We start from the raw sequence: 57,671 nt of genomic DNA on the forward strand, positions 1-57,671 counted from the left end.
GTCCGAGCGGCCGAAGCGCCCGCGCCGTAGGCGCAAATCTCGGCCGCTCGGACGCGAGCCACCAAGGGGCCGCGAACACGCAGCGCCGCAGGCGCTGCCAAACCAACACAGCTCACTCCCACTCGATGGTGCCCGGCGGTTTGCTGGTCACGTCGAGGACCACGCGGTTGATTTCCGGGACCTCGTTGGTGATTCGGGTGGAGATGCGCTCCAAGACCTCGTAGGGCAGCCGGGTCCAGTCGGCGGTCATCGCGTCCTCGCTGGACACCGGGCGTAGCACGATGGGGTGGCCGTAGGTGCGGCCGTCACCCTGCACACCGACGCTGCGGACGTCCGCGAGCAGCACGACGGGGCATTGCCAGATCTGCCGGTCCAAACCGGCCGCGGTCAGCTCCTCGCGGGCTATCGCGTCGGCATGGCGCAGCGTGTCCAACCGGTCCGCGGTGACCTCGCCGACGATTCGAATCGCGAGACCGGGTCCGGGGAACGGCTGGCGCGCAACGATTTCCTCCGGCAGCCCGAGTTCGCGGCCCACCGCACGGACTTCGTCCTTGAACAGCAGCCGGAGCGGCTCGACGAGCTCGAATTCCAGATCGTCGGGCAGACCACCGACATTGTGGTGGCTCTTGATGTTCGCGGTACCACTGCCGCCGCCGGACTCCACGACATCCGGATACAACGTCCCCTGCACCAGGAACTCGACCTCGGGCGCCGAACCGTCGGTGCCGTGCTCGAGCACCACCTCGGTGACCGCGTCCTCGAAGCACCGGATGAACTCACGCCCGATGATCTTGCGCTTCTCTTCGGGATCGGTGACGCCCTTCAGCTCACCGAGGAACTGGCCGACCGCGTCGACGGTCACCAACTTCGCGCCGGTCGCCGCGGTGAAGTCCTGCTGCACCTGCTCGCGTTCGCCGGCGCGCAGCAGGCCGTGATCGACGAACACACAGGTCAGACGATCACCGATGGCCCGCTGCACGAGCGCGGCAGCGACCGCGCTGTCCACTCCGCCGGACAGCCCGCAGATCGCGTGCCTGTCACCGACTTGCTCGCGTACCCGCTCGACGAGGGCATCGGCGATGTTCGCCGGGGTCCAGGCGGCCGGGATGCCCGCGATCTCGTGCAGGAAGCGGCTCAGCACCTGCTGTCCGTGCGGCGAGTGCAGCACCTCGGGGTGATATTGCACGCCGGCCAGCCGGCGAGCGCGGTCCTCGAACGCCGCGACCGGCGCGCCGGTCGTGGTGCCGGTGACCATGAAGCCGTCGGGCGCATCGGTCACCGCGTCACCGTGACTCATCCACACCGGCTGGACGGTGGGCAGCCCGCCGTGCAGCAAACCGCCATCGGAATTGAATTCGGTGCGGCCGTATTCTCTGGTACCGGTATGCGCGACGGTGCCGCCCAGCGCCTGGGCCATCGCTTGGAATCCGTAGCAGATGCCGAAGACCGGCAGATCCAGGTCGAACAGCCGGGGATCCAGTTGTGGGGCGCCCTCGGCGTACACGCTGGCCGGACCGCCGGAGAGGATCACCGCCAGCGGCTGCCGCTCCGCGATCTCCTCCACCGTCGTGGTATGCGGGATCACCTCGGAGAAGACGCTCGCTTCGCGGACCCGCCGCGCGATCAGCTGGGCATACTGTGCGCCGAAGTCGACGACGAGGACCGGTCTCTGGGTTTGTGCCACTCGCACAGTTTAGTGAGCGGGCAGATCGAGCGAATCATCGGCACAGTGCCCGCGTCCGAGTGGAGCCGACCGCTCAAATCCTCCCGCACGCCCTCGCACCGCTGGCTATCCTCATGCACGTGCCATTCGCCCGCGCGATCGATGCCGATATCCACTACGAGGACAGCGGCGGCAACGGCCCGGTGGTGCTACTAGCGCACGAATTCTTCATGGACCACTCGATGTTCGCCGCCCAAATGGCCGCGCTGACACCGGAATTCCGGATCGTGTCCTGGGACGCGCGGGGTCACGGCAACACCAGGGACGAGGGTCTGCCGTTCACCTACTGGACCGCCGCGCGTGACGCGCTGACCGTGCTCGACCACCTAGGCGCCGAACGGGCCGTCGTCGGCGGAATCGCCCAGGGGGGCTTCACCGCGTTACGCACCGCGCTGATCGCGCCCGAACGCACCTCCGCACTCATCCTGATCAGCACCGAGGCACACGGTGCGACCCCGGAGCAATCCAGGGCGACCCAGCGGTTCCTGGCGAAGTGGTACGACGACGGCTCCCGTGAACAGGCTGTGCATCAGCTGGCCTCCTGGCTGATCGGCGACGACGAGTGGTACCGCTCGATCTGGACCGAACGCTGGCTGGTGCGCGACCGGAACGGAATCGAGGTAGCCGCGGGGTGTCTGCTCAGCCGTGACTCGGTCCTGGAGCGGCTCAGCGAAATCACCTGTCCCGCTTTGGTGATTCATGCCACCGACAGCGGCATCACCCGCGAGCGCACCCAACAGGTGGCCCACGGACTCGCCGGCGCGACGTTCGTCGAGATCGCCGACGCGCGAGTCGCCGTCACGATGACCCACCCGGAACCGGTCAACCACGCGATCCGGCAGTTCCTCCGCGCCACCATGCTGCCGACCCGAACACCGTGAACCGACCGACGCCGATGCGCGACAACGCCCACCGACCGACGCCGAAACCGGAGTAGCTCAGGCGCGAACGCTGAGTCCGACCTTCTGGAACTCCTTGAGATCGGAGTACCCGGCCTTCGCCATCGAGCGCCGCAGACCACCAACGAGATTCAGCGTCCCGAACGGCTCGTCCGACGGGCCGTACAGCACTCGCTCCAGGCTCGGGCGCACGACATCACCGTCCTCCTGATCACCGAGATCCCACGGATCGTCCACGTGCAGTAGCGAACCCCGTGGCACCGAGGGATGCGCGGCAGCCGACGGCCAATACCAGCCCCGGCCAGGCGCCTGCGCCGCCGCGGCGAGCGGCACGCCCAGCATGGCGGCGTCCGCGCCGCACGCGATCGCCTTGGCCAGTTGACCCGAAGTGGCGATCTCACCGTCCGCGATGACATGCACATAGCGGCCACCGGTCTCATCCAGGTAGTCGCGCCGCGCGGCGGCGGCGTCCGCGATCGCAGTGGCCATCGGCACCTCGATACCGAGAACTTCGCCCGTGGTGGTCGCGCCAGGAAACGAGCCATAGCCGACGATCACGCCCGCCGCCCCGGTGCGCATCAGATGCAGCGCGGTCCGGTGGTCGCTCACGCCGCCCGCCACCACGGGCACGTCCAGCTCGGCGATGAACGTCTTGAGATTCAACGGCTCACCGTCACTGACATGCTCGGCGGAGATGATCGTCCCGTGCACGACGAGCAGATCGATGCCCGCCTGCAACAGCGCGGGAGTCAGGGCGCGGGCATTCTGCGGGCTCACCCGCACCGCGACCGTGACGCCGGCCGCGCGAACCTGCGCCACCGCGGCGGCGAGCAGATCCGGTTGCATCGGCGCGGCGTGCAGTTCCTGCAGCAGCGCCACAGCCCGCTCGTAGCCGCCCTTGCCGACGAGCTCGAGCAGCTGATCGATCTTCACGGAGACATCGGCGTGTCGTGCCCACAGACCCTCGCCGTTGATCACGCCGAGGCCGCCGAGCCGGCCGAGCTCGATCGCGAACTCCGGCGACACCAGCGCGTCGGTCGGATGCGCGAGGCACGGGATCTCGAAACGGTAGGCGTCCAGCTGCCAGGACAACGACACCTGCTTCGACGAGCGGGTCCGGCGCGAGGGGACGATGTCGACATCGTCCAGCTCGTAGGTACGCCGGGCGGTTCGGCCCATGCCGATCTCCACCATGTCGCGCACGCGAAATCTCCTTAGTATTTGGCAGCGCCTGCGGCGCTGCGTGTTCACGGCCCCTTGGTGGCTCACGTCCCAGCGGCCGAGACTCGCGCCTGCGGCGCATGCGCTTCGGCCGCTGGGACGTGAGCCGGGCCGCGAACGGGCGCTCGTAAGACTCGCGCCTCCAGTTGTTGGCAATGGGTAGGCGGCGGACCTACCGCGCGGCGGTTCCACCGCATAGCGGGCTCGTCTACCGCATAGCGGGCTCGCCGTTATGGGCGGCGGGCACGCTCAATCATGCACGGACCGATCGGTCGTGTACATGAACGTAGCGTTCAGCCGCGGCCGGTGTAGTTAGGGGCCTCGACGGTCATCGTGATGTCGTGCGGGTGACTCTCCTTGAGGCCGGCCGCGGTGATCTGCACGAATTGCGCCTCTTGCAGGTGCGCGATCGACTGGGAACCGGTGTAGCCCATCGCCGCGCGTAGGCCACCTACGAGCTGGTGGATGACCTGGTTGACCGGACCGCGGAACGGCACCCGGCCCTCGATGCCCTCGGGCACCAGTTTGTCCTCGGCCAGCACGTCGTCCTGGAAATACCGATCCTTGGAGAAGGACTTGGTCTGACCACGGCCTTGCATCGCGCCGAGCGAGCCCATGCCGCGATAGCTCTTGAACTGCTTGCCGCCGACCAGGATCAGCTCACCCGGCGACTCGGCTGTCCCCGCGAGCAGCGAGCCGAGCATCACGGTCGACGCGCCGGCGGCCAGGGCCTTGGCGATGTCACCGGAGAACTGGATGCCGCCGTCGGCGATCACCGGGACGCCCGCGGGCTTACATGCCGCGACCGCTTCCAGAATCGCGGTGATCTGCGGCGCGCCGACACCGGCGACCACTCGGGTGGTGCAGATGGAGCCGGGCCCGACCCCCACCTTCACCGCGTCCGCGCCGGCTTCGACCAGAGCGGACGCACCCTCGCGGGTGGCCACGTTGCCACCGATGACCTGGATTCGGTCGCCGACCTCCGCCTTCACCTTGGTGACCATCTGCAACACCTGCGCCTGATGGCCGTGCGCCGTGTCCACCACGAGCACGTCGACGCCCGCGTCGGCCAGCGTCATGGCGCGCGACCACGCGTCCGCGCCGACACCGACCGCCGCGCCGACCAGCAGACGACCATCGCGGTCCTTGGTCGCGTTCGGGTACTGATCGGTCTTGACGAAGTCCTTGACCGTGATGAGCCCGCGCAGCCGTCCATTGCCGTCGACGATCGGCAGTTTCTCCACCTTGTGTCGCCGCAACAACCCGAGCGCGGCCTCGGCGGTCACGCCCTCCTGCGCGGTGATCAGCGGAGCCCTGGTCATGACGTCGGCGACGCGGCGGTCTTGGTCCACCTCGAAGCGCATATCCCGGTTGGTGATAATTCCCACAAGCGCGCCGGTCTCGTCCACCACCGGAAGACCGGAGATGCGGAACCTGGCACACATCGCGTCGACCTCGGCGAGGGTGTCGGTCGGACGACAGGTGACCGGGTCGGTCACCATGCCCGCCTCGGAACGCTTGACCGTCTCCACCTGGGCGGCCTGATCGGCTGCCGAAAGGTTGCGGTGCAGCACACCCATGCCGCCGGCGCGGGCCATGGAGATGGCCATCCGCGCCTCGGTCACGGTATCCATGGCCGAACTGACCAACGGGGTGCGCAGCCGGATCTCTCTGGTCAGCTGACTGGAGGTCTCCACAGAACTGGGGATGAGATCCGAGGCGGCAGGCAGCAACAGCACATCGTCGAATGTGAGGCCGAGCATGGCGATCTTGTTCGGATCGTCGCCACCCGTAGGAGGGCGGACTGCGATTCGTTCGCCCGTTACGGGATTACTCATTCGGATCGACCCCTCCTGGACGTCGATAGCGACCGACGCCGGGCGGACCGGCGTCGTGGCGGCTGATGATGGAATGGACGGTGGCGATCGGCGGAAATAGTGTCGAGACCGCCGTCGCCTCGCACCCATGGTATCTGTCCGGCGAACTCGCCGACGAAGTGAGCCCACCACCGAAACTGGCACGCCGCATAGCTGGCGCAGACCACCCTGTTCTGCGTACCGTGGGGATGTGCGTGACCATCTGCCACCTGGCTTGCCGCCGGATCCGTTCGCCGGAGACCCCTCCGACCCGTCCGCCGCGCTCGACGCCATCGAGCCCGGCGAGCCGCTGGATCCCCACGAGCGCCTTGCGGTCGAGGAGGATCTCGCCGACCTCGCGGTATATGAGGCCCTACTGGCCCACCGTGGCATCCGCGGACTAGTGGTCAGCTGCGAAGACTGCAGGCAGGACCACTATCACGACTGGGACATGTTGCGTGCCAACCTGCTTCAACTGCTGGTCGACGGCACGGTCCGCCCGCACGAGCCCGCCTATGATCCGACGCCGGAAGCGTACGTCACCTGGGACTACTGCCGGGGCTACGCGGACGCCTCGATGAACGAGGCATTCCACGGCGACGGATTCGACGGATTCGACGGCTGAGACGGTCCCGCCGATTCCCGAAGCCAGGTGGTCCGGGCTCGTACGGGTCGGCGTGACCGCTGTGATTTTCGACGCACACGATCGCAGCAGGTCCCGCCGGAGCGGCAGGACAGAAAACCGACCGCGAGACGCGATCGGTTCATGCCTTTTCTTGGTTTGTTGATCAGCGACCGGGCAACAGAGACCCCGGAACGCCCGGCACCGTCGGCACGACGAAGGTCGGCGGCTGATTGTTCTGGGTCGGCACCTGCGTGGTCACCCGGCCCGGCGGCGGGCTGGCCGGTGACCCGGTGTCGCCTCCGGTCGGCGGCCGGGTACCACCGGTCGGCTCGGTCGGGGGCTGCACCACGGTGGTCGGCGCCGTCGGCGGCGGCGTCTGCACCTGCGTGGTCGGTTCGACCGGGGTCTGCGGTGTCGTCACCACCGGCGGCCGGGTTGCCGGGTTGCCGCCGTTCGGCGCTGTCGTTTCGACCGAATTCGGTGGCTTCCCGGTCGGCTCGGCAGGCTGCTGCAGGATCGTCGGGGAGCTGCCGCCACTCGTCGGCCTCGGCCTCGTGGTCACACTGGAACCAGTGGGGTTCGTCGGGCTCTGGTCGCCGGACCTCGGCACCGCCGCGTCGAGCTGACGAGCCAACTCCGGCGATACCTTCCGCAACTCCTCCAGCAGCCGGTCCCACTCGATCATCAGTTCGTTGCGCTTGTCCGGATTGCTGACCTGCGCGGCATTGTCCTTGGCCCGCTCCAGGTGCGCCTTCGCCTGCGTCGGGTCCTGCGTAACCAGCGTCGAGGCCTCGGTCAGATCGTTGTCCGCACGCTGCACGACAGTGGTCTGGGCCTGCTCGCTGAAAACGACCTCTTTGACCCGCCACAGCGGATCGCCCGGCTCGGCGTTGTAGGAGAACGCCGTCATGCCGCCGATGACCAGGGCCAGCGCTGCCGCCGTCCCGGCGATCGGGCGAAGTAATCGTAATCGCCCTCCGCTATGCGCCCCGATGCGAACTTGACGCGCGCCGATCTCCTGATTGACCGCTGCCACCAGCGCGTCCAGGTCCGGCTCCGCGGGCATCGGCGGGGCGAAGAGCTCCGCCCGCCAATCCGCGAGCAACGTCGCCAGCTGATACTCCTCGGCGCTATCGGTGTGTACCGGACCATCGCTCGCGATGGCGTCGATCAGAGCATCGTCGCGGCGCACCGCTGCGATGTCGATCGGGCCGGTGTCACCGGACGCCTCGGCGTAGGGACCGCTGTTCCGCGATCCAAGCCGCGCCTTCCAGTCACCCCGACCGCGCTCGCCATCCCTAGCCATACATTTCACCTGCCCTCGCCACTTGTGACTTGAGTTTCGCGAGTGCCCGGTGTTGGGCAACCCGCACTGCACCCGCCGTACTGCCCACGGCGACTGCAGTTTCTTCCGCTGACAAACCCATGACCAATCGCAGGATCAAGATCTCTCGATGCTTCTCAGGAAGCGTCGACAGCAGACGGTTCATCTGTCTGCTCGTTTCCGACTCGAGAGCTCTTTGTTCCGGTCCGTGGTCAGTGGAGATGACATCTGGTACTTCGGCCATTGCCTCCGCCTTGTTACGGGCGGCGTTGCGATGGGCGTCGGCGACCTTGTGCGAAGCGATTCCGTAAACGAAGGCCATGAAGGGCCTGCCCTGGTCTTGATACCTGGGCAAGGCGGTCATCACAGCCAGACAAACCTCCTGCGCAACGTCGTCTGCGGAGAGCTGCCCACGCTCCGCGACTCCAATCCGCGCGCGGCAGTAGCGCACCACCAGCGGGCGGATCATCTCCAGTACCTGAGCTAAAGCGGATCTGTCGCCCTGCGCAGCGGCAGCGACGGCGAGGTCCAACTCTTCGCCCGTGTGCGTCATCGTCAGAGATATTCCTGGCGTTACAAGTGGCACGGTCCGGTGATGACCAGTGCTTCCACCGAAGGGGCGGAACGGATCTAACAATAGCGACCTGTCGCCGCGAGTCGGGCAACATGGTCGTCTCCGCGCCCCCTACCGAGCACCCGCGGGACAGAAGACCCCACCTCGGCGCGTTATAGCCGCGGCGCAGTCCGCCGCCTCCGACATGGCGTCCTCGGCCCCGAGCCCCGCTCGGAGCATGGCACTCGCCCACCGCAGCGGCAGCAAACCGTGCGCACGACACTGCTCGGCGACTTCCTCGACCAACGCCATCGAGCGGGCACGCTCACCTCGCGCGGCGGTGGCCGCCGCGACCAGTAGTCGCGATTTGACCCGGTGCCGGACCGATGGCGCGCTCTCGGCCAGTTCCAGTGCGGTGTCGGCGTGCCGCGACGCGGCCACGTACCGGCCCGCGACCAGCGCGTTCTCAGCGGACACCCACTGCCACCTGACCGCGGGACGCCACCGGCTCTCCTCGCGCGCCATCGACGTTTCGCTGCGCCGCAGCAGTCGCCCGGCCAGCGCGAGCCGCCCCGCGCCGAGTGCGTCGGCCGCGAGTCCGGTCAGCGCGTCGCAGATCGCGTCCACGCGGGCGGGGTGTGGGTCGACGAACCGCGGTCGAGCGATTCCGGTCGTGGCGTCGTCGGTCGCGAGGACCAGGGCCGCGGCCCGCCCGTCGAAGGCCGCGGCGCGCGTGTGCCAACCGAGTTGACGTAATAGCGACCCCTGGGTACTTCCCGCCAGTGAGAGGAGTGTCGGGTCGGTGCTGTGGTTGCATACTCTCCGCAGCTCGACCCGCGCCGCGGCGTAGCGTCCCTGGCCGCCGAGAACCACCGCGCGCAACCAGGAGCCGAGGGCATCCGTAGCGGGTGGCAACTCAGCGACGGCGAGACCGGGATCGGCGCCGAAGGCAGCCTCGACAAGAACCGCGAAGTGAGGATCTCCGACCAGAGCAGGCGCGAACACGCGCGCACTCTATCCTGACGCACGCGCGCACCCCGAGCCTGCAGGAAGGAGACCCGCGGCCGATCGGCAACAGGACAGCATTTCCGTTGTCGACCCATGTTTCCGTCAGGTAAATCTCGCTCCGGCAATCACGGTGCGCGCGTTACGGGAATTCACCCATGTCTCGAGCAATTAACCTGAGCGCCCCGTTTCCGCCATCTCGGATCTGCATACCGCGAACGTCGCTTCCAGCCGCAGTGACCACCGCCACCCACCTGACGGACGGGAGCCCTCCGGCCCTAAACCACAAAAACGGCATCTAGCTGCACAGATACTAGAAATTCAGCGCAGCGAGAAGCCGTCGAACGCTAGCCAACCAAACAGTATGGCCGGTACCAATGCGAAAAGTAAATAGCTCGGAGGTTAAACTTCGCGGCGCAGAATTTGGGAAACTTCTGCGTAGAACTATTGACGGAATTTCGCGCCTGGACCTAACGTAACTCATCGCCACGGACGGCGCCGCGCGAAATTGCAGCGACCCGCGAAGGGCGGGCCCCGGGGCATGTCGCCGACACGGCGCCGTGGCCCACAACTACGCAGAACAACTGCTCGACAATGCTGACGAGCTCGCACCACGAGGAGTTCACCATGCCCATGCCGACCCACCTCCCCGGACCGAACGCCGATGTCTGGGACTGGCAGATGCGGGGGTCGTGCCGCGGACAGGACTCCGCGGTGTTCTTCCATCCCGACGGGGAGCGTGGCCGAGCCCGCACCGCGCGCGAGATGCGCGCCAAGGAGATCTGCCGCAGTTGCCCGGTACTGATGCAGTGCCGCAGTCACGCGCTGAAAGTCAGCGAGCCCTATGGCATCTGGGGCGGCATGTCGGAGACCGAGCGTGAGATGCACGCACGACGCAACCGCCGCCGCATGGCGGTGTAAACGAATCCCCTCCCATCCACACGCCGCTGGGCGTCGAATGCCTAGCAAACAACGGGCCACTGAAATACCTTCGGCCGAGCCGGTCACGGCAAGACAGTGATCGGTTCCGCGCCGGAGATCGGCGGGTGGGCTCCGATCGGTCACCACCGATCCGCCGGCCGCCATAGCGCGCAGCTGCAGGTCCGGCGTTTTGCGACAAACGCTCGGCGTGTCACGGCGTGTCCGCTCCTGAGCCGGCTGGCGTGTCGGCGCTCCTCGCAAAGCCGCTGGCTTACAGCCGGATTGCGGGCACCCCGCTGGAAGGGAGGTTATAGCGGCACGCTACGGTAGTGACCGATGACACAGAATGGAGCGTTGTGACAACGCGGCCGCCAGCCGCAGAGGGCGACTCGTTCCGAAGAGAAGCCTTCCCACCCACAGTGGATTCTGCGGTTACGGCACGCGCAGCCGAAAGTATCGAGCTCGCCGCGCTACTACTTCGCTGCGGCCGGGCCGACCAGGAGGCGTTCACCGAGCTGTACGACCGGACGTCAGCGCGCGTTTTCGGTCTGGTGTTGCGCGTTCTCCACGATCCCGGCTATGCGGAAGAGACCACACAGGAGGTCTATCTCCAGATTTGGCGGATGGCAGCGAGTTTCGACCCGGCGAAAGGCTCGGCGGTGACCTGGTTGATGACACTCGCGCATCGACGCGCTGTCGACCGGGTCCGCGCCGAACAGGCCCACACCCAGCGGGAAGTCGCCTACGGGATACGGGTGCTCGGCAACGAATTCGACGAAGTCACCGAAGAAGTCGAGCGCAGGCTCGAACAACAGGCCGTCCTGGAGGGTCTCGCCACATTGACCGAGACTCAGCGGGAAGCCATCTCGCTCGCCTACTACGGCGGGCGTACCTATGCGGAGGTGGCACACCACCTCGGGATAGGGTTACCGACCGTTAAGTCCCGCATCAGGGACGGATTGACACGACTGAAAAAAAGTTTGGGGGTGACGTGAGATGAACGAACGCCAGATCGATCTCGCGCACACCGTCGCGCTCGGATCGATCGACGACGAAGACCATCACGACGTGCAACAACTGCTCGACAGCGAGGACCCCGCGCTACGCGCGGAGTTCATTCAGGAAGTACGAGATACGAGAGAAGCTCTTTCGCTCCTCGCCGCAGCGACAGCGGCCGTGCCGCCGCCGTCGCTGCGCACTCGATTACTCGCGGCCATCGCGGCGGAGCAGCCGCCGGTCGCCAGCTGAATCCGGTCGCCGCCACGGCCCGCTCCGCGCATCCAGAACCGCTGTAGTCGAACGGTTCCCCGGCCCTGTTCAGCTCTGCGGCCGATAGCGTGTCGAGCTTCGGAAGTATCCGGTAGCCCATCGAAGTCAGTTGCCGCGGCCCCGACTGCGGGGTAGTCACGTGCGCAGACGAGGCCCTCGGACCGCGGTCCGAGGGCCTCGTCGTATGCCTGCACAACCGATCGGTACGACCGGCTCAGTGCGCGTGGCCGTGGTGGTTGTGGTCGTTCTGCTCTTCGGCAGGCTTGTCGACCACGGCGCTCTCGGTGGTGAGCACCATCCGCGCGACCGACGCCGCGTTGACGACCGCCGAGCGGGTCACCTTCACCGGGTCGACAACGCCGTCGGTGAGCAGGTCACCGTAGGTGAGCGTGGCGGCGTTGAATCCTTCCTTGCCGTCGGCCACCTTGCTGACCACCACCGCGCCGTCCAAGCCCGCATTGGTCGCGATCCAGTACAGCGGCGCCTGCAGCGCGGTGCGGACCACCTCGACGCCGACGGCTTCGTCGCCGGACAGCGCATCGCGCAACTCGACCAACTTGGCGCTCGCCTGCACGAGGGCGGTGCCGCCACCCGGCACGATGCCCTCCTCGACGGCGGCCTTGGCCGCGCTCACCGCGTCCTCGACGCGGTACTTGCGCTCCTTGAGCGCGGTCTCGGTGGCCGCGCCGACCTTGATCACGGCCACACCGCCGGCCAACTTGGCGAGCCGCTCCTCGAGCTTCTCCCGGTCCCAGTCGGAATCGGTGGCCTCGATCTCCCGGCGCAGCTGCGCCCCACGAGCGGCGATGTCCGCCGCGGTGCCCGCGCCGTCGATGAGGGTGGTGTCGTCCTTGGTGACGACTACGCGACGCGCCTTGCCGAGCACGTCGAGGCCGGCCTCGCGCAGCGTGATACCCAGGTCCGGGTTCACCACGGTGCCGCCGGTGACCACGGCGAGGTCGTCGAGGAACGCCTTGCGCCGGTCACCGAAGAACGGCGCCTTCACCGCGACCGCCTTGATCGTCTTGCGGATCGCGTTGACCACCAGGGTGGACAGCGCCTCGCCCTCGACGTCTTCGGCGATGATGAGAACGGCCTTGCCGCTCTCGGCGATCTTCTCCAGCAGCGGGAGGAAGTCCGGCAGCGAGCTGATCTTCTCCCGGTGCAGCAGGATGAACGCGTCTTCCAGAACCGCCTGCTGGCTGTCGGGGTCGGTGACGAAGTAGGGCGAGAGATAGCCCTTGTCGAACTGGACACCCTCGGTGACGACCAGCTCGGTCTGCAGCGTCGAGGACTCCTCGACGGTAACCACGCCGTCCTTGCCGACCGTGGTCAGCGCTTTGCCGACCATCGCACCGATCTCCTCGTCGCGCGAGGACACGGTCGCGACCTGCGCGATGGCCTGCTCTCCGGACACCGGAGTGGCCAGTGCGAGCAACGCCTCCGAGACGACGTCGGCGGCCTTGGCGATGCCGGAGCCGATCGAGATCGGATTCGCACCCGCCGCAACGTTCTTCAGCCCGGCCCGGACCAGTGCCTGCGCCAGTACGGTGGCGGTGGTGGTCCCGTCACCGGCGACGTCGTTGGTCTTGGTGGCGACGCTCTTGACCAGCTGCGCGCCGAGGTTCTCGAACGGGTCCTCCAGCTCGATGTCACGCGCGATGGTGACGCCGTCGTTGGTCACGGTCGGGCCGCCGAAGGCCTTCGCGAGCACGACGTGGCGTCCGCGTGGGCCGAGGGTGACCTTCACGGCGTCGGCGAGTTTGTCGACACCGCGTTCCAGCGCCCGACGAGCTTTCTCGTCGAACTCGATCTGCTTTGCCATATGTTTGCTCCTGTATCGGGTTCACGGCGCTCCTGGCGTTACCGAAACCACGCCAGGCATTACGACGAAGGCGCCGGCCAACGCACTCCGCCCCGGGTCACGAAAGACACCGGGGCGGAACGCATGCGTGCCTGATCGGCTACTTGGTGACGACGGCCAGCACGTCGCGCGCCGACAGGATGAGGTATTCCTCGCCCTGGTACTTGATCTCGGTGCCGCCGTACTTGCTGTAGATGACGGTGTCACCCTCCTTGACGTCGACCGGGATGCGATCACCCTTGTCGGTGACGCGTCCTTCGCCGACGGCGATGACGGTGCCCTCCTGCGGCTTCTCTTTCGCCGTGTCGGGGATGACCAGGCCGGAGGCCGTCGTCGTCTCGGCCTCGTTGGCCTGGACGAGGATCTTGTCCTCGAGCGGCTTGATGTTCACGCTCGCCACGTTGAGCCCTCCACTTTCAGGGGATTTCGGTCGTCCGGAACTGTTGTTCCGGACTCGTCGGTTCGGTCACGATGCCGACCCTGCGCATAGCCCCGTCGTCGCGGGTGCCGGGACCCCTGCTCAGAAGTCGAACTGCTGGCACAAGCACTACACACAGTGCCGACTAGCACTCTATACATGAGAGTGCCAGCGCTCAAGGTCCGGCGGTGCCAACTTTGACACGAGGCTCGCCCACGATGCTCGGGACTTCCCATCGGCTCGGGAAATCTGTAACGTTCGGATAACGGATTGTGACACTATTGGCGACGGTCGCTGTTCGGTCACGTCGTTCGTCCTCGGTCGTCGACGTCGTGGCTGCGTAGCGGTACACCGCGACGTCAGCGAAATTCGCAGCGTCACAGCACGATCGTCGCACCACCCGTTGCACCAGAGAGCAAGCCACAAGTGATCTATGGCCGGTCACCGAGACCCACCCGGACGAGGGGCCGGTCCGATCCCCGGTCCGGATCGCGCGTTACCCACGCGACGATTCGGCAGTCCATTCGAGATGGTCTGCGACACCATGACCATCCGCTCGAAGGGAGGTGAACATGCGAACATCCCTCGGCATTTCGGCCGGGGCCGAGGTCGTGTGCTCGGCGTTGGTCACCACCGCGTCGAACGGCGCGCAGAGCTTCGACTACCGCGTCGTCTCCGCCGACGCGGCCCATTCCGATCTCGGCGATCTGGTGGCCTCCTCGATCGAGCTGATGACCACCCAACTTCCGCGCGAGGTCATCCCGCCGATCGGCGCCCGTTCCGCGGGCGCGCCTCGCGACCTCGTTTCCGCGATCAGCCGCCCACCGACCAGCGTGGCCGTCGCGTACCGCACCAAGGAGCAGGCCCAGATCATCCGCTCGGCAACCGGCAAGCAGCGCGAACTGCGGCTGGTTCCGGAGGGCACCGCGGCGCTCACCTATCTGCGCCACACCGGGTTGCTCGACCGCTACGACACGGTCGCCATCATCGATCTCGGCGCGTCCGGCCTCACCGTCACCATCGCCGACCAGGCCGAGGGCACGCTGCTGCGATCCGAACGTATCTCGGCGATCAGCGGCAACGCCATCGATGACCTCATCTACCACCATCTGGTGGACCTGCACTTCGCCCGGCGCGGCACCCGCCCGAGCCGCGACATGCTGACCAACCGGGGCCGGGCCGCCAAGGAGCACCTGTCCATCGCGCCCGCCGTCACCATCGACCACGTCGCCGGCCGGCCGCTGAAGCTGACCAGGACCGACTTCGAGGATCTGATCGCCGACCTACTGCGCCGCATGGCGGTATTCGTCGCGGCCGCATTCGACCGAGCGCCCAAGTTCCCGCAGGCCGTCGCGGTGATCGGCGGCGGCGCCAACATTCCCGCCGTGCTGGACACGCTCACCACCGCGCTGGACATGCCGGTGTGCACCGTGCCCGACCCCGAGGCCGTGACCGCGAAAGGCGCAGCACTGGTGGCCGACTCGGTGCAGCCGTCGGTATTCCCGGTTGTCGCGCTGGGCAGCGATGCACCCGCCGGGACATTCACCAAGGTGATCGGCACGCTGGCCGGCGCGATCGTGGTCGTCGGCCTGATCATCGGGTACGGCGTGAAGACGTTCGCGCCTACCTCGGACGATGAGGTCTCCCCCGCGGGCACGACGAGTACCGCGCAGCTGCCGACCATGCCGGCGCCCGTCCCACCGCCGGGCGGAACAGGCATCGGCGGCGTCCGCAATCAAGACAGCAGTACCGGTGGCGTCATTGTGACCACGACACCGCAACACGGGCCGGGCGCAACCGTTGGTCCGTCGACCATGCCGACCCAACCCACGCTGCGTCCCGATCCGAACCTCCCGCTGATCCCGTTCCCCGAGCTCCTCGGTCCGCTGTTCGGCCATCCGGATGCGCCGCAAGGCGGTTCGTCCGGGCTGGGACAGAACGGGACGCCATCGCAGATCGGCCCGAGCGTTACCCCAGGTCAGGCGCCACCCCAGCTCCCCGCACAGTCGCGTATCCCCTTTCCGCCGCGCGTGAACTCCGGCTCGGCGGGAACTCCGAACGCCGGCCGGGGACAGCTGACCGGGGTCAACTGACCTCGGTTGGCCGGCCGTCCGGAATTCGGTGACCTACGCCATGATTCGGCGTGCCGGCAGGTCGACCTTCGGCAGACCTGCGACCCAGGTCAGTGCACCACACTGACCGACACCGGCAAACCAGGATCGGTGGCCACCGTCAGCGCCGACGGCTCAGCGCCCCCCGCGACAACATGCGCGCCGAGTGCGGCGATCATCACACCGTTATCCGTGCACAGCCGAGGCTTGGGCACGCGAAGGGTCATACCGGCCGCCGCGCATCGTTCCTCGGCCATCGAGCGAATCCGCGAGTTGGCCGTCGCGCCGCCGCCCAGCACCAGTGTGTCGACCCCGACGTCCTGGGCCGCGCGCACCGCCTTCATGGTCAGCACATCCGCGACCGACTCCTGGAACGATGCCGCGATATCGGCGATCGGCAGATCCGCGGTGGCGATGCCGCCGCGCTGCGCGGCCTCGACATAGCGGGCGACCGCGGTCTTGACACCGGAGAAAGAGAAGTCGTAGCGCGGGTCGCGCGGTCCGGTCATGCCGCGCGGGAACGCGATCGCGCGTGGCTCACCCGTCGCCGCGACGGCATCGAGCGCAGGGCCCCCGGGGAAGCCGAGTCCGAGCAGGCGCGCGACCTTGTCGAACGCCTCGCCCGCCGCGTCGTCGACGGTACTGCCCAATTCGACGATCGGCTCGGCCAGATTCGTCACGTGCAACAGGTGCGTGTGTCCGCCGGAGACCAGCAGCGCGACACAAGGCGGCATCGGCCCGTGCTCGAGGGTGTCCACGGCGACATGCCCGCCGAGGTGGTTGAGCGCGTAGAAGGGCACATCCCACGCCGCGGCATACGCCTTCGCTGCCGCGACGCCGACCAGTAGCGCACCGGCCAGCCCCGGCCCGATGGTCACGGCCAGCGCGTCCGGTTTCGCGATACCCGCCGCGGACAGCGCGCGGCGCATGGCGGGCACGATCGCCTCGAGATGCGCCCGCGAGGCGATTTCGGGAACGACACCGCCGAAGCGCGCATGCTGGTCGACGCTGGAAGCGACCTCGTCGGCGAGAAGTTCGCAGCTGCCGTCGGGGTGTCTGCGCACGATGCCGACACCGGTTTCGTCGCACGAACTCTCGATTCCCATGATGATCACGAGAGCACCTCGTTCGGCGTGTTCGCGCGCCACTCCCGGCCCTCGGCGGTCAGTGCGGGACGGCGCATCGTGTACGCGTCCGCACCGCTGGGGTGATAGTAGTTCTTGCGCAACCCGATGATGTGGAAGCCGTGCTTGGCGTACAGCGCGATCGCGGGCGCGTTGTCGGTACGGACCTCGAGGAATACAGGTCCACCGCGCCTGCCCGCCTCGGCGAGCAAGGCCTCCAGCAGAAGCGTGCCGACGCCCGTCCGATGACAACCCGGGTCGACGCCGATGGTGTGCACCTCGGCCTCGGGGTGTTCGGCATCACCCAGCAAGGCGATGCCCGCGTAGCCGACCATTCGCCCGTCGTCCCGAGCGGTGATGTAGCGGTTGTGCGAGCCGGCCAGTTCCGACTGGAACGAGATCGCATGCCAGGGGTCGTCCTCCGGGAACAGCAGCTGCTCCAATTCGACACAGCGCTCGATATCCGCGACCACCATCGGCTCGATTCGAAAACTCATCGGCATCACGCTCTCGTCCGGTCGAGGGTGCGATAGGCATTCTCGACGGCGTCCGGCCTGCGCAGGTACAGCGGAACCAACGGATCGGGCACCGCGCGTGCGCACACGTCGACTGCCGCGACGCGCACCAGACCGGCGGGCGAGGGCGTCTCGGCCGGAAGCACGGGAAGATCGAAGAAGTCGACGTGCGAAGCGGATCCGGCGATCGCCGTGGCCTGCCCCGCGTCCAGGTCGGTGGGCTTGCACACCTCTGGGCCCGCAGTGCGTGCGCCGTCGCGATACCGCGCCCAGTACACCTCGCGCCTGCGGGCGTCGGTCACCACGAGTAGCTCGCCGGCCGGCCGGAGTTCGGCCGCCGCGGGCCGCAGGGCCGGATCGAGCGCGGCGTCCGCGGCGATCGCGTCGAGACTGCAGACGCCGTACACCGGTATGCCGAGTGCGTCACCGAACGCGGCCGCGGTCGCCATGCCGACCCGAAGGCCGGTGAACGGGCCGGGACCGACGCCGACCACGAGCGCGGCGATGTCGGTTCTGGAACGACCTGCCTCGGTAAGGCATTCGAGGATCTGCGGAGTGAGCACCTCCGCATGCGCGCGAGGGTCGACCCGCACCCTGGAGGCGACGGTGCGCATCCGGACAGGAGTACCCGCGTCAACCCCCTGCTCCAGTTCCACCAGTCCCGCAGTCACGGCGGGTGTCGCGGTGTCGACGGCTAGTACAAGCATGATTGGGTCAACGATACCGGGTGGTAGCTGCGGCCGACGCAGAGCTACCACGTGGTTAATGAACCCATTCCCAGATCGCGGTGCGCACGTCCGAATCCGGTTCACGCGACAACCGCACGCGCAGGTGCCGATCCGCGAGGTGTTCCACCACACCGCGGCCCCACTCCACCACGACGACGGCCTGATGCAGATCCGTGTCCAGATCCAGCGCGTCGAGTTCATCCAGGTCGCCGCCGAGCCGATAGGCGTCGACGTGCACCATCGGCACCGCCGGCGCGTCCGCCCGCCAACCGGCGCGGTGCTGGCGGGCGATGATGAAAGTCGGCGAGCTGACCCGGCCCTGCACGCCGAGACCCGCGGCGATCCCACGGGTGAGCGCAGTCTTGCCGGCGCCGAGCGGGCCGTCCAGCACCACCAGGTCGCCGGCGCGCAGATCTGCCGCGAGTTCGCGGCCGAGCGCCTCGGTGTCGGCGACCGTGGGCAGAATCCGTTGCCGCGGTTCAGCCATCGGCCACCTCCGATTCACCGCGCGGCGCCGATTCGATCACACCGGCCCGCACGAGCAACCGGTCCAGTGCGGCGTTGACGACATCCGGGAACTGAAGATGCGGCATGTGCGCCGCGTGTGCCAGTCGAACGAGTTCACTATTGGGCAACGCGGCGGCCAGCGCGCGGGAATTGCGCCAGGGAATGACCAGATCGTGCACACCGCCGAGCACCAGGACCGGCGTGTCCGCCAAGGTGGGCAGCGCCGCCGACTCGTCGTGCAGCTCGATCGCTTCGAGGAACTTGACGACGGTCTCGACCGGCGTTCGATCGATCATCATCGTCGTGTAGCGCGACAAGGTCGGGCTCACCTGGCCGTGGAACGAGCTGACATGCAGGAATGGCGCGATCACGTGGCGCGCGGTCACGCGGCCCGCCTGCACCAGCGCGGGCGCGGTGCGCACGGCAAGCCGGAAACCGTCGATCGCCGGGTTGCGCAGTAGCTGGGCGATGCCCGTCGTGGCCACCTCGGCGGCGGCGGTCGACAGTAGTGCGATCCCGATCACCCTGGCCGCGAACAACTCCGGAAACCGGGCGGCCGCGGCGAGCACCGCCATCCCGCCCAGCGAATGCCCGACCAGCACGACAGGCCCGGTCGCCGCCGCGGACTCCAGCACGGTGATGAGGTCACGCCCGAGCTGGGCGATGGTGCAGCTCGCGGAGTCGGGCGTATCCGAGCGTCCGTGCCCGCGCAGATCGAACAGCACCATGCGCACCCGCGCCCCCCAGCGCTTTTCCAGGTCACGGCGCTGGAAGTGGAAAGATCCCATGCTGTTGCAGAAGCCGTGTACGAAGACCACCGTCACCGGCGCGTCTGCCGGACCGCATTCGCGGGTGGCCAGGCGAACGCCATCCTCGGTGAGCACCGTGCCAGGACGGTCCTGGTCGATGAGGGCGAAATTCTCGTCGCGATAGTCGTCGCCGCGTGCGGGCCACAGCACGCGCGACCCGACGTGGCGCAACGCGTGCACACCGGCCATCGCGGCGACTACACCGACCGTGGCCAGCCCGCCACGCACCACGGTGACCCGCGGACGTCTCACCGGGCACCGCCGACGAATCGTCGAGCGACCCGGCCCCGCGGCGAGGTCACCACCTCGTAGTGGATGGTGCCCAGCAGGTCCGCCCACTCCTGGGCGTGCAGTTCGGCGCCGAACAGGACCGCGATGTCGCCTTCCCGGACACCGGCGGCATTGTCGCCGAGGTCGACGACGAACTGGTCCATGCACACCCGGCCGACGCTTCTGCGGCGGGCGCCACCGAGCCATACGTCGAAACGGCCGCTCAAGGGCCGGAACACGCCGTCGGCGTAGCCCGCGGGGATCAGCGCCACAGTGGTGTCGTGCGGCGCGATCCACTGGTGCCCATACGAAACGCCTTCCCCCGCCTCGACCTGCTTGACCAGGGCTACCCGGGCCTGGAAGGTCATCGCCGGGCGGAGACCGAAATCGCCGAGGTCGGGTATCGGGGAAAGGCCATACATCGCGATACCTGGACGCACCAGGTCGAATGCCAGGTCAGGACGGGTGAGGGTGGCGGCCGAGTTGGCGAGATGCACCAACTCTGGCTCCAATCCATGCTCCTTGGCCACCGCGATCGCGGTCAGGAATCGGGCGTGCTGCACGTCGGTGTTGCGGTGCTCCGGCTCGTCGGCATGCGCGAGATGGGAGAAGATCGCGCGGAAACGCACCACCTGCTCGTCGACCAAAGTGCGCAGGGCCGTCAGCACCTGCGGGTATTCGGCCTGCGACACACCGTTTCGATTCAGGCCGGTGTCGACCTTGACACTGACCGTCGCGGTGCGGCCCATACCGCGGGCCGCCGCGGCGACCGCCCGCAAATGAGCTGGTGAACAGATGCCGATCTCGATGTCCGCGGCGACCGCGGCCGTGAAATTCGCATCGGAGTTGTTGAGCCAACACAGGATTGGCGCAGTGATCCCGGCCGTACGCAACTGCACCGCCTCTGCCACCGTGGTGACAGCCAGTTCGGCCGCCCCCGCCGCCAATGCCGCGCGCGCCACCTCGACCGCGCCATGGTTGTAGCCGTCCGCCTTCACCACCGCCATCACTGCGGCACCACTGGCGTGCTCCCGAAGGATCCGCACGTTGTGGGCGATGGCATCCAGGTCGACGACCATCTCCACCTGCGCTCCCCCACCGTTCCGACTGTCCAGGCCGTACCGGTCGGATGACACCGGATTCTCGGACCCGTCCTGCGTCGACCCCGCTTCGGTTACGCGCGTACCCGACGAGTTACCCATGTGCTCCCCCGCCTCTCCGGGTCTTCAGGCCATACCAGTCGACAGACGCGAGATTCTTCGACAGGTCCTGCGTCGACCCCACTTCAGTTACGCGCGTACCCGACGAGTTACCCATGTGCCTTCGGAATCAGTTGTTGCGTTGGTTTCCGTCGAGTGTATGGGCGTGCCGGAGTGGGTTGCTGGGCTGGTCCCGGGGCCGGGGCGCGGAGGGAGATCGCCGGGGTGTCGCGGTGATCAGTCGATCGGCGCCTCTCGGGTCTACCGGCGGCGGTCAGTTCGATCGGATGGAGTGACCCGGCTCACGATGGTGGATGGGCGAGGGCGCGCAGGATATGGATGGCCGGGCGGAGGTGGTCGAGCAGCGGTAGAGCCGAGATGGGGGCGCCGACCGAGTGGTCCGCGGTGGCGGCGAGGTTGGCGGCCAGCGAGTGGGCGCGCGCCGCGGCCGCGGCGGACCACGCGGGGTCTCGGCCGGCGGCGAGCAGGGCCCCGATGATACCCGAGAGCACGTCTCCGGCGCCCGCGGTGGCGGCCCAGGACCCGCCTGCCTCATTGACCAGGACGGGGCCGCCCGGTGCGGCGATCAGCGTGGCACGGCCCTTCAGCAGGACGGTGACCCGCCACGCTTCGGCCAGATCGCGCACCGCGGCCACCCGGTCCGCGCCGACGTCGTGACCGGTGAGGCGAGCGAACTCGCCCGCGTGCGGCGTCAGGACGGTCGGGGCCGTGCGCGCGCGAACCAACGCCGGGTCGGCGGCCAGCAGCGTCAAACCGTCGGCGTCGACGACAACCGGGAGATCGGTGGACAGCAGGTAGGCCAAACGCTCTCGGGCGTCGGCGTCGGTGCCCGCGCCGGGACCGACGATCCAGGACTGGACCCGACCCGCCTCGGAAACCCGCTGGGTGGCGATGACTTCCGGGCAGTGCCGCAGTACCTCGTTCGCTCCGGCACCGGCGTATCGCACCATGCCCGATGTCGCGGTGACCGCGGCGCCCGTGCACAGCACCGCCGCACCCGGATAGGTCGCGCTGCCCGCGCAGACGCCGGTGACGCCCTGGGTGTACTTGTTGTCGGCGGGCCCGGGGACCGGCCACGCGGCGCCGATCGACGCGTATTCCAGCGCGGCGAGATTCGGCTCCGGAAGCCGTAACCCGATGGGGACCAGCTCGATTCGGCCGCAGTGCGGCGCAGCGAGAGCATGCACGGGTTTGTAGGCTCCGAAGGCGACCGTGACCGCCGCGCGGACGGCCGGGCCTTCGATCGCTCCGGTGTCCGGGTCGACGCCACTGGGCAAGTCGGCCGCGACGATCGGTGCGTCCAGCGCCGCAACGAGTTCCGCGGCGCGCGGCCGCAACGGACCACGGCCCGAGATGCCGACGATGCCGTCGATCACCACGTCGGGATCACCGACCTCGTCACCGATCCGGCCGCCGGTTGAGCACAGTGCGGCAAGTCCTTTCGCGTGCGCCCGCTCCGGGTTCAACAGCACGGCGGTGACCGCGACACCCCGGCGGCGCAGCATCGAACCGGCCCACAGCGCATCGCCGCCGTTGTCGCCGGACCCGACCAGTAGCGTCACCGCACGTCCCGCGATACCGCCGGTGCGCGCCCGCAGTTCCGCCGCGACGACGGTGGCCAGACCGTATGCCGCACGTCGCATGGGGACACCATCCGGAACACGGGTGAACAACTCGGCTTCGGCCGTGCGCACCTCGTCGGCGGTGAAATAGCCCCGCTGCGTGGACATTACTGCTCCCTCCGTCGGTCTTGCCCGCGCCGAGCAGATCGGTCGGTATGAGCCGACCGCCGGTACGGGCACTGCGTCGATCTCGGTTCGCGCCGTCCGGTCGACGGCCGCCCGTCCGTAGTGCCTGCGCCACCGAGTCGGTTCGCCACAGCGGCAGACTACGCTTGGCGGGCATGTCGATCGCCCACCGCCGCGCAAGGCCGACCTGGGTCGTCACGGGTTTCGCCATCGGTGCGCTGTTGTTGTCCGGATGCGGTGCGGACAATTCCGGCACGGACGCGACGACCACGAACAAACGCCCACCTCCGGTCGCCACGACATCCCCGCCGGCAGGCGCGCGGAACTCCGCCGCGACCGTCACGGTCGACGACATGAAGTTCACCCCCGCCGAGGTCACGGTGAAGATCGGCGACACGGTCACCTGGAAGTTCGACGACAAGGTCCCGCACACCGTGCAGGGCATCGGTGACAAGGCGATGGGCATCAACAGCCCGATCTTCGACAGGGGCCAGTGGAGTCACACCTTCACCACCCCGGGCACCTTCCGCTACCTCTGCTCACTGCACCCGGAGATGCGCGGGTCGGTCACCGTCGAATAGCACCGAATAACACCGAATAGCACCGAGTCGGCCGATCCTGGTCGGAGTGGCGGTCCGCCGCGAGTAGCCGAGCGGCCGTACAGCTGGCACGGGAGATCCGCACACCTCCGAGACGACGGCGCCGCGCGCTGTATCAGACCGGGCGGTACTCGCAGGTTCGCATCCCGCGGGTGTTCAGTGCCTCGATGGCGGCGACAAGAGGAGCCAACTCGGAGTCGGCGGCGGCCTGTCCGAGGGCGCCCGCGAGGGCGTCGTCGTGGGTGGGGCGCGCCTGTTCGAGCAGGGTGAGCCCGATCGGGGTCACATCGGTGTAGATACCGCGACGGTCGTCCTGGCACAGGTAGCGCTCGAGCAGGCCACGGTCTTCGAGCCGGGAGACCAGGCGGGTGGTGGCACTCTGGCTCAACACCACGGCGTCGGCGACCTGATTCATCCGGAGGTGCCCACCCGGCCCGTCATGCTGACGGCTGAGGACCACCAGCAGCGAGTACTCGCGCACGCTCAGACCGTGGCCGGACTGCAGCGCTCGTTCGATGTGCGCCTCGATCCGGTCGTGCAGCAGCGACAGTGCGTACCAACCATCGGCCAAACCGGTCAGGGCGGCATCCGCGGTCATGGCGTTCCTTCGGTGTCGGAGATCTTCCCTCCAGGATAGATGAGATTCACAATAGCCCGCGCTTGCAGTTATAACGCGCCTGCAACTATTGTCAACGCCTGTAAAGATCTCACGCAACATTATGTGGAGGCTCCGCTCATGCCCCTCGCACTCCTCGCCCTCACCCTCGGGGCATTCGGAATCGGGACCACCGAATTCGTCATCGTCGGGTTACTGCCCGACATCGCCGACACCTACGCGGTGTCCATCCCCACCGCGGGACTGTTGGTCACCGGGTACGCGCTCGGCGTCGTGGTGGGCGCGCCGTTGATGACCGGGCTCGGCACCCGCGTATCGCGCAAGCGCATGTTGCTCGGCATGTTGGCGCTGCTCGTCGCGGGTAACGTGCTGTCGGCCATGGCGCCGACCTTCGGGATGATGCTGACCGGTCGGATCGTGGCGTCGCTGGCGCACGGCGCGTTCTTCGGCATCGGCGCGGTGGTCGCGGGCAACGTGGTCGGCCCCGATCGGCGGGCCGGCGCGATTGCGATCATGTTCACCGGCCTCACCGTCGCCACCATGGTCGGAGTGCCGCTGGGGACGCTGCTCGGCCAACACTTCGGCTGGCGGCTGACCTTCCTGATGGTGGCGTTGGTCGGCCTGATCGGCCTACTCGGTGTCACCATGCTGGTGCCAGAGCAGCCCGCACCGCCGAACGCCCGGCTGCGCACCGAACTCTCGGTGTTCGGCAACCCGCAGGTGCTGCTCGCGATGGCCATGACCGTGCTCGGCTTCGGCGGCGTATTCGCCGCGATCACCTATCTCGCACCGATGATGACCGAAGTCACCGGGTATGCGGACAGCTCGGTCACCTGGCTGCTCGTCCTGTTCGGTCTCGGCTTCTTCGCAGGAAACCTGATCGGCGGCACGTTCGCCGACCGTCACCTGATGCCGATGCTCTACCTCACCCTTGGCGGACTCGCGATCGTGCTCGCGCTGTTCACCGTCACCGCCCACAACAAGTTCACCGCCGCGATCACGATCGTCCTGATCGGCGCGCTCGGCTTCGCCACCGTCCCGCCGCTGCAGAAGCGCGTACTCGATCAGGCGGCCGGCGCGCCCACGCTGGCCTCGGCCGTCAACATCGGCGCCTTCAACCTCGGCAACGCCGTGGCCGCCTGGCTCGGTGGCCTGGTCATCGCCGCGGGCTTCGGGTACACCTCCCCCAACTGGGTCGGCGCAGCCCTGGTCCTGGTCGCGTTGGCCCTCGCCATTCTCTCCGGCGCCCTCGAACGCCGTGCCGCGACGATCGAGCCGGCCACCCCCGCCGACCCCTTGGCCACCGCACGCTCATAGTCGATCCGGCCTCGGTGATGAACAACTCCCGCTGAGGCCGCAACTCACCCGCCCAGGGCGCGAGACTGCGACCCCGCCGAGAGTTGTTCGTACGCTTGGCCACAGCCTGGTGCCCCGTGGCCGTGCGGCAGCCGCGGATCACCGGGATCCGAGGCTGCCCGGGCACGTCACTCGACTGTGACGGACTTCGCCAGGTTGCGGGGTTTGTCCACGTCGTAGCCGCGAGCCTGGGCCACCTCGGCGGCGAAGATCTGGAGTGGGACCGTCGACAGCAGGGGCTGAAACAGGGTTGGGGCCGTGGGGATCTCGATGAGATCGTCGGCGAACGGGCGGACCGTGTCGTCGTCTTCCTCGGCGATCACGATCGTGCGCGCACCACGGGCCTGGATCTCGCGGATATTGCTCAGCAGCTTGGAGTGCAGCACGGTACGGCCCTTCGGGGAGGGCATCACCACGATCACCGGCAACCCCTCCTCGATCAGCGCGATCGGTCCGTGCTTGAGCTCACCCGCCGCGAAGCCCTCGGCGTGCATATACGCGAGTTCCTTCAGCTTGAGCGCACCTTCCAGCGCCACCGGGTAGCCGACGTGCCGGCCCAGGAACAGTACGGTCGGCACGTGCGCCAGCTCGCGCGCGATGGCCCGCACCTGCGGCGCCGTCTCCAGCACCCGCTCCACCAGTCGCGGCATCGCCTCGAGTTCGGCGAACTCACGGGCTACCTCGTCCGGGTACTTGGTGCCGCGTGCCTGCGCCAAGGCCAGCCCGACCAGGTAATTCGCCGTGACCTGCGCCAGGAACGCCTTGGTGGAGGCGACACCGATCTCCGGTCCGGCCCTGGTGTAGAGCACTGCGTCGGACTCGCGGGGAATCTGCGCGCCGTTGGTGTTGCAGATCGCCAGGACGCGCGCCTTCTGCTCTTTGGCGTGGCGCACCGCCTCCAGCGTGTCGGCGGTCTCGCCGGACTGGGAGATCGCCACCACCAGGGTGGAGCGGTCCAGAACCGGGTCACGGTAACGGAATTCACTGGCCAGCTCGACCTCGACGGGCAGCCTGGTCCAGTGCTCGATCGCATATTTGGCGAGCAAACCGGAGTGGTAGGCACTGCCGCAGGCGACGACGAACACCTTGTCGAAGTCGCGCAGCTCCTGGTCGGCCAGGCGCTGCTCGTCCAGCACGATCCGGCCCGAGCCTTCCTGATCGGTGCTGAAATGCCCGATCAGGGTGTCGGCGACGGCAGTGGGCTGCTCTTCGATCTCCTTGAGCATGAAGTAGTCGTGACCGCCCTTTTCGGCGGCGGCCAGATCCCAGTCGATGGTGAACGGGCGGGTCCGCGCGCTCGCGTCGGCGCCCGCGAAGTCGGTGACCTGGTAGCTCTCCGAAGTGATCACCACGGCCTGGTCCTGGCCGAGTTCGACTGCCTCCCGAGTGTGCTCGATGAAGGCCGTGACGTCGGAGGCGATGAACATCTCGCCTTTGCCGACCCCCACCACCAGCGGAGTGGAGCGCCGCGCGGCCACGATCGTGCCTGGGTGGTCCGCATGCGTGAAGACCAGGGTGAACGCGCCCTCCAGCCGCCGCAGCACCGCCAGCGCGCTTGCCGCGAAGTCGCCCTCGGTCGGCCCCGCGGCATAGGCGCGGGCCACCAGGTGCACGGCGACCTCGGTGTCGGTGTCGCTGCGCAGTTCGACCCCGGCGCCCTCCAGTTCGCGCCGTAGCGGGGCGAAGTTCTCGATGATGCCGTTGTGCACCACCGCGACCTTGCCGCTGTCGTCGCAGTGCGGGTGCGCGTTGCGATCGGTCGGCGCGCCATGCGTCGCCCAGCGGGTGTGCCCCATGCCGGTGGTGCCGACAAAGCGGTCGGCCCCTGCTTCCGACAGCTCGGCTTCCAAATTGGCCAGTCGACCTGCCTTACGTTCCACCGCAAGCGCGCCCGCGCCATCCAGGATCGCCACGCCCGCGGAGTCGTAGCCGCGATATTCCATGCGGCGCAACGCGTCAACGACGACGCCGAGCGCGTCTCGGTACCCGACGTACCCCACGATTCCGCACATGGCTCACCACACTACTTATCGGATAACGTTCTCGTCGTGTCGGCGTCCGTGAAATCGCTACTGAGCACCCTGACCAGCCGTGGCCCGCATCGGGTACTGCGCGGCAACCTGGCCGTCGCCGGCCAGCCAGGGGTGGTGTTCACGCCCGAGTCCGGGCTGAACCTGCCCGCCGTCGCGTTCGGACACGGCTGGCTGACCGGCGCAAACCACTATCGTGGCCTGCTCGAACACCTCGCTTCCTGGGGAATTGTGGCCGCGGCCCCGGATACCGAGCGCGGGCCGATCCCGTCACATCTCGACCTGGCCACCGACCTGCTCACCACCCTCGACATCTGCACCGGGGTCCGTCTCGGCGACGGCGCGATCAGCGTGCACCCCGAACGCCTCGCTCTGGTCGGGCACGGCATGGGCGCGGGCGCCGCCGTCATCACCGCGAGCCGGCGTCAGGTCGCGGCCGTCGCGGCGCTGTTCCCCGCGCCGACGGCGCCGGCCGCCGAAGGTCTCGCATCCGACCTCGATATTCCGGCGCTCATCCTGGCCGGCGCCACCGACATCACGTCGGTCAGCTCCAACGCCATCCCGCTGGCCAGCTCCTGGGGCGGCGGGATGATCCTGCGCGCCATCGACGAGGCCTCGCAGAACGGCATCATCGAGGGGCGCCGCCTACTCGCCGCGGTCGGCGTGGCCAAACACGAGCCGAAGACCGCACGCAGAGCCCGCGCGTTGCTCGCCGGCTACTTGCTCGCCACGCTGGCTGGTGACAAGACCTACCAGGATTTCGCTGATCCCGAAGCGACCATTCCGCACACCGAGGTCATCGACCCCGACGTTCCCCATGAGGAGAAACCGCCGAAGCTGAAGGTCGGTCAGTTGGCCGCGTTGCTCCGGCGGTGATGAAGGCAGGTCAGATCAGCCAACTTTCGCGCTGATAGAACTTCGCCTCTTCGTCCTCGTCGTCGACCGGCGCAACCGACTGGTTCGCCTTGCGGGCGGTCATCGACCGCGCAATGGCTTCGCGGTGTTCGCGTGCCTCGGCCGCCAGCCGCTCGGTCACCTCGTCCTGGGCACGAGAGTCCGCCGAATCGCCGGCATGTTCCTGCCTGAAGCGGTCCATGTCGGCCGCCAGGTTGTCGGCGAATTCACGCCCACTCGCCGTCGACCGCTCGTTGATCTCCTGAAGTTCGTCGATCAGGATCGTCATCCGTCGCTGATTCTCCTCGGCGAGTCGCCGCGCCTCCTCGGCGTAGTTCACCATGCGGCATCGCCTCGCTCGTAGTGTGACGCCACACCGGTGGCGCCCCGGTTCATAGCGGTCCTGCCTCGGCCAGTTCCGCACCACTGTCCACTGGGGGCGCGGGTTCCGGATCGCCCTGCTCCGGTACGGCCTTCGGCCAATGCTCGCCATCTTGTTCGCGTCGCGCGCTCGGCGGAGTTCCCGCCGGCACTTCCGGCCGGTCGGTGTTCGATTCGGGGACCGGCGGCCTGTCGACCGGATGGTCCTTCTCCGGCGTTTCGGGCGCCGGGGGGGCGGCGGCGGGCGCGGGTTCTTGCGACTCCTTCATCGAGATCACCGGCATCCCATGCTCGTCCAGTTCGAGATCGAACTCCTGCTGCCTGCCCGTCGCGTCGGACAGCACCAGTGTCACCCGGCCGTCCGGCCCCGTCTCGAACTTCACATGCTTTCCGGCGATATCGAATTCCGCCGTCGGCGAGCGGCCGGCGGAATCCTCGTCGTCATTCGTATCCACGCCGTCTGTGTCGGCATGCGGCGAATCGACATTCGCTCCGAGTTTCTCGATAGCGGCGTCGATTCCCTCCTTGATGACTCCGCTCAGTGCGGTGACGCCTTGGTCGATCGCCTGAGCGAGACCCGTTGCCACCGGGGACGATTCCTTCGCCAACTGATCGAGTGCGGCCAGACCGTCCAGCGACGGCAGTTTGGGGGCAAGCGTTGTCGGAACATTCGGCTCGGTCGGCATTGTGGATGTACTCGCCGGGGCTGTGCTGGGCGCGGCACCGGTCGGGAGCGGGGAAGTCGACGACGGCGGGCCGGGTAAGCCAGGAGATGTAGGGGACTGAGAGTCGGCAGACACCGGGGAATCGGGTTTTCCCTGGTTGTCCGCCTCGCCCGACGACGGCTTCGACGGCCCTGCCGGGCGTGGATACGTATGGTCGGACACCGCGGCCAAGGCATCAGCCAGGTTCTGATACTGGAGCTTGATGTGATCATCGGTTTGTGTGCACGCGTCGATGAAACGCGTCAATTTGTCATCGAAATCCCGTTTGAAGGGATTCTGCAGCCAATCACTGACAGTCTTGCGGATCTTCTCGCCGTATGCACCGGTCAGCTTCTGCTTGCCGTTGGTCTGGTAGCTGGGCACGGCGAGTGCGGGGAAGATCCGGCTGAGGTCGCGCACTTGGTCCCCGCTGATCCATTCGTGCGCATTGTGCACCTCGACAATGACTTTCACGTCTTCCGGACTCTTGCCGTCGATCTGCACGGCCTTGCTGCCATTCCCCGAATCCGCTAGCAGCCCTAGTGTGGCCTCGGCTTTCGCGCCCACCGACTGCCGCAGCGAGTTCGCCATCGGATCGATCGCCTGCCACGCTGCCCGCGTGTGCTGTCGATCCTCGTCGGCCAAGACGGACTGTTTGCTGAGCATGTCGAGCGCGGCGTTGGCCGCCGCCCCCTGCCACAGAGTGGGCAACAGACCGGTGTGGCTGCGTTGTACTTCCCACTCCCTATCCACCTCGCCCAGCGCGGTTTTCAACGCCGCGCCCGCCCCCGCCAGCTTGTCCACCGACATACCGCGTTGCTCGTCATATCGCGCCAGCAGCACGCCGAGATCTCCCCGGCCACCGTTGCCGCCGAACGCCGCCTCGTACAGCGGCATGAACCGTATCCAGTACTGCAGCCCGTAGCTGCCTTCGTCCAGGATGGCGTCGATCGTCCTACCCTGCCAGGCAACGGCCATGATCTCGACTCCTCGAATGTCTGGTGTCGTCAATGGAAACAGCGGTCATTCGGCGTTTCACCTCGTGTTCGTTTCCGCCGCGCGCTGCTGATCGGTCTCCGCGTAGGTCACTACCGCCGCACCGAGCGCATCAGCGGTCGCGGCGGTGGCCTCGCTCCATCTCGCCAACCATGCGCTGATGCGCTGCAACCCCTCATGCACCGCGATGCCCTGCAGCGCATAGTTCCTGCCCGCCTCGCCACCCTCGCCGAACCCATTGCGGGCAACCTTTCCAGCCTGGCTTCGAACCGTGTTCGCCGATCTCCGATAGTCGCTGCCCAGCGCACCGAGCTCCCCCGTCCGAACCCCGAACGTCTCCGACCCGCCCATGAACACCCCTCCGTCCTCATAGCGTCGACCCGCCAGGCGCCGAACCCGACTGCCGCCATACTTCCTTCGACGCAATCCACCGACATCCGGTTCCCCGACTTCCGCCCGAATCGGTGTCCAAACAAACCCCTGCTCACGCTACCGCCCCGCCCAGATCCGTTGCGGCGCCGACGTCCCCGTTGCTCGCTGAGCGCAGTGTTGCTGAACGCAGTGTTATGGCTGCTGTTCTGCCCGTTGATAACCACCATTCGACTGCGCTCGAGAGCTCTTTGGACCGGGCGCGGAAACGGATCAGCACGGCGACGACCAGCGACCCGGCCGGGCGGTATCGGTCGAAGGTCAGGTGCGTGTTATCGGGGCTGTCGCAATGGCTCGATACGGCGGTCCCTGCCACCGAAAACGTCGACAAGGTCGACGCGAGAGGTTTGCTCGCAGGCCGCTGGACGGGTCACAACTTCCCAGTAACGAGGATATGCGCCGCGTCCGCGGTGTCCATCGGTCTCTACGCTCGGGCGAACCCGGGTTGTTGCCAGGAGTTGCGAGAGCCAATGCGCCGCATCGTGCTGAGCTGGAGCCACTCGGCGCCAGCATCACCGCCGAGCTCGACGGTCGTAACGGCGAGCTGGCAGAGGCGTCTGGCGGGCGCTCCCCTACCAGGGCCTGCAAGGCCACGCCTTGGTCGCGGGCCATCATCTGTACCGTCTCGCCCCCGTGCACGAGCTGTTGTATACCTCGGCCACCATGATTCGACACGGCCGATCTACTGCATGACCAACGAGACCGGCGGCCTGTACCTGAATGGTGATGCCCAGCCGCTACAGCGGTGTCCGCGAACAACCGGGAGTGCGAACCGAAACGAAGTCACAGACTGCCGATGGTTACGGCAGGGTGACCAACCAGCGGGCGACACCGCCGTGGTGTGAGCAGGTGCCCGAGCGGTGCCGGCTCGAGCTGTAAGTGCCGTCCTTGCACTGTGCGGTTGCCCGTCAGGGGCAGCGGGCGCCTGCCGCGGGCGCCGGACCAGTCATGGTCGGCGTTTTTGCGTTCGCTTGTTCCGCAGGCAATCAGGGTTGGTGCCGCGGCAGTTGCGGGCCGCGGCCAAACCCACGCCGGCGGCGAACAACCAGGTCGCAAATGCCACTCGAGGGTCAGCGGTCTGCGCATTACGGTAGCGCCGTGGAGGCGGCCCGCGTCGCCATTCATCTGAACTCCTACGCAGTTCGACTCTCGGCTGGACAGGCTCCAGCGCAGGAGCCTAACTAGCGCACAACCTGACTCCGGTCGTCCGCAATCCGCTGAAGTCCAGCTATCGAAGTGCTTGCGCCGACAATACCGCCCTGCCGCCGAGTCGGCGCGCGCCGTGCCTCCTCGCACTTTCTGCCGAATCCAAACAACGTCGCGACCGCACTGCCGCTCCTTGATATCTATAGTTACACAAGGGAATTCGATCGTTTCCCCTACATTGCACTGCGCCTGTGATTTCACAGGATGTTCCCGCCCGACGCGCTGGACGAGATTCAGCGGGAGAGTGTCGTTCGATCCGTAACACCCTCCGGCCGGCCACATGCCAGGACCCGGATACGTTGCGCCACGGCGTGAACCGCTGAACATTGCACCAAACCGCTCTTCTCGGCATGACTCTTCTCGCGACAGTCCCCAACCCCATGTAGCGGCTACCCACACCCGGGACACCCCTGCCCGCGCGCTCCGAAGGCGCGCGGGCAGGGGCGAAATCCTTTCGGTGGATCGGGGCTCAGGGAGCCGTGATGGTGTTGGTGTCCAGGGTGATCGCACCGTTGAGGGCCAGGACGTCCCCGTTCACGGTGGTGCCGCCCGTCACCGTGACCGAGGTGAACGCCAGGATGTTGCCGGCGAAGTTGGTGTTGGCGCCCAGTGTGGCCGAGCTACCGACTTGCCAGAACACGTTGCTTGCGGTGGCGCCGTTGATGAGGTTCACCACACTGCTCGCCCCGGTGATCAATGTCGTCCCGGCCTGGAAGATGAACACCGCATTCGGGTTGCCTTGCCCGTCCAGGGTGACGGTGCCGTTGAGGTCGATCCCGGCAACTGCCTTGTACACCCCGGAGGTCAGGGTTTGTCCCGCGAGATCGGTGGTCACGAACGCGGTAGGCGTCCGACCTACCGCGTCGATGTAGGCAGCCTGCAGATCGGTGTGCGCCTGCGCCGCGACCGCGTCCCCGGGATGGATCGCTCCATTGGTCACCGTTCCCGGCGGGAATCCGGTCACTGCGGTGCCCGGGCTGACACCCAGGTTACCGGAGATGGCCGTGGGTCCGGTGTTGGTGACTGTCGCAGCACCCAGCACCGCGAACGTCGAGGCCGTGCCCAAATTGACCGGCGCCAGACCCGAAACGTAGGTGTAGGCAACACCATTGCTGGTTCCGCCAGGGGTGGTGACGGTGACCAGTACTGTTCCTGCCGCATGGGCTGGGGTGAGGGCGGTGATCTGGGTGTCGGAGTTGACGGTGAACAGGGTCGCCGGTGTCCCACCGAAACTCACTGCGGTGGCTCCGGTCAAGCCTGTCCCGGTGAGCACAACCACTGTCCCACCGGTCGCCGGTCCCACGTTCGGAACCACTGTGAGGAGGATGGGCACAGCGATGTAGGTGAACGCGACGCCGTTGCTGGTTCCGCCGGGGGTGGTGACGGTGACCAATACCGCGCCAGCTGAATGGGCTGGGGTGAGGACGGTGATCTGGGTGTCGGAGTTGACGGTGAACAGGGTCGCCGGTGTCCCACCGAAACTCACCGCGGTGACTCCGGTCAAGCCTGTCCCGGTGAGCACAACCACGGTCCCCCCGCTCGGCGGCCCTGAGCTCGGAGTGATGCTGGTGAGGGTGGGTACCGCGATGTAGGTGAACGCCACACCGTTACTCGTTCCGCCGGGGGCGGTGACAGTGACCGACACCGTCCCAGCTGAATGGGCTGGGGCCACCGCCGTGATCTGTGTCGACGAGTTGACCGTGAACGAAGTCGCCGGTGTCCCACCGAAACTCACCGCGGTGACTCCGGTCAAGTTCGTCCCGGTGAGCACAACCACTGTCCCACCGGCCGCCGGCCCCGAAGCCGGACTGATGCTGGTCAAAGTAGGAACCGGGAGCACACCATAGACGTAGGGCAGCGGGTTGCTCGTGCCGTCCAACAGTGCCTGTACGGTGACGTTCACCGTGCCGGTTCCAGGCGGAACGATGGCCGTGATCTGGGTATTGGAGTCGATCGTGAATGTCGTTGCGTTCGTGCCGAACCGGACAGTCAAGGGACCGACATTGGCGAACCCGGAGCCGGTGATGACTACCGAGTTGAGACCTGCTGGAGGACCGAAAGAGGGTGTCAACGAGGTGATGACAGGTGCCATTTTTTTGCCTTCTGATCAGTGATCGGTGAAAAAATTCCCCCGGAGCGGGACGGGTCGTGTATTTGTTACGCCGCTCATCCCCAGTAACCCTCCAGTGGCGGCACTTTGGCAATGTTTCCCGGGTCCGTTTTCGTCCGGTCGTTGTCCGTTTTCAGGTTCGGCCGGTAGCTATTGAGAAACTGGAACACCAGGCGTAACCTTGTAGCCCGGCTTCGATGGGCGCCGCCGCCCAGTTCGAGCAGCTGGGTTTTGTTCGCGAATTCCGGTGCCAGTTGTTCGCGAATTCCGCTGCCAGTTGTTCGCGAATCCTGGTGTCGGTTGAGCTGAGTAATTTCCGATCCCGGTCACGAGTATTGGCATCACCTGAGCGACGACCTGCCACCACAATGGTGTCGAAATTCGCGATCACAAAATCCGAAAGTGATGTCGAGATTCACGACCGACCGCTGCCCAGATCCGCGATCAGAACCAGGTGCAGGTAAGAACCGTGTCATCTGGTACAGGAAGCGCAAACTGTCGGGTAGCCGGTTGTGGCGGGTGTAGTTCGCCGCGCGATGCGGGGGCTTGACAAGGATGAGCTGATCGATCGGCGGACGGTTGTCGTCAGGGTCGAGGAGCAAATCCGCCCGATCCGGCGCTGAGGAATTACCGCAGATAGCGTCACTTTGACCCGTCCTGGCTCGATGCGCCTTTCGGGCGGGGCGACTCGGGAAACTATGTGCGCAGTGGGGCGGAGGTTGGCGGAATGGGTCGGATTCGGAGGCTTCCGACGTAGCCTCGCCAAAGACGCGACGGTATCCGACAAGGGGCTCTGACGTTCAAGCCGACAGTGATCCGGCCGCTCGGCGGCGCCGAGGTCGTTGATCCGTATTCGCCCGAACCGAGCGCATCCGAACGGTCTGGCGGTCGGTCAGTGTGAGGCGGTATTGGGCCTAGCGGATCGATCGCCGAACGGATGGCGCCAGGTGCGAGAGCTGTAGGACGAACCGTCGGCCGCCGATGCGCGGGCGGTCTCGAGGCGAGATTGCTCGAGTTCGTGACGGGCGAGGCGGCCGCGACGGGAGGTCCGCTGTGCACTGGCGAGCAGCAGGCCGAGCCCGAATGCAGCGACCGCGCCGACGACGATGCCGTAGAGGAACAGTGTTCCGGTGGATCCGGTGACGTGGTATCCGAGCACGGCGAAGTTGTCGGTCAGCGCGTGGGCGGTTCCAGCGTTGCCCAGCACCCCGACCACGCCGATGATCACGGCGGCGAGCAGTACGACGAGTCCGAAAATGATGATCATGACGGCCTCCATGGCCTGGGGAGTGCGTACCTTCTCCAGTCAACGCCGGGTCTCTCCCGGTGTCGAGGCGCGACCCGGCGACCATGGCTGCCGCTTGGTAACTATTTCCCGTGCCGCGCGGGACACATACCCCGGTGGCGATGCACGTCCGTTGGCGCCGTCGAAGGGAGCCAGTCGGAACGGGTTCGACCTGCGGGGAGGCGGCTACGGTGGGACGGCCTCGTGGCAGTACCGCAGGTCACCGTCCCGTGCATGTCGGGCCGGTGTGTACCCGGCGGGTAGTGTCAAGGTGTCGGGGGCTTTTCGTACGAGACCACCCGTGGTCTCGTCGTCACTCGGCGACAAATAGGGGCCCGCCCCGGTCAGGAGCGTCGCGATGACGCTACAACACGAGCCGATCCTGCAGGACCGCTCTGCACGCTATTCCCTACGTAGCGGTCCGCCACCTCCACCGCGAGCGCCCCGCCCCAGAGCGCTCGCGGTGGGCGGGGCCTGGTGGCCCCGCACGACCGACCTGGTCGCCGAACTAGCCGATCTGGAGAGGCTGTTCGCCAGGCGGGCGGGGGGCGTCGATCGCATCATGTACAACATGGACGCCTGGCAGTCGGCACCGAGGCGTACGACGATCGGCGGGCGTTCGGTTCGCCTCGACGGTTACCGGCATCTGCCCGCCCACGCGCTCTGTGTCGTGGGATTGGACCGGACCCAGCTCGTTCTCCTGGTGATCCCGGCGGGCACCGAGGCAGCCACCGCCCAGGCGTTGCTGTCCGCGGCATCCCGACCTGGTAGTGAACTCACCTCCGATGAGGTGGTGGCCGCCGAGATCCTCGATCGCAGCCGCAACGCGGCGGCGTTGTGCCGCTGGGACGACGAAGGCGGTCACAACGCGCCGGTGGACCCGGCAGACCGGCGTTCATCCTTCGCGGGATCCCCGTCCCTTCCGGGAGGTCTGACATGACGCAGAACCCGCCCCGGGATGCGGGCGCTGCCGCCGCTGACCGCGATCTGGGCCGATACCAGGCCACCCCTGGCGGTGGTCAGCCATTCGACACGCCGACTCGCACACCGCGACTGCTGTTGCGCGACCGTGACGAGGAGTCCGGCGGCATCGATGGCGCCTGGTGGCCCAGAACCGATAACCTCACCACCGAACTGCACGACCTGATTACCGCGCTCACCACCCGACTGGGCGCGACCACACGGATCGCCTTCGACTGGAATACGGTGAGCCTGTCCCAACGTGGCATCGACCCTCCCGACGGGATCGAGGTCACCGGACCGCTTCCCGACCAGCAACCCCAGGTGATGTATGTCTTCGGCCCGCACGATCGGCACCTTCGATTGTTGGTGATCGACCCAGCCATCACCGCAGACCGCGCCGACGCGCAGATGCGCAAGGCTGTGCGCACCATCGCGGACCAGCCGCAATCATGAACTACCTGACCTGGAGGGGAATGTCGCGGTATTCGGAACAAGTTGTTGCGCCCGCACCCCATTGATGGCGCACCTCACGACAGCATGGGTTCTGCTCTGCCACAACGGCGTTGCGAGCCGCACCCATGTTCGTATACAGCACTGCCGACAGACCATCGCAAATCGCTTCACGGTCGGTATCGGGTCGCACACCGATGACCAAACCGCCGGCCTCGGCAGCGCCTGCGGAGCCGCGGCCATTACCCCGATTCCGCCACCGCACAGCACGGTCGCGCCTGCTTCGGCCAACAGCCGCGATCGAGCCGCCGCTGAGCTGTGTGAAGTTGAATGCGCTGGGTCCTGGCTCGTAGCCGACGCGCAAGCAGCGCTCGTCACGGGAGCCGTCTCGTCCCGGGACGCAGGATGGTCACCGTCATGGTCAGGGTCGGACACGAGTACCCGGTCACCAAGGAGCCGCAGTGCGTCGCAGCCTGGTCGAGCATCTCGGGAGTTCCTGCTGGCGCGCACGATGGCGCGTTCGCCATCGGCGAGTCCGCCACGACAGCAACTCCGTTCGGCCTAGCCATCGACGACTCGACGATGTTGACTGTGTGGCATGTCGAACCCGGAATCTTCGGTACCGCAGCCGTCACTTCCTCAGCCGCAGGCAAATTCCACAAGGCCGCTGGCCGGCTACCTTCTGTTGTCGACCGCGATCCTGGTCGCTGGTATCGGGGGAGGCCTGCTGGCGTGGCATCCGTGGGAGAAAGACACAGTCAAGCTGCCGCCCAAAGATCCGCAGCACATCACCGTGCAACAAATCGGTGACCAGTACGAACCGACCAACTCTGATTCGGTACGACCGGTCTACTGCATGACCAACGAGACCGGTGGCCTGTACTGCATGGTCATGCCCAGCCGCTACAGCGGTATCCGGGTGACACGGTAAGTCGGCCAGGAACGACGTCGGAGACTGCCGCCGGTTACGGCAAGGCGACCAGCCAGCGAGCGACACCGCCGTGGTGCGAGCATGTACCCGAGCGGTGTCGGCTCGAGCTGTACGTGCCGTCGTTACACTGCGCAGTTGCCCCATCGGGAGCGGTCGGGGCCTGCTGCGGGCGTCGGACACAATCATGGTCGGCGTTCTCGTATTCGCCTGTCCCACAGGAAATCAGGGTTGGGGCCGCCGCGGCTTGCGGGGCTGCCGCCAGACCCACGGCGGTGGCGAACAACCATGTCGCGAGCGCCACTTGACGGGTCAGCTGTCCGCGCATTCCGGTGACGCCGCGCGGGCGGCCTGTGTCGCTGTTCATTGTGAACTCCCTACGGTGGTACGACTCTCGGCCGGGAAAGCTCCGGCGCAGGAGCCGAAACTAGCGTGGTATCTGTCCCGGTTGTCTGCATTCCGTTTCGAATAGGGGGCGGGTGCGTAACAAACGGACCGGTACCGAACCACCATGCGTGGCGCTGTCACGCACCGCAGCGTGGTCAGGAGCGCAGAATCTAGTCTCGCGCAGGCTTATTCGACCCATTGGCGCAGCAACATACGCAATTCATCCTTCGGGATGTCGGGCCAGGGTTCCGGGTTCCGAGACAGGCGCGTGTCGTAATAGTCGACCCAGCCCTCGAATCGGCTCGGGTCGGCGGATACGACGCGGGGCATGATCTCGGCGCACACCGTTACTCCTCTCCAGTCTTCCATCGTGCGGTACGTGCTGAGGACTGCACCGGTGTCGACTGAAGAGTTCGCCGGCATTATCCGATCCAGCCACATGTCGGTTGCCTGGGCGCGGGTCGCTCCATCAATTCCTGTCCCCATCCGTTGGAGGAAAAACCCGGCGTTGTAGAGGGGATCACCGGGCCCGGCGGTTTCCCAATCGAAGATCCACAGTTTCCCTTGATCATCGAGCCGGAGATTGGAGGGGTAGAGGTCGTTGTGAGCGAAGACAGTCGACTCGCCCGAGCGGCTGAGATCGGGCTGGATGTAGTCCGACAGCGGCCCGATTCCGAGTCGGTCCAGCCTGGACCGTTGCTCCGGTGGCAAGTTGTGGTAGGTGTCGTCGGCGTGGCGGATCATCTGCTGCTGCCACTCTGGAATATCGAGATTCATTCCCACCGGTAGGGGGCGGGAAGACATCAACTGCACTTGGTCGAGGAGATCGGGCAACCAATTCAGCAACTCGGGATCATTGAAGCCCCGTGTTTCGCCGGGAACATATTGCATGATCGTGAATTCCCGGCCGGTCGACGGGTCCGTTCCGGAGTAGAGGATCTTGGGTGTTCGCACACCGACCTCGCGCGCGTAGTTGATGGCCGCGTTTTCCGGCATCCACTTCTTCAGTATGGTCACGGTCGGTTGGTCCAATCCGCGCCTGACCACTGCCGGGCCCGCGGTCGTGTCGACAAGGTTCACCCGGTTCCCGGTTCCAGCGGCATCCGGTTCCCGATCCCGAACCTGTTCACACAACTCCCGGGCCTCTTCTGCGGATATTTCGGACGGGTCGCGACCGCCATGGGGGGTGTGCGCCTCGATGGATGAGTGGGGTGATCCATCCTCGATGGCGGGCCGTTCGGCGCCGTTATCGCGGTCCGCGTGCCCAGCCGAACCGAGTCTGTCGAGTTCGGCTGCGGACTGCTCGTCACCATGGGTGGTCCGATCGAGGCCGTCGCGAACTTCACGCGGGAATTCGTAGTGTGCCTTGCTGACCCACGGGCCGATTTTCTCAGCAATCGCGTCAGCGAGGCGTTTGGCCGCCTCCAGCATCTTCGCGATGACCTCACCGCTGCCTGACCCGCCCACCGGCTTCTTTCGCTGTGAACACGCTGTCAGACAACAAGGTCGAGGGCGGAGCCGACCTCCGCCGCCGTGCGGTGCGTTCCTCCGGTGCAGCAGGCTCCGAGCCAGCCGGTGCGGGGTGATCGGCGCGCAGACTGCGTGGCGAACCGGCCTTCGGTAGTGGTCCGGCGCTTCGCGACTGCTCTGCAGGCATCGGTGACGCTGAGAGCGATGTGAAGGATCACCGGGTCGGCCGACAAGATGTCTGACTCGATCCGGCTTCTACTGGCTCCCGCGATAGTGTCGGCGCCCGCGGAGCGTGGCTCCTCGGCCGGGCCAGGGCCTCAACCTCGGCAGCCGCCCTGTTGGGCATGTGTGCGAAACGCGGCATCACTCTAATGTCACGAATCGGGGGCCGACGTGCACAGTTTCCCAGGAGCAGTAATACCAACTATCCCGGGCTGTCTCGGCGATCGCACGCACCTGTCCGGCTACATCTGGCCCAATACGGAGGACCGGTGCGCAGGCATGAGTCGCGGCACCGAGATCAACAACGCGTGGCCTCAGTCGTCAGGGCGTTCGGCAGGGCCACGGAGGCCGACCGGATCGGCATTGTCGTGCTCCAGCGCACGAGCGGCGAACAGCGCAGGCGCCGTTCGGATCAGTTGCCGATTCTCCCCTGGTCCGTGCGGACCCATTCGGAGGACCCGTCGGGGTAGCGGTGGAACTCCCAGGCGGCATAGTCGCCGTCCTTCTCCACTACCTTGACGTGGTCGGCGAAACCGTCGTGGTCGTAGTCCGTCCAGACCTTCATCGCGTCGGCGCCGGTGATGCCGAGGGTGTCGAGCGTGCCGTCACCATCGATGTCCTGGGTGGGGTGCTGCAGTTCGACCGCGCCCAGCTCGTCGAGCGACGAGGACGCGTCGATCCCGGGTAGGTCCAATCCCGGGAATTCGCCCGAGGTGATCAAAGGGGTTCCTCCTCAACGGGACTGGTGCGCGCTCCGCCACGATGGGCGGCATCGCTCCATCCTGACATCCCGTGAACGCCTGCCGCAGCCCCTCCCGCTCACTTCTTGGGCATCAGCAACCACAACGCCAGGTAAATGATGAACTGCGGTCCGGGCAGCAGACATGACACGACGAACAGCAGACGGACGACGTTGGCGTTCCAGCCCAGGTACTCGGCGATGCCACCGCAGACGCCTGCGATCCATTTGTCGTGGGTGGAGCGAGCGAAACGGCGGGTAGGGGCGGTCATGGTCGTGCCTCTCTGGTGGTGATCGCTACGGACTCCACTCTGCCGGGCAGTGCGGCGCCCGACATCGGTCCGGCGGCCGATACCGACCCTGATTTCCGTGGGGCCCGACCTCAGGGTTCAACCCCGAGCACGGCAGACTCGTCCTGGTGAGCACCACTCTGCATGCCCGCGGGCTGTCCGCGGGGCACGGCGAACGCACGCTGTTCACCGACCTCGATCTCACCCTCGCGCCGGGAGACGTGATCGGCTTGGTCGGCGTGAACGGCGCGGGCAAATCAACGCTGCTGCGCATGCTCGCCGACCGGCGCACGCCGACGGGCAGCATCGCGCTGAGCCCACCGGACGCCACGGTGGGCTACCTGGCGCAGGAACCGGAGCGGACGCCCGGCGAGACGGTGCTCGCGTTTCTCGGCCGCCGAACGGGAGTCACCGCCGCACAGCAGGCGATGGACGCCGCTGCCGAATGCCTCGCCGAAGGTGGCGCGGACGATTACTCTCCCGCGCTGGAGCTCTGGCTCGCGTTGGGTGGGGCGGACCTGGATCAGCGCGCCCACGAGGTGGCGGCCGATCTCGGCCTGGCCGACAGCCTGCCCAACGGTCTCGACACGCTGATGACCGGTCTGTCCGGCGGCCAAGCCGCGCGTGCCGGATTGGCCTCGGTGCTGCTGTCGCGCTTCGACATTCTGCTGTTGGACGAGCCGACCAACGACCTGGATCTGGACGGCCTCGCCCGGCTGGAGCAGTTCGTCACCGGCGTCCGGGTTCCGCTGGTGGTGATCAGCCACGACCGCGAGTTCCTGGCCCGGACGGTGAATCGAATCGTCGAACTGGACCTCGCTCAGCAGCAGGTCGGCCTGTACGACGGCGGCTACGAGTCGTACCTGGCCGAGCGGGCGATCGCCCGTCAGCACGCGCGCGAAGCCTACGAAGACTACGCGGACACCAAGGCAGGGCTGGAAGCCCGCGCACAAATGCAGCGCAACTGGCTCGAGCACGGTGTCCGCACTGCCCGCCGCAAAGCGCGCGACCCGCGGAAAATGGACTCCGACAAGGCGGGCCGCAAGATGCGCGCCGAATCCACCGAGAAACAGGCGGCGAAGGCCAGGCAGACACAGCGCCGCATCGAGCGACTGGAGGTGGTGGAGGAACCGCGTAAGGAGTGGGACCTGCGGATGAGCATCGCCACCGCCGCACGCAGCGGCTCGGTGGTGGCCACGCTGTCGTCCGCGACCGTCACCCGCGGTGATTTCTCCCTCGGCCCGATCACCACCCAGATCGATTGGGCCGATCGCATCGTGCTGACCGGGGCGAACGGCTCCGGCAAGTCCACGCTGCTCGCCCTGCTGCTCGGCAAGATCCCGCCGGACGGCGGGACCGCGAACCTCGGTTCCGGCGTCGAGATCGGTGCGGTCGACCAAACGCGCGACCTGTTCCGCGGGACCATCGCACTGGCCGACACCTTCGGCGCCGAACTACCGGACTGGCCGGACGCCGAGGTACGCACGCTGCTGGCGAAGTTCGGCCTGCGCGGCGCGCACGTGCTGCGCCACTGCGACACGCTCTCCCCCGGCGAACGCACCCGCGCCGCCCTGGCTCTGCTGCAAGCCCGTGGCGTCAACCTGCTCGTACTCGACGAACCGACCAACCACCTCGACCTCCCCGCCATCGAGCAACTGGAGCAGGCCGTCGAATCCTTCACCGGCACACTCCTGCTGGTCACTCACGACCGCCGCATGCTCGACACGGTGCGCGCGACCCGCCGTTGGCACATGGAATCGGGCACCCTCACCGAGACGCTCTGATCACCGCGACTCGACTCGACAACCTCAGAAGAATGCCGCATGGCGATGCACTACCGACGCGCGCGTGCCGGCTGCCCGCCCAACTGTGTCGGTGTCATGGTTGTCGGTGCAGCGCCGGATCATCTACTTCGGCGGAGGGTCGCGAGGTAGTGGGCCGTCGAGTTCTCGAAGTAGGTGATGTCGGTCAGATCCCATCCGGTTCCGATGGCGAGTTCGGCGAGTTCGGCGGGCGACAGGCAGAGGTAGTGGAACCAGGGCGTTGCGACCTCGCGGTATCGGACCCGCATGGTGCGCTGTCCGGCTATGCGGCCCGCCCGGAGATTGTGTTCGTTGTAGCGCAGATGCGCAGGATCGGTGGAGTCGGTCATGTTGTGGCCTTGGCCGACGATGACGGCGCCAGGCGCGGCCAGCGCGGCCAGTGCCCGCAGGAACTCTGGAGCCCGCTCGCGACTCTCCAGCAAACCAAGGTTCGCGCCCAGGAGCAGGAAGCTGTCGTATTGCTCCGCATTCGCGGCATGTTCGTCGACCGTGCCGAGAATGCGCGAACGCACCCCTTGCCGCCGGCACACTTCGAGCGCGCCCGGTGAGATGTCGAGTGCGGTGACGTCGTGACCCCGATCGAGCAAGGCGCGTGCGCCCCGTCCACCGCCTGCGCCGACGTCCAGAATTCTGCCCTGGAGCAAGTCCAGTGCGTGCCGTTCGGCGTCCAGCCACTGGTCGATCGGCGCGAGCCATGGTGCGACAGGTACCGGCTTCACCATCCCATCGCTGCGTTCGGCGATATGGAAGACCTGGGTATCGCTTGGTTCCAGCGCCGCCTGGTAGGCGTCGAGCAGCATGTCTCCGATGGCATCGCCGATCCGCGGACCGAACGGCGCCGTCTGTCCCTCCTGAGCCTGGTCGCCTGGCTGGTCGTCTGTGACGGTGGAAGCATCGTTCATGGTGTTCTCTCTGTCGAGTCGGGTGCAAGAGCCGATGGTTCGGGGCGGGTGAGCGATCGGGAGGAGACGAGAAGCATCACGAGAACCCCGGTGGCGCACCATGTCCCGATGACCGTCGCGGTGGGGAAGCGTTCGCTCGCCGCGCCGGTGGCCAGGATCGCGGCGCCCTGGGCGATCTGGATGCCGCTGTTCATGACGCCGAATGCCCGGGCCCGATATTCGTCCGGAAGCACAGTCCTGAACAGGGTCTGAGCGGCGGGCAGCAGCAGCGACATGACCACTCCGGAGGCGGTGACCAGAGTCAGTATGCCGGCGAGTGGCGGGTCGAGCAGCGCGGGGACCAGGGTGAGGGGAGCCGAGACCGCCAGCGGACGGATCAGCCGGGTCCGCCACCGCGCCAACCGGGTCGGTATCAGGCCGCCGAGGGCGAAGCCGACCGGGTTCGCGACCATGATGAGCCCCTGGGTCGCGCCTCCGCCGTCGATCTCGGACGCCCAGGCCGCCGCCAGGCCCTCCGGAACCACCACGAAGGTGACCGTTGCGAAAACGATGAACGCGATGGCCCGCATCACCGGATCGCCGAAGACGACGACGTACCCTTGCCGAGTCTCCTGCCACAGGCCGCTGCGGCGGGTGACCGCGAGTGCCGCTGGTCGGAGTTCGACATAACGGTGCAGCAGGAACGCCGAAGCGACGAAGGTGCCGGCGTTCAACAACAGCGCGGTGTGCGAGCTGTATCCGGCGATCACTCCACCGGCGGCGTACCCGAGGACCTGGGCCAGGTGGAAGACGGTGTTGTTGAAGGCCATGCCGACGGGATATCGATCGCCGGTCAGCAGATGCGGGAGCAGAGCGGAACGGGCCGCCTCGAACGGCGGAGCAAGCAGCCCACTGGTGAACAGCAGCACCAGCAGGACCGATACCGGCACGCCGGGGATCGCGATCAGCCCGATGAGCACCGCTCTGGCCAGATCACAGGAGATCATCACCGAGCGCGTGGGATACCGCTCGGCCACTGCCGCGAATACGGGCCCCGCGGTGAGCCATGGCAGATATCCCACGGCGAAGGCAGACGCCGAGGCCAGCACAGAACCGGTGCGTTCCAAGACGAGCAGCGCCACCGCGGCCTTGCACAGGTAATCCCCGGCCCAGGACAGCGCGCTTGCCGTGAGAACCGCACGATACTCCACCAGGACCACCAGATCCCGATAGCCTGCCGGCCGTTCCTCCTCCGCCGACGAACGACTCATCCATTCTCCGCAACGCGCTTCATGAGCAGGGCCGGCTACGCGGGAAAGCTGCGTGCCGACCCGCTGTCAACTCAATCGAGATCAGTCCCAAGTGAGGTCCTTGCGGGTCATGACACACCTCCTTTCCGAAGCGGCAACCTGAAGGTGCGGCCGCGTGCCGGCCCTCTGCCGACTCGACTGGGATCAGTCCCAAGTGAGGTCCTTGCGGGTCATAACACACCTCCTTTCCGAAGCGGCGACCTGAAGGTACGGAAACCTCAACGCCAAGTATGTAACTCACTCGGCAAGAGAAGGATTCGCAACCTTCCCACTCATGACCGTCTGAGCCATCGGCACCGAGCCCCGGTCAGGAACAAGACGCCGTTCAGAGCGACACAGAAGAAAGGAGCAGTAACCGACCATGCTGCGCGCGAGCTGAGCGGAACCGGCTGCCGCGAATGGGCAAGCAAGCAAACAGATCCCGATAGCCCGCCGGCTGTCGTCATCCGCTACGAACGAAGCATCCATTCTCCGCAACGCGCTTCATGAGCAGGGCCGGCACGCCGAAAACTGCGAGCCGGCCCTCTGTCAACTGGTGTGGGATCAATCCCAAATGATGTCCTTGCGGGTCATAACGCACCTCCTTTCCGATGCTGCAACCTGATCGCCAAGCATGTATCCACCTCGACGAGAAAGGGATTGGCAACCTTCCCACTCAGGACTGTCTGCATCATCAGCATCGAGATCACTCGACCTGCTCCGTGCCAGTATGCCCAAGTGCGCCAAGGACAGGGCACAAAATCGCCAATCGACCGCAGCAGCAACATGATTCGTGCTGACAGCCGAATCAGCGCTAGCACAGCGGTGTTCGCACCGACACCCACACCACCCGCCTGGCGAGCGCGGTCCGATAACACGATGGGAAGCGTTTTTCAGCAATTACTTTCGAGGCCGAAATTCTTCGACCGAATCGCCATCAGTACCGCATAGACATCGTGTCTAGAACGAATCAGAGGACGAGAATTCCTGTCATGCAATCACTTCGAGACTGCGTCTAAGCCTTTTGAATCTCAAACGACGTCGAGCTTCAAAGAAAGCAATGCGTCAAGAAAACAAGCTGTCGCCCACCGGCGGCCGCTCGAACGCGAGCCCGAAAGCAGTCACGAACCCGCAGCGCCGCACGCGCGGCACGTCAAACCCGGTCACACCGATGCGACCCGCTTGGCGAGATCGTCCGCCAGTTGTCGCGCCTGCGCCGGGTCGGTGGCCTCCACCATCACCCGTACCAGTTCCTCGGTGCCACTCGGCCGCAACAGGACTCGACCGGAGTCGCCGAGAATCCGTTCCGCGGCCAGGACCGCGTCCCGTACCACGGGCGCGGTCGCGACCAGGGACTTGTCGCTGACCGGCACGTTCACCAGTACCTGCGGCACGGTCTGCAGCACACCGGCCAGATCAGCCAGGGTCCGTCCGGTCTGCGCCATCCGGGCCATCAGGCGTAGGCCGGTCAGGATTCCGTCGCCGGTGGTGCCGAAGCGGGGGAACACCACATGCCCCGACTGCTCGCCGCCCAGTGTGTACCCGCCGCTGCGCAACTCCTCGAGCACGTAGCGGTCACCGACCGCGGTGGTGCGCACGGTGATGCCGGCCGCACGCATGGCGATGTGCAGGCCGAGGTTGCTCATCACGGTGGCGACCAGGGTGTTGTCCGCCAGTTCGCCTTCTTCGTGCATGGCCAGCGCCAGAATCGCCAGAATCGCGTCGCCGTCGACGACGGCCCCTTCGGCGTCGACAGCCAGACAGCGGTCGGCATCGCCGTCGTGCGCCAGGCCGAGATCGGCGCCGTGCTCGCGCACGGCCGCGCGGACCTGGTCGAGATGGGTCGAGCCGCAGCCGTCGTTGATGTTCAGCCCGTCCGGCTCGGCGTTGATGGCGATCACCGTCGCCCCCGCCTCGCGGTACGCGGCGGGGCCGACCTCCGCGGCAGCTCCGTGCGCACAGTCGACCACCACCGTCAGACCCGACAGATCCCGGCCGACCGACTCGACCAAGTGCTCGACATAGCGTTCGTGTGTGCCCGCGAGGCTGTATTGGTCCGGGATGACCAGCCCGTGGTCGCGCGCACCGGCGGCGTTGCGCACCCGCCCGATGCCAGCGCCGGTCGGCCGCAACGGCGTGTCCGCGGCGACCAATGCCTCGATCCGGTCCTCGATCGCGTCATCGAGTTTGTGCCCACCGGCGGCGAAGATTTTGATGCCGTTGTCCGGCATGGGGTTGTGCGAGGCGGAGATCATCACGCCGAGACACGCGTCGTAGAGACCGGTGAGATAGGCGACGGCAGGCGTCGGCAGCACTCCCAGCGAAAGCACGTCCACTCCCGCGGCGGTCAGGCCCGCCGTCACAGCGGCCTCCAGCATCTCGCCGCTGGCCCGCGGATCACGGCCGACCACCGCGAGCGCACGCTTCTTGCCGCGGCTCAGGATCTGCGCGGCCGCGCCCGAAACGCGCAGTGCGAGCTCCGGACTCAGCGACTCATTGGCAAGCCCGCGGACTCCGTCGGTGCCGAACAACCGTCCCATACCTCGCCCCTCATCGGTGGATCTGCAGCGTGAGCGACGGGCCCGAAGGAGGCAGCCTGGGTACGAGAACGCCGCAAGGTCATACAGCTCGAGAGCAGGCACCCAGCCGTTCGCGGGGAGCCTGCTCTCGGACAGCTGCCGCATCGACTCCACCGTATCCCACACCGTCGAGGCGCCGGATACGGAAAGTCGATGCCGCCACAATCAGCGCTTCGAGTACTGCGGCGCCTTGCGCGCCTTCTTCAGACCGTACTTCTTCCGCTCGGTGGCACGCGGGTCACGGGTCAGGAAGCCGGCGCGCTTGAGCGCGGGGCGGTCCTCCGGAGTGACCTCGATCAGCGCGCGAGCGATGGCCAGACGCAGGGCGCCTGCCTGGCCGGACGGGCCGCCGCCGACCAGGCGGGCGTGCACGTCGAAGGACTCGGTGCGCTCGACGGTCACCAGCGGCGACTTGACGAGCTGCTGGTGCACCTTGTTCGGGAAGTAGTCCTCGATGGAGCGGCCGTTGAGCACGAAGTTGCCCGAGCCGGGGAGCAGCCGCACGCGGACGACGGCCTCCTTGCGGCGGCCGACGGTCTGCACCGGACGGTCGATCACGATCGGAGCGAAGGACGCCGAGACCTCGGCCTCCGCGTAGCCCGCGCCGTCCTCGACGACCTCGGCAGCGTCGAATTCCTCGACGTAGTCCTCGTTGAATTCCTCGGGAGCGGTCACTGTGCCACCTGCTTGATCTCGAACGGAATGGGCTGCTGAGCGGCGTGCGGATGCGTCGGGCCCGCGTAGACCTTCAGCTTGCCCGCGATCGCGTTGCCCAGCTTGTTCTTCGGGATCATGCCCTTGATCGCCTTCTCGACCAGCCGATCGGGGCGCGACTCCAACACCTGACCGACCGTGCGCGACTTGAGGCCGCCCGGGTGCCCGGAGTGGTGGTGGATCAGCTTGTCCTGCCGCTTGTTGCCACTGATGGCAACCTTGTCGGCGTTGATGATGATGACGAAATCGCCACCGTCGACGTGCGGGGCGTAGGTCGGCTTCGTCTTGCCACGCAGCAGATTCGCTGCCTGGACGGCGAGACGGCCGAGCACTACGTCAGTGGCGTCGATGACGTACCACTGACGGGTCACGTCACCCGCCTTGGGGCTGTACGTAGGCACAGTGCTTCCCTGTCTGTAGTCGGTGTTGCCAGCCGAGCATGTGGTCGAGGAGTTCCCGGCGGCCGGTGGAGACCCAGGACTCGATGGACGACCGGACCGATCCACCAGGAATCAACCGGGCGTTCCACACGCCAACGAGCCACCTTACCAGCGGGGACCGGGCGGAAGAAATCGCCTCAGATCTCGAACGGCGGCCCGTGGTCGATGGCGCCGGGCGGCCCCGGCACCCGGTAGCGCAGCGTGTCGATGCCGGGCCGTCCGCACTCCACGCCGCCGCTCCGGTCACCCCGCGTGCCCGATCGATCGTCCCCGGCAATGGCGATTCCCGGCTTCGGCTCGTCGATGGCGTACGAGGTCAACGCACAAGTACCCGGTTCCGCGCCGTCCCGCACCGCTCGGTCGGCCACGGTGAGCGAACTCCCCGGTCCCACCGCCTCGACGACGAGTTCGAATCGATCGCCGCCGGACGGGAGCGCGATCACAGCCAATGCCATCGCGCCGATCACGGTGTTCGCCCCGAACAAGTTGCCCTTCATCTTGTTCCAGAGCTTGCCTTTACGTTGCCCGTCCTCCTCGTCGTCGGACTCCGCTCCTGGCGCGGGCCACTGTCCGTGGCGCTGTTCCCGCGCCGCGTAGTACGCTGATGGCTGCTCGGGTGGGACCTGGTACGTGGGCCGTGGGCCGAGCGGCGGCACCGGACCACCGGGAAGCGGTCCCGCAGGCGGGACCGCGAGGTCCCCGTATGGACGCCCGGGCGCGGCGGACTGCGCATCGTCCGGATGATGGCTCGGCGGGCGAGTGAAGCGGCTGCCCAGTTCGGCCAGGTTGGGTGGAAGTCCGCGTGGCGCCTCGTCGCGGACGCCCCGGGGGGTCGCGTCCTCGCTCTGGGGGGGATATCCCGGGCCGTACTGGATACCAGGGACCGGCCCTGGCGGCGGCGGCTGACCGATATCCGGTGGCTGCTGCTGCTGCCGTGTCTCCGGCCGCGGTGCGCCGGCCTCGGGCGGACGCTGCCCCGCGTCGTATCCGGCCTGCGCCCGGTCTGCGTCCACCGGAACGCGCGGACCGGGCGACGGTTCGGCATGCCGGCCCGACGACTCCGGCTCACCCGACTCGTTGTCGGTCACCAGCAGGTGCGCAGCGCCGAGCGTGAGCGCGTGCATCGGGTGGTCGGCTACCTGCAGCCGGTGTCCGAGATGATTCTGGAAGGCCAAACGCAGTGCGTCGTTGAAGCACACATTGCCCGAGAGCAGTACCGTCGAGGTGTCCGCGCCGATCGAGCGAGCCGCGGCCATCACCTCGATCACCACGTTGTCGGCGGATCGGGCGTCGCGCATGGCGTCCGCGTCGACCGGGACGTCGACCGACTCGGTCGGCTGCTCGTCGTCGCCGTGCACCGCGACCACCAGCACGGTCCGGCCGTCGGAATACACGGCCGTCGCACCAATACCGTGCGGCCTGGCCTGATCCGGTCGGCGCACCAGCCCGAGCGCGCGGACATAACCCGACAGCGCGACGCTTTCCGGCAGCGGCTCGACCATGACATCGAGCTGTTCCACCAGCGCGGCGTAGATCTCGACCTTCTCGTCCGGCCAGCCGTCCGGGAACGGCAGCGCCACCAGGTCGGGCTTGGCCCGCAGATGCTTACCGATCGCCGCGAGCGGGTTGTACATCCGCGCGCGGAACACCAACTCGGCGGGCCATGTCGCGCCGGCCACCACGATCTGCGGATGCCCGAGAATGTCGCGCACGTCGGCGATCGCCATCCCCAGATCCGGCCGGTTCCGCTCCACACCCGCCGTGTGCAACCGGCCCGACGAATCAGCCAGCAAATACGCGGGCGGTGTCCACACACCTTCTACCTGCACCGGGCGAATGGGGGTACCCCCGCCCCCCGCCGCCACGGACACCACATCCCAGCCGAGATGTACTGCCCCTACTCGCACCGTCACAGCCATAAGTCTGCCCGGTTCGCGACCGACATGCTCGCCATCGTGGTCAGCGCCCGGTCGTCGGCGTTTTCCCGCACCGCGGCGTGCGCGGGGGCGACCGTTGACCGTTCCGGAAGCCTCACGCCGCCGACTTCTTCAATCGCAACCGGCTCCACGTCACCATCGCCAGCATCAGGGTGATCACCAACAACACCACGACGTCCAGTGTCCAGATTCCCGGCTTGTGCTGCCAGAGTGTGTCCGGCTGTGCGCTGAGGAAGACCTCGCGGATATTCACCGTCGACGCACCGGACGCATAACCCCAGCGGGCCGGGAACAGCCAGGACACCTGTTCGAGCACCACTCGGCCGGTGACCGGGATCAGGCCGCCGGCCATCACCAGCTGGCACATGATGGCGACCACCAGCAACGGCATCACCTGCTCGTTCGACTTGGCCAGCGCGGAGAGCAGCAGGCCGACGACCACACAGCACACCGCCGTCAATGCGATGTCGATGTACAGCTCCGCGCTGCCGGAGGCGAGCACCGTCCCTTTCCCGGGGGGCTTCTTGCCCGCGAGCACGATCCCCACCAGCACCGCCGATTGCAGCAGCGCGGTACCGCTGAATACCGCGATCTTCGCCATCAGATACGCCGAGGGCAGCAGACCCACCGCGCGTTCCCGATAGAAGATCGTCCGTTCGCCGACCAGGTCGCGCACCGTCAACGTGGAGCCCATGAAGCAGGCGCCGAGGATCAGTACCACCAGCAACTGCTGAGTTTCGCCACCGCCGTTGGGCACGAAGGTACCGTCGGGCAGCGCCTTCAACGCACCCCGCTGGAAGCCGTTCTTGCCGGGCACCACCAGCGAGAGCCCACCGAGGATGAACGGCAGCAGCACCAGAAACGCGAGATAACCACGGTCGGCGTGAATCAACCGGACCTGTCTGCGGGCCAACGTCGAGAATTGCTTGCCCGCACTGGACTGCGGCGGACTGCCCCCCGACCCGTACGGCTGTAGTGGCGGCGCAGGCGGCGGCTCGAATGCCTGCCGGGAGCGGTAAGCGGCGAATGCCTGGTCCGGGTTGGCCGCGACGTCGGCGAAGATCTGCGCCCAATCGCTGGTGCCGAGCGCGGCGCCGACCCCGGCCGGGTTGCCGCAGTAGGCGGTCTTCCCGCCCGGCGCGAGCAGCAGCACCTGATCGCACATGTCCAGGTGCGCCACCGAATGAGTGACCACGATCACCACGCGGCCCGCGTCGGCCAGCTCGCGCAGCATCACCATGACCTGTCGGTCCAGCGCCGGGTCCAGACCAGAGGTCGGCTCGTCCAGAATGAGCAGCGAAGGACCGGTCAGCAGTTCCAGCGCCACCGAGGCGCGTTTGCGCTGGCCGCCGGAGAGCCGGTCGACCCTGGTGTCGGCGTGCTCGGTGAGCGAGAGTTCCTTCAGCACACCGTCGATCACCTTGTGGCGGTCGTCTTTGCTGTTGTCGCGGGGCAGCCGCAACTCGGCCGCGTAGCCGAGCGCTTGGCGCACGGTGAGCTGACGGTGCAGCACGTCGTCTTGCGGCACCATGCCGATCCGGGAGCGCAGCGCCTCGTATTCGGCGTGCAGGTTGCGGCCCTCGAAGGTGACCACGCCGCCCGAGGGCTGGGTGGTGCCCGCGATCAGGCGCGACAGCGTCGACTTACCAGCGCCGGACGGCCCGATCAGCGCGGTCAACGTCCCCCGGCTCGCCGACATGTTCACGTCGACGAGCAATTGCTTGTTGCCTTCGACGGTGAACCCGACGCCATGCACCGCCAAGCCCTGCTCGGCGACCGGTTTCTGCCGATGCACCAGCGTGCCCTGCTGGACGACGAAGTCGACATTGCCGATGGTGATGATGTCGCGCTCGCGCAGCACCGCTCGCTGTTGCCGGTGCCCGTTGACGAAGGTGCCGTTCGCCGATCCGAGGTCCTCGATCGCGAGCCCCTCCGCGGCGGCGACCAGGCGGGCGTGCTTGCGGGAAGCCAGCGGATCGTTGACGACGATCTGATTGTCGGTGGTGCGGCCGATCGCGAGACCGCTCGGGGGAATACGGTCGGCGCGGGCGGCGGGCGCGGTGGACGCCCTGGCCCGGACCGGCGGCACATTCGACGTGTCGGCTCTGGTCGTCAGGTTGATGTTCAGCGGTTGCGCGGGCGCCGCCTGGGACGGCGGGTACTGGCGCGGAAACTGGTGCGCCGGCCGCTGTTGACCCGGCGGAGCCTGGGGTGCGGCGTGCGGCGAACCCTGGGGTGCGGCGTGCGGCGGCCGCGCCGCGGGCCGTTGCGGGGGTTGCGGATTCGCGGGTAGCAGATGCAGCAGCGGGCCACTGATCGCGTCACCGAGACGTACCTGCGTCGGGCGATCGATCGACACCGGTTGCGTCAGTTTGCGCGCATCGACGAAGACGCCGTTGGTGCTCTCATTGTCGGTCAACACCCACGCGATGCCTTGCCAGGTGAGCGTCGCATGGACCCGGGAGACGAGCGGACTGTCGACGAACAGCGTCACCTCCGGCGCCCGGCCCATGGTGACCTTCTGGCTCGAATCGAAAACTCGTTCGTTCCCATCATGGCGCACGGTGATGGTCTGCGCCCCCGGTGAAGACATGCAGCGGATACTATTCCATCATCCGGACATCGGCGGTGCCCCCGACGCGCCGTTCACCCCCGATCCGGTGAACGATGTGCTTGCGATACCGGCCGACAAGGGGGAGCCTTGCCGACATTCACACCAACCGCGCTTGTTACGACGCTGCTGAGCGTTCTGGTACTGGTCGGAGGCTGCACACGGTTCGAGGACGGCAGGGCCGTCTCCATCTACGACGACCCGTTCAAGGTTGCCGGGCTGCCCACCACCAGCGGGCCGAGCGGACCACGCGACGACGTCGCCGACAGCACCCTCACCGCGACGAACGGCGACGGTAGCGCGGTGGACACGCTGGCGCTCAACGCCGTCGACGATATCCAGACCTACTGGCGCGGCGAATTCGGCAAGGAATTCCAGGGGGAGTTCAAGCCGGTCGACAAGTTGCTGTCATGGAGCGCGAAGTCCCCGCGCAGCGACGCTGTCGAATTCTGTAAGGAGAGCACCTATCACCTGGTGAACGCGGCCTTCTGCCGACTGGACAACTCGATCGGCTGGGATCGCTCCGTCCTGCTTCCCACCATGGCGGAGACCTTCGGCAAGATGGCCGTGGTCATGGTGCTCGCGCACGAGTACGGGCACGCGGTACAGACCATGGCCAAGATCGTCGGAGCCAAGGACCCGGTCATCGTGAAGGAACAGCAGGCCGACTGCTTCGCCGGCGCGTTCATGCGGCACGTCGCCGAGGGCAAGGCACGGCATTTCACGATCAACACCTCCGACGGGCTCAACTCGGTATTGGCCGCCACCGTCGCCATCCGCGACTCCGACCCCGACGACCCGGACAGCGTGCACGGCTCGGCCTTCGAACGGGTCACCGCAGTCCAGGTCGGCTTCACCGACGGACCGCGCGCGTGCAAGGGCATCGACATCGACGAGATCAACCAACGCCGCGGCAATCTGCCGACCAGCTTCGACGGAGAGTCGGGCGAGTATCAGATCACCGAGGACAATCTGGTCGAACTCAGCAAGGCGCTGGCCGCGATTCTGCCCATCCCCGAGAAACCCACCTACGACTACAACGGGGCGAACATCGAGTGCCGCAACGGTGTGACGACCGAACCCGTGTCGTATTGCGCGGTAAAGAATGTCATCGCCACCGACATTCCCGAACTGGCCCAGCGCGGCACGGCGAACGCCGACCCGGATGACCCGCTGCCGGTGAAGGTGACCGGCGACTACAACGGCTATGTGGTGTTCATCTCCCGGTACACGCTCGCGGTCCAACGCAGTCACAAGCAGCAACTCGTCGGCCCGAAGGCCGGATTGCGCGCCGCGTGCCTGTCCGGAGTGGTCACCGGGAAACTCGCGCAGACCGGACGGCCGGTGACCGAAGGCGACATCAAACTCGCCGCGGGCGACCTGGACGAGGCGGTCTCCGGCTTGCTCACCGACGGACTTGCCGCCAGCGACGTCGAGGGCAAGACCGTGCCGAGCGGTTTCGCCCGGGTCGACGCGTTCCGCGCCGGCGTGCTCGGCGGACAGAATACCTGTATGGCCCGTTACTCATAGGATTTCGGCCGCCCATCGACGGATCCGCACCGACTCCTGCGTGTTTCAGCGGCCGAACGGTGGCGGGGCCGGGTGTTCGAAGCGCAGCACACGATTGCCGAGCATGATCTCGGCGCCGGGGATCAGCGCCATGGACTGGTTCGGGGCCAGGCGTATCCAGTCGCGGTAGCCGGGCAGCCGGGTGCGGGTGCCATTGGTAGAGCCGCGATCCACCACGGACACGTCCCAGTTCACGAGCCGGATCTCGGCGTGCGCGCGGGACATACCACCAGAGGCGTCGTCGACTCGCAGCGGAACGAGTCCGCTCTCAGCGGCCACGGAATGCTCCGGATCACGGCCGAGCACCGCGTCCGCGGCCAGCAGGTAGCTCGTTCCGTCGTCGAGGATCAGCACACCGAGCGGTGGACGGACCACCTCGATCAGCGGCTGCGTCTGGTCGACGGGCATTCCGCACACGGTGCAGAACGCGGCGCGCGGATCACTGGGATGCGCTCGCGCGCACTTGAATCCCAGCACTCGGACGGTGAGCGCGGTGGCCCTCGCGGTCGCCTCCAGGCGGCGTTGTAGATCCGGGTCGGGCTGCGGCGCCGGGTTGGTGCCGCGTAACTGGGTCGGCGCGTGGCGCGGATCAATCGCCTGCTGCTCGGCCTCGGCATCGAGCATCGCGGTCGACGGCGCCGACAGGTGCGGCGGTGGCTCGGCCTCCGGCGGTGGTGCGGATGCTCCACGGGATTCGGGTGTTCGCCGGGAGTCGAGCAGATGTTGGGTGTCTGCCTCCGCGGACGGCTCGCGCTCGATGCGCGCGGTCGGCAGCGGCGACATCTCGGCGCGGCGAGGCATCACCGCAGGTCCGGACGCTCGGCTGGTCGCCGGGGGTCGCGGGCGCGCGGCGTCGAACCAGACGATGGCGCCGCCGGCCTGTGCGATGCCCTCCGCCAGCCAGCCGATGCCGCGCTCCGGCGGCAGGTTCGGAATGCGCCCCTGCGCGTCGTCGACGAACAGGGCCGCCGCTCGCGCGGGAACATCCGCGACCCGATCGACCGTGAACGCCGCCGCGCTGCCGCGATACCGCTCGACCTCGGTGTCGTCGGCCAGCACCGCGGTGACCGCGCCGTGCAAGAAGATCGCCACGCCCCCACTCTCCGCGGTGCAGAGGATGCCGAAATCGATCGGCTCGCCAGGGCTGATCTGCACGGCATGTTTCATCAGCCATCGCGTCGCCTGCCTGGCCACCAGGGCGCCCGGCCCCTCCGGCTGCTGAACGATTGCGTCGCGTACCAGTTCGGCCAGTGACTCGAGTGCGACGAGGGCGGGGGAATCCTGGGTCGGCCGACCCGGTCCGCGATGCGCGACGACGATGACCGCACCCGAGAGCCCGGCCACCGCATGACCACCCTCGACAACCTCAACCTGCCGATCCATCAACGGTATCGGCCTCCACCGAGGGCATAGTGCGGGGTCGTCGCCACACACACCAGGGTATTGCACTACAAACTCCATCGGTCCCCGTACCCAACGTCCGTCCGGTAACTTCAGTGTCGGTATCGGGAGGAACGAGGGGCCTGACATGGTTCGGACCAAACGCATCGCACTCACCGTGTCGTGTCTGCTCTGGACGGGACTGCTGGCCGGTTGCGCGGGCGCGCCGGGGACGCCGACCGCGGGCGAAATCGATGTGCGGACGCTGGAAGTCGGCGCTTACCAGGTGGACCGACACCACTACAACCAGGACTCCGGCGGCCGCGGCGCGCTCCTCGAAGGCATGCGGATGTCCGACGCGGTGGCCCCGACCGTCCGCATCGATCCATCCATGAAGGTCGGTCGCGGCAGCACCGTGGTGGCCGATGCCCAGCAGGCGCTCGATTTCGTCGCCAAGATCTCCAAACCGGTGTTCGAGAACCGCAAGTTGGTGGTCGGTTACGCCGCGAGTGGCGCCGATCGTCCCGACCCCGTGGGCAAGACCAACCCGTCGCCCGACGCGACCGCGATCACCGACGTGGTGTTCCGTTTCCCGGACGAGGCCACCGCGAAGCTCGCCGCCCGCGAACTCGAGGACGTGGACATCGCCGTGTCACCGGACAACCGCCCACTCTCCTCGACCCGCTATCCCGATGCGTACCTTCATTGGCGCCCAGGGGTTCCCACGGTCGGCGCCTTCATGGCCTACAAGGAGTTCGTCATCTCCCTGTTCATCCAACGGCCCAGGTCCGACAGCAGCGACCTGGTCAGCTGGATCGACAAGACCCTCGTCGCGCAGGTCGCGCAGCTGGGCAGGTTCACCCCGACACCGACGGACCAGCTCAGCGCCCTGAAGGTCGACCCGGACGGTCTGCTCGCCCGCGTCGTCGCCGACCGTAAGAGCCGCACGCCGGCCCCGGCGACCTTCGCCGTCTACGGCGCCGGCCACACGGTTCACCGCGCCGATGACGAGTCCGTGCATCTGCGCCTGATCGAGGACGCGGGTGTCGACCACACCGCCATCGTCGACGGCAGCTATGTCGCTCGCACTCGCGACGCGGCCGCCGCCCAGAAACTGGTCACCGGCTTGCTGGACAGCGAGGACGCGCACTACGACGCGCTCGGTGCGCCCAGGGACGTCCCCGGCGCCAAATGCCTCCAGCTCAACGGCAAGGGCAACTCGCAACGGGAATACCGGTACCGCTGCTATGTCGCCTACAAACGGTATGTCGGTGTCGTCACCAGTGATGAGGAACCAGACGTGCGGCAGAAGATCGCCGCGGAGTACGCACTGTTGGCCAACAGTTTCTGACCGCGGCTGCCGGGGGAATCCACCGACCTCGTGCCCTCGTCACGCCTGGCCGGGTCCAGTAGGATTCGCCGCAACGATCGCAGTAAGGGGAGGGACGTGCAGCGCGCCGCAATACCGGTCCGAACCGTCTGTGCCCTGGTCCTTTCGGCCGTTGTGGCAATCGGCGCCTGCGGGTGCGACAGCACCGAGAGCGGGCGCGACGCGCCCATGGATCCCGCCGTCGACATCGGTCTGCTCGACCCAGGCAATTACTCGACGAAACCGCGTGCACTCGGCACCGTGAAGAATCCCGAACAGGCGCGGATGATCGAGGCGGAACGGTTGGGGAACTT

General features: G+C 67.1%; 52 protein-coding genes and 1 pseudogene (1 of these 53 running past the window's edge). 16 read left to right on the top strand and 37 right to left on the bottom strand.

The genetic code is table 11. The annotated features are described in order from the left end of the window. Positions 1-112: 112 nt before the first annotated feature. Positions 113-1,684 carry a glutamine-hydrolyzing GMP synthase gene (gene guaA / locus AB0B25_RS06730; protein WP_357175792.1) on the bottom strand — a complete coding sequence of 524 codons (1,572 nt, stop codon included), beginning with the start codon at positions 1,682-1,684 and terminating at the stop codon, positions 113-115. Positions 1,685-1,797: 113 nt separating this feature from the next. Here guaA and AB0B25_RS06735 point away from each other — a divergent pair, with 113 nt between their 5' ends. Beyond that, positions 1,798-2,604: an alpha/beta fold hydrolase gene (locus AB0B25_RS06735; RefSeq protein WP_357175795.1), complete on the top strand. Its 807-nt coding sequence runs from the start codon at positions 1,798-1,800 to the stop codon at positions 2,602-2,604. A gap of 57 nt (positions 2,605-2,661) precedes the next feature. On the opposite strand, the gene AB0B25_RS06740 is transcribed toward AB0B25_RS06735, so the two are convergent. Next, complete coding sequence (locus AB0B25_RS06740; RefSeq protein WP_357175798.1) at positions 2,662-3,825, bottom strand: GuaB3 family IMP dehydrogenase-related protein; 1,164 nt, start codon at positions 3,823-3,825, stop codon at positions 2,662-2,664. Between the two features lie 311 nt (positions 3,826-4,136). Next, positions 4,137-5,681: an IMP dehydrogenase gene (guaB, locus tag AB0B25_RS06745; protein WP_357175801.1), complete on the bottom strand. Its 1,545-nt coding sequence runs from the start codon at positions 5,679-5,681 to the stop codon at positions 4,137-4,139. Positions 5,682-5,910: 229 nt separating this feature from the next. Between guaB and AB0B25_RS06750 the strand changes: the two genes are divergently transcribed. Next, entirely contained in the window at positions 5,911-6,324 is a 414-nt protein-coding gene (locus tag AB0B25_RS06750) for a DUF5319 domain-containing protein (RefSeq protein WP_039795739.1), read from the top strand. 163 nt (positions 6,325-6,487) lie between these two features. On the opposite strand, the gene AB0B25_RS06755 is transcribed toward AB0B25_RS06750, so the two are convergent. From AB0B25_RS06755 to AB0B25_RS06765, 3 genes are all read right to left on the bottom strand, one after another. Next, positions 6,488-7,630: an anti-sigma-D factor RsdA gene (locus tag AB0B25_RS06755; RefSeq protein ID WP_357175803.1), complete on the bottom strand. Its 1,143-nt coding sequence runs from the start codon at positions 7,628-7,630 to the stop codon at positions 6,488-6,490. Further along, complete coding sequence (locus AB0B25_RS06760; RefSeq protein WP_357073825.1) at positions 7,623-8,201, bottom strand: sigma-70 family RNA polymerase sigma factor; 579 nt, start codon at positions 8,199-8,201, stop codon at positions 7,623-7,625. The genes AB0B25_RS06755 and AB0B25_RS06760 overlap by 8 nt, the downstream gene beginning before the upstream one ends. A 132-nt stretch (positions 8,202-8,333) precedes the next feature. After that, on the bottom strand, positions 8,334-9,206 hold the full coding sequence (locus AB0B25_RS06765) for a hypothetical protein (protein WP_357175806.1): 873 nt from the start codon (positions 9,204-9,206) through the stop codon (positions 8,334-8,336). Positions 9,207-9,833: 627 nt separating this feature from the next. Here AB0B25_RS06765 and AB0B25_RS06770 point away from each other — a divergent pair. From AB0B25_RS06770 to AB0B25_RS06780, 3 genes are all read left to right on the top strand, one after another. Further along, positions 9,834-10,127 carry a WhiB family transcriptional regulator gene (locus tag AB0B25_RS06770; protein WP_040704593.1) on the top strand — a complete coding sequence of 98 codons (294 nt, stop codon included), beginning with the start codon at positions 9,834-9,836 and terminating at the stop codon, positions 10,125-10,127. Between the two features lie 419 nt (positions 10,128-10,546). Beyond that, on the top strand, positions 10,547-11,122 hold the full coding sequence (locus AB0B25_RS06775; RefSeq protein ID WP_357175808.1) for a sigma-70 family RNA polymerase sigma factor: 576 nt from the start codon (positions 10,547-10,549) through the stop codon (positions 11,120-11,122). A 1-nt stretch (position 11,123) separates the two neighbouring features. Continuing rightward, the gene (locus AB0B25_RS06780) at positions 11,124-11,375 is read left to right on the top strand and encodes a hypothetical protein (protein ID WP_357175811.1); all 252 of its coding nucleotides are present in this window, start codon (positions 11,124-11,126) and stop codon (positions 11,373-11,375) included. Positions 11,376-11,610: 235 nt separating this feature from the next. On the opposite strand, the gene groL is transcribed toward AB0B25_RS06780, so the two are convergent. Continuing rightward, entirely contained in the window at positions 11,611-13,221 is a 1,611-nt protein-coding gene (groL, locus tag AB0B25_RS06785) for a chaperonin GroEL (protein ID WP_357175814.1), read from the bottom strand. 139 nt (positions 13,222-13,360) lie between these two features. Next, positions 13,361-13,660, bottom strand: coding sequence for a co-chaperone GroES (gene groES, locus AB0B25_RS06790; RefSeq protein ID WP_014981824.1), 300 nt, complete (start codon positions 13,658-13,660; stop codon positions 13,361-13,363). Between the two features lie 590 nt (positions 13,661-14,250). On the opposite strand from groES, the gene AB0B25_RS06795 reads away from it, so the two are divergent. Beyond that, positions 14,251-15,771, top strand: coding sequence for an Hsp70 family protein (locus AB0B25_RS06795; protein ID WP_357175816.1), 1,521 nt, complete (start codon positions 14,251-14,253; stop codon positions 15,769-15,771). An 89-nt stretch (positions 15,772-15,860) separates the two neighbouring features. Here AB0B25_RS06795 and tsaD read toward each other — a convergent pair whose 3' ends face one another. The 7 genes from tsaD to AB0B25_RS06830 form a co-directional block, all read right to left on the bottom strand. Further along, entirely contained in the window at positions 15,861-16,904 is a 1,044-nt protein-coding gene (gene tsaD, locus AB0B25_RS06800; protein ID WP_357175819.1) for a tRNA (adenosine(37)-N6)-threonylcarbamoyltransferase complex transferase subunit TsaD, read from the bottom strand. Further along, positions 16,901-17,410 (bottom strand): ribosomal protein S18-alanine N-acetyltransferase, encoded by a 510-nt coding sequence (gene rimI / locus AB0B25_RS06805; RefSeq protein WP_357175820.1) that lies wholly within the window; start codon positions 17,408-17,410, stop codon positions 16,901-16,903. The genes tsaD and rimI overlap by 4 nt, the downstream gene beginning before the upstream one ends. A 5-nt stretch (positions 17,411-17,415) precedes the next feature. Then, entirely contained in the window at positions 17,416-18,135 is a 720-nt protein-coding gene (gene tsaB / locus AB0B25_RS06810; protein ID WP_357175823.1) for a tRNA (adenosine(37)-N6)-threonylcarbamoyltransferase complex dimerization subunit type 1 TsaB, read from the bottom strand. A gap of 55 nt (positions 18,136-18,190) precedes the next feature. Beyond that, positions 18,191-18,643 carry a tRNA (adenosine(37)-N6)-threonylcarbamoyltransferase complex ATPase subunit type 1 TsaE gene (gene tsaE / locus AB0B25_RS06815; protein ID WP_357175826.1) on the bottom strand — a complete coding sequence of 151 codons (453 nt, stop codon included), beginning with the start codon at positions 18,641-18,643 and terminating at the stop codon, positions 18,191-18,193. After that, the gene (locus AB0B25_RS06820) at positions 18,636-19,724 is read right to left on the bottom strand and encodes an alpha/beta hydrolase (protein ID WP_357175829.1); all 1,089 of its coding nucleotides are present in this window, start codon (positions 19,722-19,724) and stop codon (positions 18,636-18,638) included. Before AB0B25_RS06820 ends, tsaE begins: the two co-directional genes overlap by 8 nt. Next, positions 19,721-20,821: an alanine racemase gene (gene alr / locus AB0B25_RS06825; RefSeq protein ID WP_357176031.1), complete on the bottom strand. Its 1,101-nt coding sequence runs from the start codon at positions 20,819-20,821 to the stop codon at positions 19,721-19,723. The genes AB0B25_RS06820 and alr overlap by 4 nt, the downstream gene beginning before the upstream one ends. Positions 20,822-21,243: 422 nt before the next feature. Further along, the gene (locus AB0B25_RS06830; RefSeq protein WP_357175831.1) at positions 21,244-22,692 is read right to left on the bottom strand and encodes an NAD(P)H-hydrate dehydratase; all 1,449 of its coding nucleotides are present in this window, start codon (positions 22,690-22,692) and stop codon (positions 21,244-21,246) included. Between the two features lie 173 nt (positions 22,693-22,865). On the opposite strand from AB0B25_RS06830, the gene AB0B25_RS06835 reads away from it, so the two are divergent. Continuing rightward, positions 22,866-23,291 (top strand): cupredoxin family copper-binding protein, encoded by a 426-nt coding sequence (locus AB0B25_RS06835; protein ID WP_357175833.1) that lies wholly within the window; start codon positions 22,866-22,868, stop codon positions 23,289-23,291. 133 nt (positions 23,292-23,424) lie between these two features. On the opposite strand, the gene AB0B25_RS06840 is transcribed toward AB0B25_RS06835, so the two are convergent. Further along, positions 23,425-23,907: a MarR family transcriptional regulator gene (locus AB0B25_RS06840; protein WP_357073863.1), complete on the bottom strand. Its 483-nt coding sequence runs from the start codon at positions 23,905-23,907 to the stop codon at positions 23,425-23,427. A gap of 138 nt (positions 23,908-24,045) precedes the next feature. Between AB0B25_RS06840 and AB0B25_RS06845 the strand changes: the two genes are divergently transcribed. Next, positions 24,046-25,242 (top strand): MFS transporter, encoded by a 1,197-nt coding sequence (locus AB0B25_RS06845; protein ID WP_357175835.1) that lies wholly within the window; start codon positions 24,046-24,048, stop codon positions 25,240-25,242. Positions 25,243-25,409: 167 nt separating this feature from the next. Here the strand turns inward: AB0B25_RS06845 and glmS are convergent, their stop codons facing one another. Next, positions 25,410-27,293, bottom strand: a complete 1,884-nt coding sequence (glmS, locus tag AB0B25_RS06850) for a glutamine--fructose-6-phosphate transaminase (isomerizing) (RefSeq protein ID WP_357175838.1) — start codon at positions 27,291-27,293, stop codon at positions 25,410-25,412. Between the two features lie 36 nt (positions 27,294-27,329). On the opposite strand from glmS, the gene AB0B25_RS06855 reads away from it, so the two are divergent. Continuing rightward, the gene (locus AB0B25_RS06855) at positions 27,330-28,187 is read left to right on the top strand and encodes a hypothetical protein (protein ID WP_357175841.1); all 858 of its coding nucleotides are present in this window, start codon (positions 27,330-27,332) and stop codon (positions 28,185-28,187) included. A gap of 10 nt (positions 28,188-28,197) precedes the next feature. Here AB0B25_RS06855 and AB0B25_RS06860 read toward each other — a convergent pair whose 3' ends face one another. From AB0B25_RS06860 to AB0B25_RS06885, 6 genes and pseudogenes are all read right to left on the bottom strand, one after another. Further along, positions 28,198-28,548 (bottom strand): hypothetical protein, encoded by a 351-nt coding sequence (locus AB0B25_RS06860; protein ID WP_357175844.1) that lies wholly within the window; start codon positions 28,546-28,548, stop codon positions 28,198-28,200. A 49-nt stretch (positions 28,549-28,597) separates the two neighbouring features. Continuing rightward, positions 28,598-30,268, bottom strand: a complete 1,671-nt coding sequence (locus AB0B25_RS06865; protein WP_357175846.1) for a hypothetical protein — start codon at positions 30,266-30,268, stop codon at positions 28,598-28,600. Positions 30,269-30,325: 57 nt separating this feature from the next. Beyond that, positions 30,326-30,637, bottom strand: coding sequence for a hypothetical protein (locus AB0B25_RS06870; protein WP_357175849.1), 312 nt, complete (start codon positions 30,635-30,637; stop codon positions 30,326-30,328). Between the two features lie 878 nt (positions 30,638-31,515). Beyond that, positions 31,516-31,578 (bottom strand): annotated as a pseudogene (locus tag AB0B25_RS06875) (hypothetical protein); the annotation flags it as partial. 812 nt (positions 31,579-32,390) lie between these two features. Further along, a complete protein-coding gene (locus AB0B25_RS06880; RefSeq protein WP_357175852.1) occupies positions 32,391-34,013 on the bottom strand; it encodes an ice-binding family protein in 1,623 nt (540 codons plus the stop codon). Positions 34,014-34,923: 910 nt separating this feature from the next. Continuing rightward, a complete protein-coding gene (locus tag AB0B25_RS06885; RefSeq protein WP_357175855.1) occupies positions 34,924-35,298 on the bottom strand; it encodes a hypothetical protein in 375 nt (124 codons plus the stop codon). Positions 35,299-35,674: 376 nt separating this feature from the next. Between AB0B25_RS06885 and AB0B25_RS06890 the strand changes: the two genes are divergently transcribed. After that, on the top strand, positions 35,675-36,256 hold the full coding sequence (locus AB0B25_RS06890) for a DUF5994 family protein (RefSeq protein ID WP_357175858.1): 582 nt from the start codon (positions 35,675-35,677) through the stop codon (positions 36,254-36,256). Further along, complete coding sequence (locus tag AB0B25_RS06895; RefSeq protein WP_357175861.1) at positions 36,253-36,732, top strand: DUF5994 family protein; 480 nt, start codon at positions 36,253-36,255, stop codon at positions 36,730-36,732. Before AB0B25_RS06890 ends, AB0B25_RS06895 begins: the two co-directional genes overlap by 4 nt. 1 nt (position 36,733) lies before the next feature. Here the strand turns inward: AB0B25_RS06895 and AB0B25_RS06900 are convergent, their stop codons facing one another. Continuing rightward, complete coding sequence (locus tag AB0B25_RS06900; protein ID WP_357175864.1) at positions 36,734-36,994, bottom strand: hypothetical protein; 261 nt, start codon at positions 36,992-36,994, stop codon at positions 36,734-36,736. A gap of 333 nt (positions 36,995-37,327) precedes the next feature. Here AB0B25_RS06900 and AB0B25_RS06905 point away from each other — a divergent pair, with 333 nt between their 5' ends. After that, positions 37,328-37,660 (top strand): hypothetical protein, encoded by a 333-nt coding sequence (locus tag AB0B25_RS06905; RefSeq protein ID WP_357175866.1) that lies wholly within the window; start codon positions 37,328-37,330, stop codon positions 37,658-37,660. A gap of 34 nt (positions 37,661-37,694) precedes the next feature. Here AB0B25_RS06905 and AB0B25_RS06910 read toward each other — a convergent pair whose 3' ends face one another. From AB0B25_RS06910 to AB0B25_RS06925, 4 genes are all read right to left on the bottom strand, one after another. After that, positions 37,695-38,024 carry a DUF3761 domain-containing protein gene (locus tag AB0B25_RS06910; protein WP_357175869.1) on the bottom strand — a complete coding sequence of 110 codons (330 nt, stop codon included), beginning with the start codon at positions 38,022-38,024 and terminating at the stop codon, positions 37,695-37,697. Between the two features lie 206 nt (positions 38,025-38,230). Next, a complete protein-coding gene (locus AB0B25_RS06915; protein ID WP_357175871.1) occupies positions 38,231-39,511 on the bottom strand; it encodes an aminoglycoside phosphotransferase family protein in 1,281 nt (426 codons plus the stop codon). A 637-nt stretch (positions 39,512-40,148) separates the two neighbouring features. Further along, positions 40,149-40,457: a DUF6802 family protein gene (locus tag AB0B25_RS06920; protein ID WP_357175874.1), complete on the bottom strand. Its 309-nt coding sequence runs from the start codon at positions 40,455-40,457 to the stop codon at positions 40,149-40,151. Between the two features lie 98 nt (positions 40,458-40,555). Further along, positions 40,556-40,747 (bottom strand): PspC domain-containing protein, encoded by a 192-nt coding sequence (locus AB0B25_RS06925; protein ID WP_357073888.1) that lies wholly within the window; start codon positions 40,745-40,747, stop codon positions 40,556-40,558. Between the two features lie 146 nt (positions 40,748-40,893). Between AB0B25_RS06925 and AB0B25_RS06930 the strand changes: the two genes are divergently transcribed. Beyond that, positions 40,894-42,549, top strand: a complete 1,656-nt coding sequence (locus AB0B25_RS06930) for an ABC-F family ATP-binding cassette domain-containing protein (RefSeq protein WP_357175877.1) — start codon at positions 40,894-40,896, stop codon at positions 42,547-42,549. Between the two features lie 119 nt (positions 42,550-42,668). Here AB0B25_RS06930 and AB0B25_RS06935 read toward each other — a convergent pair whose 3' ends face one another. The 8 genes from AB0B25_RS06935 to AB0B25_RS06970 all read right to left on the bottom strand — a co-directional run bounded on the left by AB0B25_RS06935 (position 42,669) and on the right by AB0B25_RS06970 (position 53,021). After that, positions 42,669-43,490, bottom strand: coding sequence for a methyltransferase domain-containing protein (locus tag AB0B25_RS06935; RefSeq protein ID WP_357175880.1), 822 nt, complete (start codon positions 43,488-43,490; stop codon positions 42,669-42,671). Next, positions 43,487-44,740 (bottom strand): MFS transporter, encoded by a 1,254-nt coding sequence (locus AB0B25_RS06940; RefSeq protein ID WP_357175882.1) that lies wholly within the window; start codon positions 44,738-44,740, stop codon positions 43,487-43,489. The genes AB0B25_RS06935 and AB0B25_RS06940 overlap by 4 nt, the downstream gene beginning before the upstream one ends. A gap of 1,181 nt (positions 44,741-45,921) precedes the next feature. Next, the gene (gene glmM / locus AB0B25_RS06945; protein WP_357175885.1) at positions 45,922-47,298 is read right to left on the bottom strand and encodes a phosphoglucosamine mutase; all 1,377 of its coding nucleotides are present in this window, start codon (positions 47,296-47,298) and stop codon (positions 45,922-45,924) included. A 204-nt stretch (positions 47,299-47,502) separates the two neighbouring features. Then, entirely contained in the window at positions 47,503-48,012 is a 510-nt protein-coding gene (gene rpsI, locus AB0B25_RS06950; RefSeq protein WP_357175887.1) for a 30S ribosomal protein S9, read from the bottom strand. Further along, positions 48,009-48,452, bottom strand: a complete 444-nt coding sequence (rplM, locus tag AB0B25_RS06955) for a 50S ribosomal protein L13 (RefSeq protein ID WP_357175889.1) — start codon at positions 48,450-48,452, stop codon at positions 48,009-48,011. The genes rpsI and rplM overlap by 4 nt, the downstream gene beginning before the upstream one ends. 176 nt (positions 48,453-48,628) lie before the next feature. Next, positions 48,629-50,410, bottom strand: coding sequence for a hypothetical protein (locus tag AB0B25_RS06960; RefSeq protein ID WP_357175892.1), 1,782 nt, complete (start codon positions 50,408-50,410; stop codon positions 48,629-48,631). Further along, complete coding sequence (locus AB0B25_RS06965) at positions 50,401-50,526, bottom strand: hypothetical protein (RefSeq protein ID WP_357175895.1); 126 nt, start codon at positions 50,524-50,526, stop codon at positions 50,401-50,403. The genes AB0B25_RS06960 and AB0B25_RS06965 overlap by 10 nt, the downstream gene beginning before the upstream one ends. After that, on the bottom strand, positions 50,523-53,021 hold the full coding sequence (locus AB0B25_RS06970; protein WP_357175897.1) for an FHA domain-containing protein: 2,499 nt from the start codon (positions 53,019-53,021) through the stop codon (positions 50,523-50,525). Before AB0B25_RS06970 ends, AB0B25_RS06965 begins: the two co-directional genes overlap by 4 nt. A 108-nt stretch (positions 53,022-53,129) precedes the next feature. On the opposite strand from AB0B25_RS06970, the gene AB0B25_RS06975 reads away from it, so the two are divergent. Further along, positions 53,130-54,569: a metallopeptidase gene (locus tag AB0B25_RS06975; protein ID WP_357175899.1), complete on the top strand. Its 1,440-nt coding sequence runs from the start codon at positions 53,130-53,132 to the stop codon at positions 54,567-54,569. A gap of 45 nt (positions 54,570-54,614) precedes the next feature. Here the strand turns inward: AB0B25_RS06975 and AB0B25_RS06980 are convergent, their stop codons facing one another. Continuing rightward, the gene (locus AB0B25_RS06980; RefSeq protein ID WP_357175901.1) at positions 54,615-55,991 is read right to left on the bottom strand and encodes an FHA domain-containing protein; all 1,377 of its coding nucleotides are present in this window, start codon (positions 55,989-55,991) and stop codon (positions 54,615-54,617) included. Positions 55,992-56,136: 145 nt separating this feature from the next. Here AB0B25_RS06980 and AB0B25_RS06985 point away from each other — a divergent pair, with 145 nt between their 5' ends. Together AB0B25_RS06985 and AB0B25_RS06990 are read left to right on the top strand one after the other, a co-directional pair. Next, positions 56,137-57,339: a hypothetical protein gene (locus AB0B25_RS06985; protein WP_357175904.1), complete on the top strand. Its 1,203-nt coding sequence runs from the start codon at positions 56,137-56,139 to the stop codon at positions 57,337-57,339. Between the two features lie 207 nt (positions 57,340-57,546). Continuing rightward, on the top strand, positions 57,547-57,671 hold the beginning of the coding sequence (locus tag AB0B25_RS06990) for a hypothetical protein (protein WP_357175905.1). Its footprint extends 976 nt past the window's final position; the window shows 125 of its 1,101 coding nt (coding positions 1-125); its start codon is at positions 57,547-57,549; its stop codon lies off the right edge, out of view.

Origin of the sequence: Nocardia sp. NPDC049190 (genome assembly GCF_040648115.1) — a bacterium.
In the GTDB taxonomy this organism is placed as follows: Bacteria; Actinomycetota; Actinomycetes; order Mycobacteriales; family Mycobacteriaceae; genus Nocardia.

Coding starts and splice junctions, on each gene's coding strand:
- AB0B25_RS06735 (WP_357175795.1), top strand. CDS start 1,798: ATGCACGTGCCATTCGCCCGCGCGATCGATGCCGATATCCACTACGAG.
- guaB (WP_357175801.1), bottom strand. CDS start 5,681: ATGAGTAATCCCGTAACGGGCGAACGAATCGCAGTCCGCCCTCCTACG.
- AB0B25_RS06755 (WP_357175803.1), bottom strand. CDS start 7,630: ATGGCTAGGGATGGCGAGCGCGGTCGGGGTGACTGGAAGGCGCGGCTT.
- AB0B25_RS06760 (WP_357073825.1), bottom strand. CDS start 8,201: ATGACGCACACGGGCGAAGAGTTGGACCTCGCCGTCGCTGCCGCTGCG.
- AB0B25_RS06770 (WP_040704593.1), top strand. CDS start 9,834: ATGCCCATGCCGACCCACCTCCCCGGACCGAACGCCGATGTCTGGGAC.
- AB0B25_RS06780 (WP_357175811.1), top strand. CDS start 11,124: ATGAACGAACGCCAGATCGATCTCGCGCACACCGTCGCGCTCGGATCG.
- groL (WP_357175814.1), bottom strand. CDS start 13,221: ATGGCAAAGCAGATCGAGTTCGACGAGAAAGCTCGTCGGGCGCTGGAA.
- AB0B25_RS06795 (WP_357175816.1), top strand. CDS start 14,251: ATGCGAACATCCCTCGGCATTTCGGCCGGGGCCGAGGTCGTGTGCTCG.
- rimI (WP_357175820.1), bottom strand. CDS start 17,410: ATGAGTTTTCGAATCGAGCCGATGGTGGTCGCGGATATCGAGCGCTGT.
- tsaB (WP_357175823.1), bottom strand. CDS start 18,135: ATGCTTGTACTAGCCGTCGACACCGCGACACCCGCCGTGACTGCGGGA.
- tsaE (WP_357175826.1), bottom strand. CDS start 18,643: ATGGCTGAACCGCGGCAACGGATTCTGCCCACGGTCGCCGACACCGAG.
- alr (WP_357176031.1), bottom strand. CDS start 20,821: ATGGTCGTCGACCTGGATGCCATCGCCCACAACGTGCGGATCCTTCGG.
- AB0B25_RS06830 (WP_357175831.1), bottom strand. CDS start 22,692: ATGTCCACGCAGCGGGGCTATTTCACCGCCGACGAGGTGCGCACGGCC.
- AB0B25_RS06835 (WP_357175833.1), top strand. CDS start 22,866: ATGTCGATCGCCCACCGCCGCGCAAGGCCGACCTGGGTCGTCACGGGT.
- AB0B25_RS06840 (WP_357073863.1), bottom strand. CDS start 23,907: ATGACCGCGGATGCCGCCCTGACCGGTTTGGCCGATGGTTGGTACGCA.
- AB0B25_RS06845 (WP_357175835.1), top strand. CDS start 24,046: ATGCCCCTCGCACTCCTCGCCCTCACCCTCGGGGCATTCGGAATCGGG.
- glmS (WP_357175838.1), bottom strand. CDS start 27,293: ATGTGCGGAATCGTGGGGTACGTCGGGTACCGAGACGCGCTCGGCGTC.
- AB0B25_RS06860 (WP_357175844.1), bottom strand. CDS start 28,548: ATGGTGAACTACGCCGAGGAGGCGCGGCGACTCGCCGAGGAGAATCAG.
- AB0B25_RS06865 (WP_357175846.1), bottom strand. CDS start 30,268: ATGGCCGTTGCCTGGCAGGGTAGGACGATCGACGCCATCCTGGACGAA.
- AB0B25_RS06870 (WP_357175849.1), bottom strand. CDS start 30,637: ATGGGCGGGTCGGAGACGTTCGGGGTTCGGACGGGGGAGCTCGGTGCG.
- AB0B25_RS06880 (WP_357175852.1), bottom strand. CDS start 34,013: ATGGCACCTGTCATCACCTCGTTGACACCCTCTTTCGGTCCTCCAGCA.
- AB0B25_RS06885 (WP_357175855.1), bottom strand. CDS start 35,298: ATGATCATCATTTTCGGACTCGTCGTACTGCTCGCCGCCGTGATCATC.
- AB0B25_RS06890 (WP_357175858.1), top strand. CDS start 35,675: ATGACGCTACAACACGAGCCGATCCTGCAGGACCGCTCTGCACGCTAT.
- AB0B25_RS06895 (WP_357175861.1), top strand. CDS start 36,253: ATGACGCAGAACCCGCCCCGGGATGCGGGCGCTGCCGCCGCTGACCGC.
- AB0B25_RS06905 (WP_357175866.1), top strand. CDS start 37,328: ATGTCGAACCCGGAATCTTCGGTACCGCAGCCGTCACTTCCTCAGCCG.
- AB0B25_RS06910 (WP_357175869.1), bottom strand. CDS start 38,024: ATGAACAGCGACACAGGCCGCCCGCGCGGCGTCACCGGAATGCGCGGA.
- AB0B25_RS06925 (WP_357073888.1), bottom strand. CDS start 40,747: ATGACCGCCCCTACCCGCCGTTTCGCTCGCTCCACCCACGACAAATGG.
- AB0B25_RS06935 (WP_357175880.1), bottom strand. CDS start 43,490: ATGAACGATGCTTCCACCGTCACAGACGACCAGCCAGGCGACCAGGCT.
- AB0B25_RS06940 (WP_357175882.1), bottom strand. CDS start 44,740: ATGAGTCGTTCGTCGGCGGAGGAGGAACGGCCGGCAGGCTATCGGGAT.
- glmM (WP_357175885.1), bottom strand. CDS start 47,298: ATGGGACGGTTGTTCGGCACCGACGGAGTCCGCGGGCTTGCCAATGAG.
- AB0B25_RS06960 (WP_357175892.1), bottom strand. CDS start 50,410: ATGGCTGTGACGGTGCGAGTAGGGGCAGTACATCTCGGCTGGGATGTG.
- AB0B25_RS06970 (WP_357175897.1), bottom strand. CDS start 53,021: ATGTCTTCACCGGGGGCGCAGACCATCACCGTGCGCCATGATGGGAAC.
- AB0B25_RS06980 (WP_357175901.1), bottom strand. CDS start 55,991: ATGGATCGGCAGGTTGAGGTTGTCGAGGGTGGTCATGCGGTGGCCGGG.
- AB0B25_RS06985 (WP_357175904.1), top strand. CDS start 56,137: ATGGTTCGGACCAAACGCATCGCACTCACCGTGTCGTGTCTGCTCTGG.